The following is a 55,481-nucleotide window of genomic DNA, read 5'->3' as shown; positions in this document are numbered from 1 at the left end:
ATGTCCAGGGTCGCCAGCGCGGCGGCGCAGGCCAGCGGGTTGCCGGTGTAGGTGTGCGAGTGGAGGAAGGCGCGCAGGGTGGCGTAGTCGTCGTAGAAGGCGCCGTACACCTGGTTGGTGGTGAGCACCGCAGCCATCGGCAGGTAGCCGCCGGTGAGCGCCTTGGACAGCACCAGGAAGTCCGGGGTGATGCCGGCCTGCTCGCAGGCGAACATGCTGCCGGTACGGCCGAAACCGACGGCGATCTCGTCGTGGATCAGGTGCACGCCATAACGGTCGCAGGCCTCGCGCAGCAGCGTGAGGTACACCGGGTGGTACATGCGCATGCCGCCGGCGCCCTGGATCAGCGGCTCGACGATCACTGCGGCGACTTCATGGGCATGCTCGGCCAGGGTCTGCTCCATGGCGGCGAACATATTTCGTGAATGTTCTTCCCACCCCATGCCCTCGGGGCGCAGGTAGCAGTCCGGGCTCGGCACCTTGATGGTGTCGAGCAGCAGCGCCTTGTAGGTGTCGGTGAACAGCGCCACGTCGCCCACCGACATCGCCGCCACGGTCTCGCCGTGGTAGCTGTTGGTCAGGGTAATGAAGCGCTTCTTGCCCGGCTGGTCGCAGTTGAGCCAGTAGTGGTGGCTCATCTTCAGCGCCACCTCGATGCCCGAGGAGCCGTTGTCGGCGTAGAACACCTTGTCCAGGCCGGCGGGAGTGATTTTCACCAGACGCTCGGAGAGTTCGACCACTGGCTCATGGGTGAAACCGGCGAGCATCACGTGTTCGAGGTTGTCCAGCTGGTCGCGGATGCGCTGGTTGATCCGCGGGTTGCGGTGACCGAACACGTTGACCCACCAGGAGCTGACCGCATCCAGGTAGCGCTTGCCGTCGAAGTCCTCCAGCCACACGCCATCGCCGCGCTTGATCGGGATCAGCGGCAGGCGTTCGTGGTCCTTCATCTGCGTGCAGGGGTGCCACAGCACGGCCAGGTCGCGCTGCATCCACTGGGCATTCAGGCTCATCGGGAGGTCTCCTTGATCGGTGGACGGCAAGCCTACCAGAAGCGGGTTGCCTGGCCCGCGTGATTGGCCGATCAGTTCGGCGGATTCGCCTGGCCGCTGCCGTGGCCCTCACGTATCCTGCGCGCCAGTTTCGTTCCTGGGGTATTACCGATGTCTGCAGTCTGGTTGCGCGCGTCTGCGCTGGTGGTTTTGGCTCTCTTCGGCAGCACGGCGCTGGGCAAGGACAAGCAGCCCACGGCGATCGTCGTGGGTGGCGGCCTGGCCGGTTTGACCGCCGCCGTCGAACTGCAGGACAAGGGCTGGCAGGTCACCGTGCTGGAGGCCAAGCCGAGCATCGGCGGGCGTTCCGGCCTCGCCGCCAGCGAGTGGGTCGGCAGCGCCAAGCTGCAGCCGACCCTGCATGCCTACCTCGAGCGTTTCAAACTCAAGGCCCTGCCGGCGCCGGAGTATGTGCGTACCCCCGGCTACCTGATCGATGGCCGCTACCAGTCGCAGGCCGAGCTGGGCAAGTCCTCGCCGAGCACGGCCGAGGCCCTGGCGCGTTTCGACAAGAGCCTGGATGACCTGGCCGCGTCCGTCGAGGACCCGCTCAACCCGCTGACCAGCCACACCCTCAAGAGCCTCGACGCGATGACTGCCGCGCGCTGGCTGGACAAGCTGGCCCTGCCGCCGACCGCGCGTGCCCTCGTCGACCAGCGCATCCGTTCGCGCTACGACGAGCCGTCGCGTCTGTCGCTGCTCTACCTGGCGCAGCAGGCGCGGGTCTATCGCGGCCTGCCGGACAGCGAAATGCGCGCCGCGCGCCTGCCCGGTGGCAGCCAGGCCCTGGCTCAGGCCCTGGGCAAGCAGCTGAAGCTGGTGAAGACCAATGCCTGGGTCTCGGCCATCGTCCAGGAACAGGACAAGGTCACCGTCAAGGTCGGCGCCACCGGCTACAGCGCCGACTACGTGGTGCTTGCCGTGCCGCTGCCGGCGCTCGGCAAGATCAACCTGACGCCGTCGCTCACCGCCCTGCAGAACAAGGCGCTGAAAGACATCAACTACGGCTGGCGTGACCAGATGCTGCTCAAGTTCAAGAAGCCGGTGTGGGGCAAGGCGCGCCTGTCCGGTGAGATCTTCAGCGACAAGGGCCTGGGTGTGCTGTGGGTCGAGCCGGCGCTGAAGGGCGGCGCCAACCTGCTGATCAACCTGTCCGGTGACAACGCACGCCTGATGAGCGCCTTCGGCGATCGGCAGATGGTCGATCAGGTGTTGATCCGCTTCGACACCTTCTACCCGGGCGCGCGTGAGCAGTTCCAGGGCTACGAACTGCGCCGCTACGGCAAGGACGCGCTGGTCGGTGGCGCCTACCTGGCCTACGGCCCGGGCGAGATCAGCCAGTACTGGCGCCTGTGGGAAAAGCCGCTGGGCCGCGTGTTGTTCGCTGGCGAGCACACCGATGCGCTCTATCCCGGCACCCTCGAAGGCGCCCTGCGCAGCGGCCAGCGTGCGGCTGGCCAGGCTGTCGACCTGTTCGCCGGCAAGAGCCTGGAACCGGCAAAACCGGCAGCCAAGGCGGTGGCCGCTGACAAGGACGAGGCCAAGGGCGGCAAGCCTGGGTTCTTCTCCAAGCTGTTCGACTAGTGAGGTAGGGCGGATGGAGCCCGCGCTGAGTGCTGCGCGGGTTTCACCCGCCCTACGGTCGCCGGCCTGCCACGTGGCTCGTAGGCTGGGTTAGCCGCGATTACCGTTGCCCGTGTTTGCCGTGAAAGCTTGGTGCGGCGTAACCCAGCGCGGCGTGCACAGCCCGTGGCCCTGCTGCTGGGTTACGCCGCAGCTAGCCTGGTCACCAGAACTGAACATCCTGTTGGCGGCTAACCCAGCCTACGTCGTAGGGCGGGTGCAACCCGCATAGGGGTACGCGGCGCCCAGCGGATGTATCTGTTTACTCGATATTTCGAAGCGAAATTTTCCGCTTTAATTCGATGCGTTTGCCGCTAGGCTTGGCCCATCGCTTTTCACGGAAGTCTCGCAATGCAGTGGCGCAACTCTAGCTCCCGTTACGGCCTGGTCAGCATCCTGCTGCACTGGGTCGCCGCCCTGGCGGTGTTCGGCCTGTTCGGTCTCGGTCTGTGGATGCGCGGGCTGGACTACTACAGCAGCTGGTACCGCACCGCGCCGGATCTGCATAAAAGCATCGGCATCACCCTGTTCGCCCTGATGCTCGCGCGCCTGCTCTGGCGCTTCCTCAGCCCGCCGCCGGGCGCCCCGGCCAACCACGGCCAGTTCACCCGCCTGGCCTCCAAGGCCGGTCATGCGCTGCTCTACCTCGGCCTGTTCGCCCTGATGCTCAGTGGCTACCTGATTTCCACCGCCGATGCCCGCGGCATCAGCGTGTTCGGCCTGTTCGAGGTGCCGGCGACCCTGACCAGCATTCCCGACCAGGCCGACGTCGCCGGTCTGGTCCACGAATACCTCGCCTGGGGGCTGGTGATCTTCGCCGGCCTGCATGCCCTGGCGGCCCTCAAACACCATTTCATAGACCGTGACGCCACCCTGGTGCGCATGTTCGGTCGCACCGGCAAGTAACCCACAAGGAGACTTCAAATGCTCAAGAAAACCTTCGCTGCCCTGACCCTGGGCGCCGCACTCTTCGCTGGCCAGGCCATGGCAGCCGACTACGCCATCGACAAACAGGGCCAGCACGCCTTCGTCACCTTCAAGATCAGCCACCTCGGCTACAGCTGGCTGTACGGCAGCTTCAAGGACTTCGACGGCAGCTTCAGCTTCGACGCCAAGGCGCCGGAAGCGAGCAAGGTCAATGTCACCATCAACACCGCCAGCGTCGACTCCAACCATGCCGAGCGCGACAAGCACCTGCGCAGCGGTGATTTCCTCAACGTCGAGAAGAACCCGACCGCGACCTTCGCTTCGACCTCGGTCAAGTCCACCGGTGAAGGCACTGCCGACATCACCGGCAACCTGACCCTCAATGGCGTGACCAAGCCGGTGGTGATCGCCGCCAAGTTCCTCGGTGAAGGCAGCGACCCGTGGGGCGGCTACCGTGCCGGCTTCGAAGGCAGCACCAAACTGAAGCTGAAGGATTTCGACATCCAGAAAGACCTCGGCCCGGCTTCCCAGGAAGTGGAGCTGATCATTTCGGTTGAAGGCGTTCGCCAGTAAGGGAAAGGTTCTGGGCGATTCGCTCAGGCACAAAAAAGCCGGCTGACTAGCCGGCTTTTTTGTGGGCGCCATCCGTGGCACCTGGGGCGCGTGGCGCCTTAGTCTTGCTTGCGGCTCAGCAGGGCTGGCTTCTCACTGCGCGGGCGGCTGTTGGACAGGCTGTCCAGCTGCTCGGCTGTGGGCAGGCGCTCACCCTTGCGGATGATCAGCGGCTGCTTGCTGGCGCGGGCATCCTGCACGGCTGGTTCCTGGCGCTCGCTGCGTTGGGCGTCGTCACGCCGACCGCCACCGTTGCTACGGCCCTGACCACCGCCACTGCGGCCTTGGCCACCCTGACGTTGGCCACCACCAGCGGGTTTGCCTTTCTGTCCGCCTTGGCCGCCACCTGCGCCGCCTTGGCGTGCGCCCTGGCCCTGGCTGCGACCTTGGCCGCCGGTGCCTTGGCCCTGACCCTGGCCTGGGCGACGCGGGTTGCGGCCCGGGGCTTTCGGCGGGTTGGGGCTGACGTAGTCGGCGCGGTTGCCGAAGTTGTCGAACTCGTCATCGAGGAAGGCTTCCGGATCGCGCTCCGGTGGCGGTGTCAGCGGTTGCGACGGGCGGGCCGCGCGCTGTTCGCGGGGCTCACGCGGCTGGCGTGGTTGCTGCGCGCCGGCGGCGGTTGCGGTGGCGGGTTGTGCCTGGCCGTCACCCTTGCCTTTGCCACGGCGGTTGCGCGAACGCTTGGCCTTGTCTTCGGCGCTGCCGCTGGCTTCGCTGTTGCTGCGCTCGCGCTGCGGACGATCGGCGCGCGGTTGACGCTCGGGGCGCGGGCCACGGACTTCCGGCTTCTCGACTTCGACACTGGACGGGTCGAAACCCAGGGTGTCGCCGTCGGCGATCTTCTGCTTGGTCATCCGCTCGATGCCCTTGAGCAGCTTCTCTTCATCCGGTGCCACCAGCGAGATCGCCTCGCCACTGCGCCCGGCACGACCGGTACGGCCGATGCGGTGCACGTAGTCTTCTTCGACGTTGGGCAGCTCGAAGTTGACCACATGCGGCAGTTGGTCGATATCCAGGCCGCGGGCGGCGATATCGGTGGCGACCAGGATGCGCACCTGGTTGGCCTTGAAGTCGGCCAGGGCCTTGGTGCGGGCGTTCTGGCTCTTGTTGCCGTGGATCGCCACAGCGGGCAGGCCGTGCTTGTCGAGGTACTCGGCCAAGCGGTTGGCGCCGTGCTTGGTGCGGGTGAACACCAGCACCTGTTCCCATGCGCCCTGGGTCACCAGGTGCGCGAGCAGGGCGCGCTTGTGGCTGGCCTGCAGGCGGAACACGCGCTGCTCGATGCGCTCCACCGTGGTGTTTGGCGGGGTGACTTCGATGCGCTCGGGGTTGTGCAGCAGCTTGCCGGCGAGGTCGGTGATGTCCTTGGAGAAGGTCGCCGAGAACAGCAGGTTCTGCCGCTGCGTCGGGAGCTTGGCGAGGACCTTCTTCACGTCATGGATGAAGCCCATGTCGAGCATGCGGTCGGCTTCGTCGAGAACCAGAATCTCGACGTGGGACAGGTCGATGGCTTTCTGGTTGGCCAGGTCGAGCAGGCGACCGGGGCAGGCAACCAGGACGTCGACGCCCTTGGCCATGGCCTGAACCTGCGGGTTCATGCCGACACCGCCGAAGATGCAGGTGCTGACCAGGGGCAGGTCGCGGGCATAGACCTTGAAACTGTCGTGGACTTGCGCAGCCAGTTCGCGGGTCGGCGTCAGGACCAGCACGCGCGGCTGGCGTGGGCCGTGGCGGTGCGATTTGTCCGGGTGGCCGCCGGGGAACAGGCGTTCGAGGACCGGCAGGGCGAAGCCGCCGGTTTTACCAGTGCCCGTCTGGGCTGCAACCATCAGGTCGCGACCTTGCAACACGGCGGGAATGGCCCGCTGTTGCACAGGTGTGGGCTGGGCGTAGCCGGCGGCTTCAACGGCACCGGCCAATGCCTCGGAGAGACCGAGGGAAACAAAGGACATGAGTCATCCTGTCTGTATATGGGCGAAAGCCCGATGGGGAAATTGCCTGGTTCAAATCACTCTCAAGGGAGCGATCCCGTCCGGTCCTGCTGGGCGATGGGTTGCCGAGCGTCCGGGCGTAAGCCTGGCGGGAGCCCGGAGTATAACAGAGCCGCGCGCTTGCGCAGCTACCTGCCCGTCGGCTGGTTCAGCGGTTGCTGGCGGCGATGGGTGCGGCCTGCGCTTCACCAAAGCGGGCTTGCAGGCGGCGATAGGCGGGCTCCTGTTTGTAGCGGCGCAGTTCGGCCGCGAAGGCTTCGGCCAAGGGTTCCAGGTGCGCGTCGCGGCGCAGGGCCAGGTACAGGCGGTCGCTGCCGAGGGGCGTGCGGTTGTAATCGACCTGGCGCTCGAGGCCGAGCTGGGAAGCCAGGTACAGGCCGGCGCGGCGGTCGTTGACCACCAGGTCGACGCGGTTGCGCACCAGTTTGCCGAGGTTGGCCTCGTGGCTGGGCGCATCTTCGCGGCTGAACAGTTTGGAGTTGCGGAACGCGGCGGCGTTGTACCAGTAGCCGGGTGAGGTGCCGATCAGCAGGTCGCGCAGGTCTTCCAGGCGCTGATAGGGGTAGGGCCGGTTGCGCGCGTAGAACAGCACGAACTGCACCTCGGACAGCGGCTCCTTGACGAACAGCATGTGCGACTCGCGTTCGGGCAGGTGGAAGATATCGAGGATGGCGTCGGCGTTGCCCTGCTCGAATTCCAGCAGGCAGCGCTTCCAGGGCATGAATTGCCACTGTACGTCAACGTTGAGGCGGTGCAGGACTTCGCGGGTGATTTCGTAGTCCAGCCCGGCGGGCTGGCCGCCTTGCTCGTACACATAAGGTGCCCAGGCCTCGGTGACAATGCGCAGCGATTGCGCCCGTGCCGCGAAGGCAAGGCTGCATAAAAGCAGGATGGCGATTATCTGGCGCTGGAATACTGGCATATGGCCAGATTACGGATTTCCCGAGGCGCTGCAAAGTAGTCTGTTGGTCGAACATTCATCGGCTGAATGGCGGCCATTCGCGTGGCCTTGGGCGGCCGGTGTAGGAGCCAGCTTGCTGGCGATCCATGTCCGCGCAAAAGCATCGCCAGCAAGCTGGCTCCTACAGACGGAGAAAACCCTCGGGCAAGAAAAAGCCGGGCATGCCCGGCTCGTTCCAGTCTGGTCAATCTCAGCGTGGCAGCTTGAGGTTGTTCCAGATCGCCAGGCTCGGCTCGGCCTGGTTCAGCGTGTAGAAGTGCAGCCCGGGTGCGCCGCCTTGCAGCAGGCGTTCGCACATCTCGCTGACCACTTGCTCGCCGTAGGCTTGGATGCTCTGCAGGTCGTCGCCGTAGGCTTCCAGCTGCTTGCGGATCCAGCGCGGGATCTCGGCGCCACAGGCATCGGAGAAGCGCGCCAGCTTGCTGTAGTTGGTGATCGGCATGATGCCCGGCACGATTGGGATGTCGACGCCCAGCTTGCGCACGCGCTCGACGAAGTAGAAGTAGCAGTCGGCGCTGAAGAAGTACTGGGTGATGGCACTGTCGGCGCCGGCCTTGGCCTTGCGCACGAAGTTGGCCAGGTCATCCTCGAAGTTGCGGGCCTGCGGATGGACTTCCGGGTAGGCGGCGACTTCGATATGGAAGTGATCACCGGTTTCGCTGCGGATGAATTCCACCAGTTCGTTGGCGTAGCGCATCTCGCCGCTGGCCATGCCCATGCCGGACGGCAGGTCGCCGCGCAGGGCAACAATGCGTTTGATCCCGGAACTCTGGTACTGCTGCAGCAGGCTGCGCAGGTCGTCCTTGCTGTCACCGACGCAGGACAGGTGCGGCGCGGTCGGCACTTTCACATCGCCGTCCAGTTGCAGCACGGTGTTGAGGGTGCGATCGCGGGTCGAACCACCGGCACCGTAGGTGCAGGAGAAGAAATCGGGGTTGTAGGTCGCCAGCTGACGGGCGACCGTCATCAGTTTTTCATGCCCGGCTTCGGTCTTCGTCGGGAAGAACTCGAAGCTGTAACGGCGTTCTTGAGACATGGAAGATTCCCTTTAGCAGCAGGCTGCAGGCGCGCGGGGCACCTGCAGCCTGTGGCTTACAGCTTCGATTAGTAGCGATAGGTTTCCGGCTTGAACGGGCCTTCCACGCTCACGCCGATGTACTCGGCCTGCTTGGTGGTCAGCTGGGTGACCACGCCACCGAAGCCCTTGACCATTTCCAGGGCCACTTCTTCGTCGAGCTTCTTCGGCAGCACTTCCACGGTCAGGCGGGCGGCCTTGGCTTCGGCCGAGAGGGTGGCGAACTTCTGATCGAACAGGAAGATCTGCGCCAGCACCTGGTTGGCGAAGGAGCCGTCCATGATCCGGCTCGGGTGGCCGGTGGCGTTGCCCAGGTTCACCAGGCGGCCTTCGGCCAGCAGGATCAGGTAGTCGTCGTTGCGCGGGTCGAAGCTGCCGGCGCCGGTGCGGTGGATCTTGTGCACCTGCGGTTTGACCTCTTCCCAGGCCCAGTTCTTGCGCATGAAGGCGGTGTCGATCTCGTTGTCGAAGTGACCGATGTTGCACACCACGGCGCGCTGTTTCAGGGCCTTGAGCATGCCGGCGTCACACACGTTGGCGTTGCCGGTGGTGGTGACGATCAGGTCGATCTTGCCCAGCAGGGCCTTGTCGATGCTGGCGTCGCTGCCGTCGTTGATACCGTTGTTGTACGGCGAAACGACTTCGAAGCCGTCCATGCAGGCCTGCATGGCGCAGATCGGGTCGATCTCGGAAACCTTGACGATCATGCCTTCCTGACGCAGCGACTGGGCCGAACCCTTGCCCACGTCACCGTAGCCGATGACCAGCGCCTGCTTGCCCGACAGCAGGTGGTCGGTGCCGCGCTTGATGGCGTCGTTGAGGCTGTGACGGCAGCCGTACTTGTTGTCGTTCTTGCTCTTGGTGACCGCGTCGTTGACGTTGATCGCCGGGACTTTCAGGGTGCCGGCCTTGAGCATGTCGAGCAGGCGGTGCACACCGGTGGTGGTTTCTTCGGTGATGCCGTGGATCTTGTCCAGCATCGCCGGGTAGCGCTCGTGGATGATCTGGGTCAGGTCGCCGCCGTCGTCGAGGATCATGTTGGCGTCCCACGGCTGGCCATCCTTGAGGATGGTCTGCTCGATGCACCACTCGTACTCTTCTTCGGTCTCACCTTTCCAGGCGAACACTGGGATGCCGGCGGCGGCGATGGCGGCAGCGGCCTGGTCCTGGGTGGAGAAGATGTTGCACGAGGACCAGCGCACTTCGGCGCCCAGCGCGATCAGGGTTTCGATCAGTACGCCGGTCTGGATGGTCATGTGGATGCAGCCGATGATCTTCGCGCCTTTCAGCGGTTGCTCGCCGGCGTACTTGCGGCGCAGACCCATCAGGGCCGGCATTTCCGACTCGGCGATGATCAGCTCTTTGCGGCCCCAATCGGCCAGGGAAATGTCGGCGACTTTGAAATCGTTAAAAGACATGCAATAGCACTCCATTCGTTGTCTGCGAATGGGCGCCGTTGATGCGTATGGTTAACGCCCCATCCGAGCCTGACAGGTCCCGCTCGACAATGGAGTGGTCCTGCTGCAGCGCCCCTCGGACAGGTGGCGGGAGCGACCGGGCTGAGCCGGTCGCGTGAAGCCCGCGGATTATAGCCAGCCACGTCGGCAAGCCCAAGGCTTTCCGTCGCCTGGGTGGTCGTCCTATCAGGCTCATTGAGAGCCTTGCCGTGACAGCGGGTTGGCGGCGCTGCGAGGATAGCGGCCGAAACTGACTAAACAGACAGGAGTGGCGATGAACTTCCACACGCGCAAATGGGTGAAACCCGAAGACCTCAATCCCAATGGCACTTTGTTCGGCGGCAGCCTGCTGAAGTGGATCGATGAAGAGGCGGCGATCTACGCCATCATTCAGCTGGGCAGCCAGCGGGTGGTCACCAAGCTGATTTCCGAGATCAACTTCGTCAGCTCGGCGCGGCAGAGCGACATCATCGAGCTGGGCATCACCGCCACCGAGTTTGGCCGTACCTCGCTGACCATGCGCTGCGAAGTGCGCAACAAGATCACCCGCAAGAGCATCCTCACCGTGGAGCGCATGGTCTTCGTCAATGTCGACGAGCAGGGCCAGCCAGCGCCGCACGGCAAGACCGAGATCACCTACATCCGCGATCAGTTCAAGGACTGACAGTCGTCGCCCAAGTGGTCGGTGCGACAATGCGCTACTTGGTCGACACCGGGGGAGCGGCGATACTGGCGCCCCTTTTCGCCCTGCGAAGTGTTCGTCCCGCCATGAAAGTGAAAGTCCTGCTGTGCTGCTGTGTCCTGCTGACTGCCTGCGGCGGCGTCGATCCGAATTCGCCCTTGGGCAAGCGCCAGACAATCTTCAAGCAGATGCTGAACACCAGTGAAGAGCTGGGCGGCATGCTGCGCGGGCGGATTCCTTTCGACGCAGCGCAGTTCGCCGTCGGCGCCAAGCACCTCGACGAATTGTCGCGCCAGCCGTGGCAGCACTTCCCGGCCGTGCAGGAGCCGGATGGCGGCAGCGATGCGCGCGATGAGGTGTGGCAGCGTCAGGAACGCTTCCAGCAACTGGCACGTGAGCTGGAAGCCGCGACCGGGGCCCTGGCCGCGGGCAGTGCACAGCCGGGGCAGACCAGCGCCAGCCTGGCGCCGCTGGTGCAGCGCGTGGAAGATGGCTGCGAAGGCTGCCACAAGGAATTCCGCGTTTACTGAGCTGCCTGCTCGAGTGCTCTTTGTAGGAGCCAGCTTGTGACCCCCAGGGATGGGGGGAATGCAGCAAGCCGCCGGGAGCGGCTGCTGCCTGGCGATGCTTTTGTGCTGGCATGGATCGCCAGCAAGCTGGCTCCTACAAAAAAGCTTGGCGGCTAGAAGCCTTGCACGCCGGCTGCCTGCAGGCGCTGGCGTAGCGCCAACACCTCCGGATCGTTGAAGAACGCCACCAGCTGCCGGGCGCGGGTGGCGCCGATGCCGTTGAAGCCATCCCACTGCTGCGCATTGCGCGCGGCCAGGCTGCCCCAGTCCTCACCCAGCGGTGCCGCGCCGCTGGGCGGCAAACCCAGGGCCTTGAGCCATTGCACGAACGAGCGCTGCCGGGCGCTGGCGAAACTCTGTTGCAGATTGCTGGCGCTGCGCGCGGCGAATCCGGGTGTGGCGGCCAGTTCCTGTTGGCTCAGGTCCAGCCAGTCGAGCAGGCCATCGAGCTTGCCGGCTGCCTGCAGCTTGCTCCAGGTACCTTCGCCGACGCCGGGCAGGCGCAGGCCCTGCTTGCCACTGAGCCAAGTCAGGCGCGCACGGAACTGGCTTTCGCAGCCGGGCGTGGCGCGCCAGCAGCTGAGCGCGTGATGGTCGCTGGGATTGGGTGCGGCGATGGGCGTGCGCTCGGCGCTGCGCCAGACCACGCTGTCCAGGCGCGCAATGGTCAGGCCGGCCAGGGCGATGGCCACTTGATCGCCGGGGCGCACGTCGAGCGCCTGCCAGCGGGGCAATGAGCCCACGCTGACGCGCTGGATGGTGCGGCCGTCGAGCTGCACCGGCTGCAGCTGCAGCACCGGGGTGATGCGTCCGCTGCGGCCGATGTTGAATTGCACCGCGCGCACCTCCGTCAGCGCCTGGGCGACCGGGAATTTCCAGGCCGCGGCCCATTGCGGTGGCTCGGCGATCCAACTGCTACCGGCCGGGCGTTGGCCCTGGCGCAGCACCACGCCATCGCTGGCGAAGGGCAGGGCGTTGCGATACCAGTGCTCGCGCCAGTGGCGGGCCGCAGCCAGGTCATGGAGCGGCAGGGTCAGGGCGGCGCTGTCGGTGAAACCGAGTTGCTGCAGGCCGTGCAGGCGTTCGCTCATGGCATCCGGGCCGTTGGGCCAGTCCCAGACAAACAGGCCGATCTGCGCCGCGGTCTGGCGATCCAGCTGCTTGCGGGCCATGGCGCCGGCTACCTTGCCGCGCGCACCGGCCCCGCCATCGCGGGCCTGCACATGGCCGGGCAGGCGCCAGTACAGCTCGCCTTGCAGGATCAGTTCAGCGTTGTCGTCCAACTGCTGGGGGATGGCCTCGATCAGCCGCGCCTGGGCAGTCCAGTCCTGGCCAAATTGCCCGTCGCCCCGGCTGATGGCCTGGTGTAGCTGACCGTCCTGGTAGCGCAGGGTTACCGCCACGCCATCGACCTTGGGCTGGATCCACAGGTCGCTGCCTCCCGCCAGCCACTGCTTGGCGGCAGCCTCGTCGCGCAGCTTGTTGAGCCCGGTCTGCGCCACTGGCAGGCGCACTTCACCGGCGGCACCCTGTAGCGGATTGGCAGGGGTCGTGGTTTGCGTGGGGAAGCAGGTTTGCCAGTCGTTGAGGCGCTGGCGGGCCTGGTCGTAGAGCTCATCGCTGATCGGCGATTGACCCTGGCGGTGGTAGGCCGCATCCCATTGGGCGATCTGTGTGCTGAGCGCCTCAAGCTCGTTGCGTGCGCGCTCGGCGGGCCAGTCGGGGCAAGGGGTGGCGAAGGAATCGAAGGCAAACGGAAGCAGCGTTAACGCGATCCAGCGTGACATATGAGCATCCTTGCTCGATTGAGGTCGGAGTCAGCCTAGATGCCCTGTAGCCATCCTGCTGATCGCCACGTAGGGCGGGTGAAACCCGCGTGATCCAGTCGCGGGTTTCACCCGCCCTACCAACAAAAAGCCCCGCACTAGGCGGGGCTTTTTGCATTCCTGGGAGACCTTACAGACCGGCGGCAGCGCGCAGGTCGGCGACCTTGTCGGTCTTCTCCCAGGTGAAGGTGGTGAAGCTGTCGTTGCCGACGGTCTTCTGCACCGGCGTGCGGCCGAAGTGGCCGTAGGCTGCGGTTTCCTGGTACATCGGGTGCAGCAGGTCGAGCATCTTGGTGATGGCGTATGGACGCAGGTCGAACACTTCACGCACCAGCTTGATGATCTTGTCTTCGGCAATCTTGTGGGTGCCGAAGGTGTTGATCGAGATCGAGGTCGGCAGGGCCACGCCGATGGCGTAGGAAACCTGGATCTCGCAGCGGTCGGCCAGGCCGGCGGCCACGATATTCTTCGCCACGTAACGACCGGCGTAGGCCGCCGAGCGGTCAACCTTGGATGGATCCTTGCCGGAGAACGCGCCGCCGCCGTGACGGGCCATGCCGCCGTAGCTGTCGACGATGATCTTGCGCCCGGTCAGACCGCAGTCGCCCACCGGGCCGCCGATCACGAAGTTGCCGGTCGGGTTGATGTGGTACTGGGTGCCTTTGTGCAGCAGCTCGGCTGGCAGAGCGTGCTTGATGATCAGCTCCATCACGCCTTCGCGCAGGTCGGCCAGCGAGACTTCCGGGTTGTGCTGGGTGGACAGCACCACGGCGTCGATGCCGACCACCTTGCCATTCTCGTACTGGCAGGTGACCTGGCTCTTGGCGTCCGGGCGCAGCCACGGCAGCAGGCCGGACTTGCGTGCTTCGGCCTGACGCTGCACCAGCTGGTGGGAGAAGGTGATCGGCGCCGGCATCAGCACCTCGGTTTCGTTGCTGGCGTAGCCGAACATCAGGCCCTGGTCGCCAGCGCCCTGGTCTTCCGGCTTGGCGCGGTCGACACCCTGGTTGATGTCCGGGGACTGCTTGCCAATGATGTTCATCACGCCGCAGGTGGCGCCGTCGAAGCCGACGTCGGAGCTGGTGTAGCCGATGTCGCAGATGACGTCGCGGACGATCTGCTCGAGGTCGACCCAGGCGCTGGTGGTGACTTCACCGGCGACGATGGCAACGCCGGTCTTGACCAGGGTTTCCACGGCCACGCGGGCGTGTTTGTCCTGGGCGATGATGGCGTCGAGGACGGCATCGGAAATCTGGTCGGCGATCTTGTCCGGATGGCCTTCGGACACGGATTCGGAGGTAAACAGGGAGTATTCGCTCATTTCAAAATCCTATTCATTCCTGAGTTTGCTTCGCATCCGGCTTGGCGAAGTGCCGTACCTGAATCTGAAAGCCGTTCTTGAGGCCCACATAGAGGCTCTCGCCGGGCGTGAGCCCCGCGGCATCGGCCCAGCGGGCCAAATCTTCCTGCTCGAAGCCCAACCAGAGATCGCCGCAGGCCGTCCTGGCCCAACTCTGGTCGTGGCTGCATAACTCGGTGACCAGCAGGCTGCCGCTCGGTTTGACCAGGCGTGCCAGCTGTTTCAGCGCTTCGGCCGGGGCGGCGAAATGGTGCAGAACCATGTTCACCACCACGCAGTCGGCGGCGCCAATCTCGTCGTTCAGGGCATCGGCGAGCAGCAGCTCGACGTTGTCCAGTTGTTCTTCGTCGCAACGCTGGCGGGCTAGTTCGAGCATCGCCGTGCTGTTGTCCAGGGCGGTGACCTGGGCAAAACGCCGTGCCAGCTCGGGCAGAAAACCACCGTCGCCGGGGCCAACCTCCAGTGCCGTGCTGCCGGCGGCAAAGCCCAGCGCATCGAGCAGGGCCAGCACGCTGTCGCGGTACTGCGGCAGGCCGGCGATCAGGTCCTGTTGGGCCTGGAACTTGTCCGCCGTCTTGGCGAAGAAGTCGCGGCTGGCGGCGGCGCGTTGCGCATGCACGGCGGCGATACGTGCCTCGACTTCGACCGGCAGCTGCAGCTCGTCGACTTCCGCCAGCAATGCGCCGTGCAGGGTGCCGCCGAGCAATTCGCTGTGGGGCAGGGCGCGGCGATAGAAAATCGCGTTGCCTTCGCGGCGCGTGGCCACCAGGCCGGCCTGGGCCAGCACCTTGAGGTGGTGGCTGATGCCGGACTGGCCGATGGCAAAGATCTGCGCCAGTTCCAGCACGCCGAACGAGTCGTTGGCCAGCGCGCGCAGCACGTTCAGGCGCAGCGGATCACCGCCGGCCTTGCACAGGGCGGCCAGTTCATCGGCTGGCTCGAAGCGGAGTTGGGGCACGCGCATATTCATAAGGGCCGCAGTCTAGTCGGTCATTTTTCATCCAGCAATATCAATATCAAAAAGTTTTGATATTGAATGGCGGGGCATCGATGGGCGCCATTTCGGGCGGATAGGAGGGGCTTTGCTCGGCTCTGGGCGAGTTGGCGCGCAGCTTTCGTCGATCTTTCATTGCCCCGCAGCGCCTGGCTGGGCGAAAATGCCCGCCTTTTTCGCCCCCTTCGTTTCAGAAGCAGCCCCGCAGGAGATTCAGCGATGCCCAGCCGTCGTGAGCGTGCCAATGCCATTCGTGCCCTCAGCATGGATGCCGTGCAGAAAGCCAACAGCGGCCACCCGGGTGCCCCCATGGGCATGGCGGACATCGCCGAAGTACTGTGGCGCGACTACCTGCAGCACAACCCGAGCAACCCGAACTGGGCCGACCGCGACCGCTTCGTGCTGTCCAACGGCCACGGCTCGATGCTGATCTACTCGCTGCTGCACCTGACCGGCTACGACCTGGGCATCGACGACCTCAAGCAGTTCCGCCAACTGCACAGCCGCACCCCGGGCCACCCGGAATACGGCTACACCCCGGGCGTCGAGACCACCACCGGCCCGCTGGGCCAGGGCATCGCCAACGCCGTCGGCTTCGCCATCGCGGAAAAAGTGCTGGGCGCGCAGTTCAACCGCGACAGCCACCAGGTGGTCGACCACTACACCTACGCCTTCCTCGGCGACGGCTGCATGATGGAAGGCATCAGCCATGAAGTCTGCTCGCTGGCCGGCACCCTGGGCCTGGGCAAGCTGATCGCCTTCTACGACGACAACGGCATCTCCATCGACGGCGAAGTCCACGGCTGGTTCACCGACGACACCCCGGCGCGCTTCGAAGCCTACGGCTGGCAGGTGATCCGCAACGTCGACGGGCATGACGCCGAAGAGATCAAGATCGCCATCGAGACCGCGCGCAAATCCAGCGACCGTCCGACCCTGATCTGCTGCAAGACCGTGATTGGCTTCGGTTCGCCGAACAAGGGCGGCAAGGAAGAGTGCCACGGCGCCCCGCTGGGCAATGACGAGATCGCCGCCACCCGCGCCCAGCTCGGCTGGAGCCACGGCCCGTTCGAAGTGCCGGCCGACATCTACGCCGAGTGGGACGCCAAGGAAGCCGGCGCCGCCCGCGAAGCCGCGTGGAACGACAAGTTTGCCGCCTACGCCGCTGCTCATCCCGAGTTGGCCAGCGAGTTCAAGCGCCGCATCAGCGGTGAGCTGCCAGCTGACTTCGCCGAAAAGGCCGCCGCCTACATCAAGGACGTCGCCGAGAAGGGCGAAACCATCGCCAGCCGCAAGGCCAGCCAGAACGCGCTGAACGCCTTCGGCCCGCTGCTGCCGGAATTTCTCGGCGGCTCCGCTGACCTGGCCGGCTCCAACCTGACCCTGTGGAAAGGTTGCCAGGGCGTTTCTGCGGAAGACGCATCCGGTAACTACCTGTTCTACGGCGTGCGCGAGTTCGGCATGAGCGCAATCATGAACGGCGTGGCCCTGCACGGTGGTTTCATCCCCTACGGCGCGACCTTCCTGATCTTCATGGAATACGCCCGTAACGCCGTGCGCATGGCTTCGCTGATGAAGCAGCGCGTGCTGTTCGTGTTCACCCACGACTCCATCGGCCTCGGCGAAGACGGCCCGACCCACCAGCCGATCGAGCAGCTGGCCAGCCTGCGCGGCACGCCGAACCTCGACACCTGGCGCCCGGCCGACGCGGTGGAGTCCGCAGTGGCCTGGAAATACGCCATCGAGCGCGCCGACGGCCCGTCCGCGCTGATCTTCAGCCGCCAGAACCTGCCGCACCAGGCGCGTTCCGCCCAGCAGCTGGCCGATGTCGCCCGCGGCGGCTATGTGCTCAAGGACTGCGCCGGCGAGCCGGAACTGATCCTGATCGCCACCGGTTCGGAAATCGGCCTGGCCGTGCAGGCCTTCGACACGCTCAGCGCGCAAGGCCGCAAGGTGCGCGTGGTGTCGATGCCGTCGACCAGCGTGTTCGACCAGCAGGACGCCGGCTACAAGCAGGACGTGCTGCCGCTGCAAGTCAGCGCGCGGATCGCCATCGAGGCCTCCCATGCGGACTACTGGTACAAGTACGTCGGCCTGGAAGGGCGCATCATCGGCATGACCACCTTCGGTGAGTCCGCCCCGGCCCCGGCGCTGTTCGAGGAGTTCGGCTTCACTGTCGAGAACATCCTGGAAACCGCCGAAGAGCTGCTGGACGCCTAAGTGCCGTGCGGTGGATGGCTGCGGCCATCCACCCTACGTGTCTTCACCCTTGCGTAGGGTGGAAAACCCGCGAAGCGGTTTCCCACCTTCCAGACCGACGAAGAATCCATGGCCAAACGCCCCTATAAAGTCGCCCTCAACGGATACGGCCGTATCGGTCGTTGCGTGCTGCGCGCCTTGCATGAGCGGGGCGCGGCGGCGGGTTTCGAGATCGTCGCGCTGAACGACCTGGCCGATCAGGCCAGCATCGAATACCTGACCCGTTTCGACTCCACCCACGGCCGCTTCCCCGGCGAAGTGCGGGTCGACGGTGATTGCCTGCATATCAATGGCAACTGCGTGAAGGTACTGCGCCAGAGCACGCCGGAAGCCATCGACTGGGCTGCGCTGGAGATCGACCTGGTACTGGAATGCTCCGGCCAGTACACCAGCCGCGCCGACGGCGAGCGTTTCCTGGCAGCCGGCGCACCGCGCGTGCTGTTCTCCCAGCCGATGGCCAGCGAGGCGGATATCGACGCCACGGTGGTCTACGGGGTCAACCAGGATTGCCTGAGCGGCACCGAGCTGCTGGTGTCGAACGCCTCCTGCACCACCAACTGCGGGGTGCCGCTGCTCAAGCTGCTCAACGAAGCGGTGGGCCTGGAGTACGCCTCGATCACCACCATTCACTCGGCGATGAACGACCAGCCGGTGATCGATGCCTACCACCACGAAGACCTGCGCCGCACGCGTTCGGCCTTCCAGTCGGTCATCCCGGTGTCGACCGGCTTGGCGCGCGGGATAGAGCGCCTGCTGCCGGAACTTGTCGGGCGCATCCAGGCCAAAGCCATTCGCGTGCCGACGGTCAACGTGTCCTGCCTGGATATCACCTTGCAGACCGCCCGCGACACCTCGGCCGACGAGATCAACCGGGTGCTGCGCGAGGCCGCCGAACGTGGCCCGCTCAAAGGCCTGCTGGCGTACACCGAGCTGCCCCACGCCAGCTGCGATTTCAACCACGACGCCCATTCGGCGATTGTCGACGGCAGCCAGACCCGCGTGTCCGGCCCACGGCTGGTCAATTTGTTGGCCTGGTTCGACAATGAGTGGGGTTTTGCCAACCGGATGCTCGACGTTGCCGAGCATTTCCTCGACGTTTCTGCCTGTTCCACCGAACAGAAAGCCACCAACCAGCCCCTTGTGAAGGACTGACCATGACCGTTCTGAAGATGACCGACCTCGACCTCGCCGGTAAGCGCGTGCTGATCCGCGAAGACCTCAACGTGCCAGTGAAGGACGGTGTGGTGAAGAGCGACGCGCGCATCCTCGCTTCCCTGCCGACCATCAAGCTGGCCCTGGAAAAGGGCGCGGCGGTCATGGTCTGCTCGCACCTGGGTCGCCCGACCGAAGGCGAATTCAGCGCCGAGAACAGCCTGGCGCCAGTCGCCGCCTACCTGAGCAAGGCGCTCGGCCGCGACGTGCCGCTGGTCGCCGATTACCTCGGCGGTGTCGACGTGCAGCCAGGCCAGGTCGTGCTGTTCGAGAACGTGCGTTTCAACAGCGGTGAGAAGAAGAACGCCGACGCGCTGGCCCAACAGTACGCCGCCCTGTGCGACGTATTCGTGATGGACGCCTTCGGCACCGCCCACCGTGCCGAGGGTTCGACCCACGGCGTGGCCAAGTTCGCCAAGGTCGCTGCTGCCGGCCCGCTGCTGGCCGCCGAGCTGGACGCCCTGGGCAAGGCCCTGGGTAACCCGGCCAAGCCGATGGCGGCGATCGTCGCCGGCTCCAAGGTGTCGACCAAGCTCGACGTGCTCAACAGCCTGAGCCAGATCTGCGACCAGCTGATCGTCGGCGGCGGCATCGCCAACACCTTCCTCGCTGCCGCCGGTTTCCCGGTCGGCAAGTCGCTGTACGAGGCCGACCTGATCGACACCGCCAAAGCCATCGCGGCCAAGGTCAGCGTGCCGCTGCCGGTCGACGTGGTGGTGGCCAAGGCCTTCGCCGAAGACGCCGGAGCCACCGTCAAGCTGGTGGCCGACGTCGCCGAAGACGACATGATCCTCGACATTGGCCCGCAAACTGCTGCGCAGTTCGCCGAGCTGCTGAAGTCGTCCAAGACCATTCTGTGGAACGGCCCGGTCGGTGTGTTCGAGTTCGATCAGTTCGGCAACGGCACCAAGGTCCTGGCCCAGGCCATCGCCGAAAGCCCGGCGTTCTCCATCGCCGGTGGCGGTGACACCCTGGCGGCCATCGACAAATACGGCGTGGGCGAGCAGATCAGCTATATCTCCACCGGTGGCGGTGCGTTCCTCGAGTTCGTCGAGGGCAAGGTACTGCCGGCCGTGGCCGTGCTGGAGCAGCGCGCCAAGTAACGCCCGGGCTAAACCATGCCCGCTCCCCGTGGTCTGCTGCACAGGGCCCGGAAAAAGGAGTGGAACCATGCGAAGCCTGTTGATGGTGATAGTGCTAGGCGCCGGTATTGCCGGCTGTGCGGGCGATGCGTCACGTTCGAGCACCTGTGAGGTGCTCAGCCCGCCGCAGATCATTCTGCCGACCACGCAGGACGATCAGCGGGTGGAGACGCAGAGCAGCGGTGATCCGACCGAAGGCGGCAGTGCGCAACAGAACTGTCCCTGAGTCTGACAAGGAGTGGGCAATGCGAGGCATGTTGATGCTGGTCGCTGCCGGTTTGCTTGGCGCGTGCGCCACCCAGCCGGCGCCGAGTGACGAATGGACGCGCTGGGTCTGCGACAGCCAGACCGAAGTGCTGTGGCGGTTTGCCGACAGCAGCCGTGAAGAGATCGACCTGCGTCTGGGCGGCGGCGATATCGTCCACCGCCTCAAACTGGAGCCTGCGGGCTCCGGTGCGCTGTACAGCGACGGTTTGCTGGCCTTCCATACCAAGGGTGAGGAAGGGCTGGTCTACCGGGTGGCCGGCAACGACCTGATTGGTCGTGGCTGCAAGGCGCCGTAGACAGAATTGATGGCGGGCTCGCAGGCCCGCCAGGCTTTACCCCCGCGCTGTTGAAGCGCGGGGCGGGATAAGGGCAGACCCCTTTATCCCCTGGAACTTGAACACGGCCCGCCCCTGCGGCAGGCTGGCAACGATTAACGATCCTTTCCGGGAGACAGGAAAACCATGGCACTGATCAGCATGCGTCAGATGCTGGACCACGCCGCCGAGTTCGGCTACGGCGTCCCAGCCTTCAACGTCAACAACCTCGAGCAGATGCGCGCCATCATGGAAGCGGCCGACAAGACCGATTCCCCGGTGATCGTCCAGGCTTCCGCCGGTGCACGCAAATACGCCGGCGCCCCCTTCCTGCGCCACCTGATACTGGCGGCGATCGAAGAATTCCCGCACATCCCGGTGTGCATGCACCAGGACCACGGCACCAGCCCTGACGTCTGCCAGCGCTCGATCCAGCTGGGCTTCAGCTCGGTGATGATGGACGGCTCGCTGAAAGAAGACGGCAAGACCCCGGCCGACTACGACTACAACGTGCGCGTCACCCAGCAGACCGTTGCCTTCGCCCACGCCTGCGGCGTGTCGGTTGAAGGTGAGCTGGGTTGCCTGGGCAGCCTGGAAACCGGCATGGCCGGCGAAGAAGACGGCGTTGGCGCCGAAGGCGTGCTGGATCACAGCCAGATGCTGACCGATCCGGAAGAAGCCGCTGACTTCGTCCAGCGCACCCAGGTCGATGCTCTGGCCATCGCCATCGGCACCAGCCACGGCGCGTACAAGTTCACCAAGCCGCCGACCGGGGACATCCTCGCCATCGACCGCATCAAGGAAATCCACAAGCGCATCCCCAACACCCACCTGGTGATGCACGGTTCTTCCTCGGTACCGCAAGACTGGCTGGCAATCATCAACCAGTACGGCGGCGACATTAAGGAAACCTACGGCGTGCCGGTCGAGGAAATCGTCGAAGGCATCAAGTACGGCGTGCGCAAGGTCAATATCGACACCGACCTGCGCCTGGCGTCCACCGGCGCCATGCGTCGCCTGATGGCCACCAACCCGAGCGAGTTCGACCCGCGCAAGTTCTTCGGCGCCACCGTGACCGCGATGCGCGACATCTGCATCGCCCGCTACGAAGCCTTCGGCACCGCCGGCAATGCCTCCAAGATCAAACCGATCTCTCTGGAAGGCATGTTCCAGCGCTACGCCAAAGGTGAGCTGGCCGCCAAGGTCAACTAAGCCGCCAGGCTTTGCGCTATACCGAGAGCCCCGCCATGCGGGGCTCTTGCGTATCTGGAGTACAGATTCTCGGGCTTGCCCATGTAGGAGCGAGCTCTGCTCGCGAAGCTTTTACGTTGCCGGTTTCGCGAGCAGAGCTCGCTCCTACAAAAGCCATGCTGGAGTGCACACCATGAAGTCGCTCATTGCCACGCTTGGCGCCGTTCTGTTGCTGGCCGCGTGCGCGCAGCAGCCGGTGGTTATTGCGCCCGCCGTCGAGTCGCCTGTTGCGCGGGTGGTCGATGGCGATCCGCAGCACTGCAGCAGCCAGGCCGAGTGCACCACCAAGACTTCGCGCACCTTGCTGTTCGTCTTCGACTACGCGGCCGCTGGCGGGGCCCTGGTGCAACGCCAGCAGCGCTGGTTGTTCACCCCGGCGGACGCGCCGCAGGGGGAGTGGCCGGCGATCCGCATCCAACTGGCCGAGCCGCTGGCAGGGCACTTCACCTTCAGCGCCGAGTGCCAGGCGCAGAGCTGCCGTTACAGCGCCGCGGAGTTGCTGCGCGTCTACCGCAGCTACCTGGCGGGGGAGGCCTGTTCGTTGCAGTTGGCGAGCGCGGTACATGGCTGTCGCCTGGCCGAAGACACTGCGCGTTGAGAAACAGCCGCCTGGCCCCTGCGGTTTAGCCAGGTGCCGTGCACAGGGTAAACTGGCGCTCCGTTTCGCCAGTGTCGCCGCATGAACCCGCTCAAATACCTCCAGGCCTACGCGCCGCATCTGCAGGATCAGGTCCGCCAGATGATTGCCGACGACCGCCTCGGCGACTACCTGGCCAAGCGCTACCCGACGCGCCATCAGGTGCAGAGCGACAAGGCCCTGTATGCCTACACCCAGGCACTCAAGCAGGAACACCTGCGCAGCGCACCGGCCATCGACAAGGTGCTCTACGACAATCGCCTCGACCTCACCCATCGCGCGCTTGGCCTGCACACGGCGGTGTCACGGGTGCAGGGTGGCAAGCTCAAGGCGAAGAAGGAGATCCGCGTGGCCGCGCTGTTTCGCGAGGCCGCACCGGAATTCCTCAATATGATCGTGGTGCACGAGCTGGCGCACCTGAAAGAGAACGACCACAACAAGGCCTTCTACAAACTCTGCGAGTACATGCTGCCGGACTACCACCAGCTGGAATTCGACCTGCGCCTGTACCTGACCTGGCGTGATCTGGCCTAGGCGGCTCACGTAGGGCGGGTGCAACCCGCGTCGCAGGCCTCGCGGGTTTCACCCGCCCTACGGCTTCTGTTCCGCCGGTCTGCTGAGCAATAACTGCTCAATCCTGCCCAGGGGCCGCTGCCATTGGCCTGTAGGCAGTCATCCCCGTGTTATCCACAGACTCATCCCCGGCCTTTGTGCACAACCTTGAGCGAACCGACCAGCGAGCATGCCTGTCCCACCCACAGGGACTAGGTTATCTACAGGCTCACCCGTCGGGCAGTTGGCCCCGCCCGACCCACTCTGGAGGCCGCGTCATGAGCAGCACCGCGCTCACGCCCGAGCAACTGAGCAGCTTCAGCCCGATGGACTTCCTCACCCCGGCCTACCGGGAGCAGTTGCACGCCAGCCTGAAATACCTCTCGCACCCGGCCGGCACCCAGGTGCTGCTCAAGGGCGAGCGCTCGCTGGCGCAGTACTACCTGCTCAGCGGCAAGGTGGCGGTGGACGCCGGCCATGCCCGGCAGACCTTCGAGGGTGGTTCAGGGCAGGCGCACATGCCCCTCAACGGCAGCCAGCCGAACCCGGCCACGGTCAAGGCGCTGACCGACGTGCAGCTGTTTGCCGTCGAGCACCAGTTGCTCGAGCGCCTGCTCGGCTGGAGCCAGGATGCCGCCTATCAGGTCAACAGCCTGGGCGGCGGCATGCTCGAAGAGCAGCACGACAACGACGAGGACTGGCTGGCGCGGCTGCTCGGCTCGCCGTTGTTCGGTCGTCTCGCGCCGTCGCACCTGCATGCGCTGCTGGCGCGCTTCGAGTATTTGCCGGTCGAGGCCGGGCAGGCGGTGGTGCAGTACGGCGAGCCCGGCGAGCACTTCTATGTGATCAAGCGGGGGCGGGCGCGCATCAGCCTGCCGCAGGCCTACCGCGAGCAACCCACGCAGATTCTCGAAAGCGGCGACTTCTTCGGCGAGGAGGCGCTGGTCAGCGGCGCGGTGCGTTCGGCCAGCGTGATCATGCTCGAAGACGGCGAGCTGGCGCGCCTGCAGCGCGAGCTGTTCGTCGAGCTGGTGCGGCCCACGCTGATTCCGCGCATGAGCCAGCAGGAACTGGAACAGCGCATGCAGGCGGGGCCGCACAAACATCTGCTGCTGGATGTGCGCCTGGCCCTGGAGTACCGCGTGGCGCACCTGCCGGAGAGTCTCAACCTGCCGGTGGCCAACCTGCGCACCCATGCCGACAGCCTCGACCGCGCCACCTGCTACGTGGTCACCCCGGAAGGCGGCATCCGCAGCGAGCTGGCGGTGCATCTGCTCAACCAGCTGGGGTTCGATGCCTACCTGCTGGACGAGGGTTCCGCCGAGGCGGCCTGAGAACCTGTCCACGATCTCCTTTCCGTCGGCCATGCCGCGTTAAAAACAGGCTCGGCAAGCCGCTTGCGGCTAACGCGCTTCAGTGCGGCCCGAAGGGCGAGTGAAACGAGTCATGCTCATTTACAGGCCGTAAACTGCGCTTCCTCACCGCTTTGACCAGCCGGAGGCTGTTACTGGCGTAGCGCCTTGTCTGGCCCTAGTCAAGAAGATCGTGAACAGGCTCTGAGAGGCTGTCTACGCATGGCCCATTGGTGGAAAACGCTGCGCGGTTTTCCACCCTACGCTCAGTGGCTGGAACGGTAGGGTGGATAACGCTCTGCTTATCCGCCATGCCAGCGGCACCGATTGGCCTTGGGCGAGAGGCTGAGCGGGTTTGGGCGCTGTTTACCGACGCCGCTGCACGCAGTCTGGGCTAGGCTGAACACTTCCCCGCTGCCCCTTGCCGAGAAATCAACGCATGCGTTCCACGCTGCTGGCCGGTCTGCTGCTCCTGTTGTGCTGCACGCCCCTCCAGGCACGCGAATGGCTGGTGGTCGGCACCTCGTTTCCGCAGGTCTTCGAGCGCAGTGACACGGGGCAGTTCAGCGGCCTGGCGCCCGAGCTGTTGCGGCAGATGAGCGCTGAACTGGGCGTCAGCCTGCGCTTCGAACTCTACCCCTGGGCCCGTGCCCAGCGCATGGTCGAGCAGGGCCAGGCGGATATCCTCATCGGCCCCTATCGCACCCCCGAGCGCGAAGCACTCTTCGCCTTCGCCGCCGAACCTTTCTACCAGGACCGCATCGTCTTCTACGTCCGCAATGGAAAGGGGCCGAGTTGGGATGGCAGCTTTGCCAGCCTGCAGCCGCACCGCATTGCCGTGATTCGCGGCTGGACCTACGGCGCCCGCTTCGAAGCCGCGCGCCCACAGATGCAACTGGATACCGTGGAAAGCGTGCCCAACGGCTTGCGCATGCTGATGGCCGGGCGTATCGAGCTGCTGGCGACCAACCATCGCAACACCCAGCCGCACCTCGCCGCACTGCAACTGGAGAACCAGATCACCGAACTGCAGCCGCAGATCGACGTGCAGCAGGGCTACTTCGCCTTCCCCCGCGATGCCGAGCATGACGAGTTGCGCGAGGAGTTCGACCAGGTGTTTCGTCGCTTCGTCGCCCGTGGCGAACTGGCGCGCCTGGCGGGGCGGTTAGGGGTGAGCGTGCCCTGATCCGGTAGGAGCGCCACAACCCGGTCGTCTGCGCGCATCACTGCGCCCGCAGAATCTCCCAGCGCTCCTTGCCGGCACTCACCTCATCGCCCACGCCGAGACCCAGCAGTTGCTGGCCCAGCGGCGCGCGTGGGGTGATCAGCATGATTTCGCCGTCGTCCGCCGGCAGCTTGAGGCCGGCGCCATCGGGGCCGAGCAGCAGGCACTGGCGACGACCGTCGGCAGTCTGCAACCACACCCGCGTACCGAGCTGGATGCCCAACTCCTCGTCGAACTCGCGCAGTGGCAGGTTGCGCCAGGCCGCCAGCGCCTGGCGGATTTCCTCCACCCGCCGCGACTGCCCTGCCGCCAGGTAAGAAGCCTCCAGGCCACGGGTGTCGTACTTGTTCTCGGCCTTGCTTTCCTCGTTGGTCGCCGCCTGGTGGGAGGCTTCTGCCGCGCGGATGAGCAGCGCCAGGTCGGCCTCCAGGCGTTCGCAAACCAACTGCTGGAGTTGCTGCCGGTTCATCGGGCGGCTTGTGCGGCGCGGCGCATGCCGATATGCGGGATGTCGTCTTCCAGGTACACCTCGGTGCTGGGCGTGAAGCCGTAACGGCCGTAATAGCCCTGCAGGTGCGCCTGGGCCGACAGGTACACCGGCAGCCCCGGCCAACGCTCGGCGCAGGCCAGCAAAGCGCGCTCCATCAGCTCATGGCCGAGGCCGGTGCCGCGCGCCTCGGGGGCGATGACCACGCGGCCGATCACCACATCGCCGCCCTGCGTCGACGGGTCGAGCAGGCGCAGGTAGGCCACCAGCGTGTCGCCCTGGTAAGCCAGCAGGTGGCAGGTATCGGCGCTCAGGTCCTGGCCATCCACATCCAGGTAGGGGCAGTTCTGCTCGACCACGAACACCCGGCTGCGCAGGGCGAGCAGGGCGTAAAGTTCGTGCAGGGTGAGGTCGGTGTGGTGTTTGTGAATCCAGATAAGGGGCATGGCGGCGTCTGACGGTGGGCTGGGGCAAGGCGCCCAGTCTAACAGGCGCCCCTTCGGCACTTAACAACTCGAGCTCGTCGGCCTTCCTTGCCGGTCAGCGCCTCCTACACTGCATGTGGGGTTTGGAGGTGTGTGTTGGGCAGTGAGTCGTCCGAGTATTCGATCTACCGGCGGGTGGTGTCGCAGCTGATGAATGGCGAGGAGCAGTTGCCGAGCCTGCCGATGCTGACCCTGGATATCCGCCGGGCGTTGGCCAATGACGCCGTGCAGGTGCCGGCACTGGTGCGCCTGGTCGGACGTGACCCAGCATTGTCGGCGTTGCTGATGAAGCATGCGTCCTGCGCCATCTATCGCCACCCCGTGCCGCCCAAGACCCTGCAGGATGTGATCAACCTGCTGGGCATGCGCGAGGTGGACCGCATCACCATGGTCCACAGCATCAAGAGCCTGTTCACCCTGCACAGCCCGGCGCACAAGCGCCTGTTCATGGAGGTGTGGCAGCGGCTGACGCTCAAGGCCAGCACCTGCGCCATGCTTGCCCGCCTGCTCGGCCACGTGGCGCCGGAGCATGCGCTGCTGGCCAGCTTGCTCAGCGAGGTGGGCACCCTGGCGGTGCTGTCGGCGTTTCGCGACGAGGCGGCGATTCCTTCCGGCGAGCTGTATTACAAGCTGTGCCGCGAGTACAGCAAGTCGCTCGGGGTGATCGTGCTGAAGAAGTGGTCGGTGGACGACGAGTACATCGAGGTGATTCGCAACACCGGCAACTGGGCCTACCACGCGCTGCGCGAGCTGGAGCTGATCGATCTGGTCAATCTGGCGCTCTACCACTCGGTCAAGGAGCGCAATGCCGATGCCGACCTGCCGCCGCTGTACGAGCTGGCGGCCTACCACAAGCTGCTGCCGCCGCTGAACTTCATCGCCGCACAGGGCGAACTGGAGTTGGTGGTGAAGCACCGGGCGGATATCCATGCGATTGCTGCGACCCTGCGCTGAGCCCGGCAGGACTGCCGGCCCTTATCCCCGTTGCCTGGCTGTGCTGCTGGCGCTGTGCCTGTGGGCGGCGCCCGCGCTGGCGGAGGAAACCTGGGTGGTCACGGTGGCGGAGCTGCCGGGGCTGGCGAATGCCAATGGCAGCGGGCCGCTGGTGGATGTGGTGCAGGCGCTGGGGCGCGAGATGCCGGGCGTGCGCCTGCAGATACGCAGCGTGCCATTCGCCCGCGGGCTGTTGCTGGTGCAGCAGGGACGGGCCGATCTGCATCTGCCCTTCCTGCATCACCTGGCGCCGCCGCCTAGCCTGCGTTATGGCAGCGAGCGGTTGGGGCAGGCGCGCTTCGCCTTGTACAGCCGGCGCAATCAGCCGCTGAGCCGTGCCGAGGTGCTCGACCCGCGCTGGCAACTGACTCCCGAGCGCCTGGCGGCCAGTGGCTTGAGCCCGGCGCAGCAGAGCCGTCTGGGCTCGTTGCTGGGCAATAGCTGGCGGCTTGAACAGTTGCAAGCGCTGGTCGGTCCGCAGGCTGGGCTGCCGGCGCTGGCGTATCCCTATCAGGTCGAGACGGATCGCGCCCATGTGCCGTTGCTGGGTTTTCCCGCGTTGCCCGGCAACAGTGTGCACAACAGCCTGGAGAAACTGATGCGCGGGCGCATTCAGGGCTACGTGCTGGCGGCATTGGATGTGGAGCCCGCGATCGACAAGCTGGGCTTGCGCGGGCAGCTGCGCGCGGTGCTGTTTGACGATTACCCGACCACCTGGCTGGTGGCGGATACCGCGCAGGGCGCGTTGGTCGACCAGCAGTTCAGCGCGGCGCTGCGACGGCTCAAGGCGCGGGGTGAATACGATCGGCTGGCGCCGGTCTTTATCGAGCAGATGCAGTGGCAGCCGTGGCCTTGAGGGTTGGCGCCCGTGGCTGGTTGCTTCGGCGGCGGAGCTGCTAAGGTCGGCGCTCCCGAGAATGCCCGAGGCTCCGCCATGCCCGCACCCTGCATCGTCATCCCCTTGCCGCGCCGTGACTTCGACCCGAGCGAGGCGGCGCTGAGCTGGCAGCTGTTGCGCCAGGCGGGCCTGCGTGTGTGCTTCGCCACCCCGGATGGCCAGCCGGCCGAGCCGGACCCGCTGATGCTCAGCGGTGAAGGGCTGGATGTCTGGGGGTTGGTGCCCGGCCTGCGTCGGCTGCGCCTGGTCGGTCTGTTGCTGCGTGCCCGTGCCGATGCGCGTGCAGCCTGCGCGGCGATGCTGGCCGACCCCGATTACCGTCAGCCGCTGCGCCATGAACGCCTGCGCGTAGAAGACTTCGCCGGGCTGATGCTGCCCGGTGGGCACCATGCGCGGGGCATGCGCGAATACCTGGAAAGCCCGACCCTGCAGGCTTTCGTCGCGGACTTCTTCGCCAGTGGCAAGCCGGTGGCGGCGGTCTGCCATGGCGTGGTGCTGGCGGCGCGCAGCAAGGGCGCCGATGGCCGCTCGGTGCTGTACGGGCGCAAGACCACCGGGCTGACCTGGAAGATGGAAAAGACCGCCTGGGACCTGACCCGCTTCTTCGCCCGCTGGTGGGACCGCGACTACTACCGCACCTACCTGGAGGCGCCGGGTGAGCCGGTGGGGCACATGAGCGTGCAGGCCGAAGTCAGCCGCGCCCTGGCCAGCCCGGAAGATTTCCTCGATGTACCGAAAGGCGCCGAGGACTTCTGGCGCAAGACCAGCGGCCTGCACCGCGACACGGCGGATGACCTGCGCCCGGCCTGGGTGGTGGGCGATGGTAACTATGTGTCGGCGCGCTGGCCGGGTGACATGCACGGGCTGATGGCGCGGTTTATCGGGTTGCTCAAGCAGGCGTAGATTGCGGTTGAGCGGGGCACGACCCCCTCACCCCGGCCCTCTCCCCAAGGGGGCGAGGGAGGAAATCAGCGTAGGGCGGGTGAAACCCGCGTAACGGTTAGTGCGGGTTGCACCCGCTCTACTTAGCCTGCCTTAGACGAACTGCGCGGCGGCGCTGGCCGAGGCCCAGGCCCACTGGAAGTTGAAGCCGCCCAGATGGCCGGTGACGTCCAGCACTTCGCCGATGAAGTACAGCCCCGGTGATTTCAGCGACTCCATGGTCTTCGATGACACCTCGCGGGTGTCGACGCCGCCGAGAGTGACTTCGGCAGTGCGGTAGCCCTCGGTGCCGGCCGGGATCAGCGTCCACTCGGCCAGGCGCTCGATCACCGCATTCAGCTCGCTCGGGGTGTACTGTTTGAGCGGCTTGGAGACGAACCATTGCTCGGCCAGCAGGTTGGCCATCTTCTTGGTGAACAGCTCGCCGAGCACGGTCTTCAGCTCGCTGTTGGGGCGTTCGCGCTGCTGCTCGGCCAGCCACTCGGGCAGGTCGAGGTGCGGCAGCAGGTTGATCTGCACGCTGTCGCCCGGCTGCCAGTAGGAGGAGATCTGCAGGATCGCGGGGCCGCTGAGGCCACGGTGGGTGAACAGGATGTTCTCCTTGAAGCTCTGCCCGTTGCAGCTCACCACGCAGTCTTCCACCGAGGTGCCGGACAGCTCGGTGCACAGCTCTTTCAGCTGCGGGTCGGTGATGGTGAAGGGCACCAGGCCGGCGCGGGTCGGCAGCAGTTCGTGGCCGAACTGGCGCGCCACCTGGTAGCCGAAACCGGTGGCGCCGAGGGTGGGGATGGACAGGCCGCCGGTGGCGATCACCAGTGATTCGCAGTCGAAGCTGCCGGCGCTGGTGCTCAGGCGATAGCCGCTGTCGGTCTTGGCGATCTGCTCGATCTTGGTGTCCAGGCGCAGGTCGACGCCGGCCTCGTCGCACTCGGCCAGCAGCAGGTTGAGGATGTCACTGGACTTGTTGTCGCAGAACAGCTGGCCGAGCTTTTTCTCGTGGTACGGCACGCCATGCTTGGCTACCAGGCCGATGAAATCCCACTGGGTGTAGCGCGCGAGGGCCGACTTGCAGAAGTGCGCGTTGCCGGAGAGGAAGTTGCCCGGCTCGCTGTACATGTTGGTGAAGTTGCAGCGCCCGCCGCCGGACATGAGGATCTTCTTGCCCGCCTTGTTGGCGTGGTCGAGCAGCAGCACCTGGCGCCCGCGTGCAGCGGCTTGGGCCGCGCACATCAGGCCGGCGGCGCCAGCGCCAATGATGATGACCGGGAAGAAGGACACGGCAGAACCTCGGATAAGTCGCAAAGGCGCGCATTCTAGCGGAAAGCGCCGGCGGGCTTGCAGGCGGTCGTCGGGCGAGGTCGTGGGACGGGCTACGTGGCTGTTGCAGGGCCTGCGAGGTCAGGCTGCCTTGGCCGCTTCCGGCTGTTTCTGCAGGTGCGCCACCAGGGTGCGTAGCGGGGCGAGCTGACGGCAGATCAGGCCGAGTTGCACCTGCACCAGGCGGTGGCCCTCGTCCATCTCGTCCGGCAATTGCTCCAGCTCCTCGGCCAGGCTCTGGTCGGCGTCGTCGTGCACGGCCACCGGCAGGTTGTTTTGCAGGCTGGCGGCGATGCTGTCTAGGGTGGTGCTGATATGCGCTGCGGCGCGCTCGTGCAGGGCGTCGCTGGCGTCGTCGGCCAGGCTCTCGCGGTGCGCGCCGAGGCCGGACAGGTAGCTGAGCAAAGTGTGCGAGAGCACCAGGAAGCGGAACCCGGTCTCGGCATCCTTACGGAAGTGGCCGGGCTCCATCAGCATGTTGGACAGGGTGGTCGACAGCGCCGCATCGGCGTTGTGCGCGTTGCGCCGGGCCAGGCGGTAGCTCAAGTCGTCACGCGCGCCGGATTCGTACTGCTGCATGATTTGCAGCAGGTAGCGGCTGTTGCAGCTCAGGGTGTTGGCCAGCACCTGGTTGAGCTTGCGCCCCTGCCAGTCCGGCAGGATGAAGAACACCGCCAGGCCGGCGATCAGGGTGCCGAACGCGGTATCCACCAGGCGCGGCCAGAACAGCGCGTAGGCATCACTGACCTGGTTGAAGCAGAGCATCACCACCAGGGTCATGGCGGTGGTGGCCAGGGTGTAACGGTCGACCCGGTTGATGAAGAAGGTCACCCCGGCGACCACGGCGAACAGCGACTGCAGCAGCGGATCGGGGAACAGGCTGATCAGCGCCCAACCCAGCACCAGGCCGAGTACCGTGCCGCCGACCCGCTGCACCAGGCGCAGGCGCGTGGCGCCGTAGCTGGGGCGGCAGACGAACAGGGTGGTGAGCAGAATCCAGTAGCCCTGCTGCGGGTGGACCCAGTGCAGCAGGCAGTAGCCGGCGGCCAGGGCGATGGACAGGCGCACGGCATGGCGGAACACCAGCGAGGTCGGCGAAATATGCTGGCGCAGGCGCTCGAAGGCGTCCTTGAGATTCTGCGGCGAGCGGTCGAGCAGGGCGCTGTCCTGTTCGTCGGCGAGGGCGTCGGGGTTGCTGGCGCTGGCCAGCTTGCGCTCCAGGGTTCCCAGGTTGCCGGCCAGGGCTGCCAATGAACGCAGCAGGCGGCGCCAGGCCGGATTGTTCTGCTCGCGCAGGTAGGTCACGGAGGCGTCGAGGTCGGCCATGGCCTGGCTGTTGTCGTTGTAGTCGAACGGCTGGCGCATGCGGATGGCCCGGCCCAGTGCCTGGCAGGCCTTGCCCTGCTGGCTGAGCAGGCGGCCGCAGCGGAACATCACGTCGCTGTGGAAAAACGCCTCGGCCAGCGAGTTGTAGGGGTAGTGCGAGGAACTGGCACGCTCGTGGATGTCCTGGGCGATGAAGTACAGCTTGAGGTAGCGGTTGGTCTTCTGCCCGCTGCGCTTGCGGCTCATGCGGTTGAGAATGATCTCCTTGGCCATGTTCAGCGCGCTGACCACCCGGCCGTTCTGCTGGGCCAGCAGCAGGCGCTTGCCTTCCACGTCGAGCTGGCGCAGCGGCTCGAACAGCGAGGCCTTGAGGCGCAGGTAGGCGCCGAGTTCGACGAACACCCGCGCCAGTGCCTGCTGTACCGGCTGCTGGCTGAACAGCGCGCTCCAGATCACCCCCAGCAGGCCGTACCAGGCTGCGCCGGAGATCAGCAGCAACGGTTCCTGCCAGAAGCTGCCAAGGCTGCCGCCACGGTGTTCCAGGCCGATGGCCGTGTAGATCGCCAGGATCAGCGTGGCCTGGGCCACCGCCGCATAGCGCTCGCCAATGCCGCCGAGCAGGGTCATGGCGAAGGCCGCCACGGCCAGGCCGATGCCGAACAGCCAGGGGAGGGGGAACAGCAGTTGTACCGCGCAGGCGGTGGCGGCGAAGCAGGCGACGGTGACGAGCAGGGCCTGCAGGCGGCCGCGCCAATGGTCGTCGCTCTCGGCCAGGGCACTGGCGATGCAGCCGAGGAACAGCGGGATGACGAAGGCGATGCGGTCCAGGTACCAGCACAGCGCCATCGACCCGGCGAGGGCGATGAACACGCGGATACCGTAGGTGAACTTCTCGCGCGCCCACAGGCGCCGCAGGGTGTGGCTTAGCGAAGATGACATGGGCGAAAGACTAGCCGCCAGGCAGGAAAGTTGGACAAGTGTGCCGCAGAAGACGGCGCAATGGCCGGCCAAGACACGATTTTGCTGACCTTTTGTTCAACCTTGCACATTCTGCAGAGCTGCTCGCTGCCGCACCGTGCAATGCTGACCGTCATACCGTGTGATCGAGTGCGCGCAGGGCGGCTGGGCGGTCGGGAGAAATCCGTGCAAGCTGACTAGTCTTGGGAGGGTTCCTCTTGCAGTGGACGTCGCAATGAAGGCAATGCACATCATCGCGCTGACGGCGGCTTTGTTGCTGAGTGGTTCGCTGCATGCCGAGCTTGTGCGCATGAGTGCCGACTCCTGGCCGCCGTTCACCGACAAGCGCCTGCCCAACAACGGCCTGGCGGTGGACCTGGTGAACACCGCCCTGCAACGCGCCGGCTACACCACCGAATACATCGAGGCGCCGTGGGCGCGGGTGCTGCACGGTTTGCAGCAGGGCGACTACGACCTGGTCGTCAGCGCCTGGTACAGCGAGGAGCGGACCCGCTTCGGCCAGTTCTCCGCGCCTTACCTGATCAATCGCGTGCGCTTCCTGCAGCACCGTCGCACGGCCATCGACTACCAATCGCTGGCCGACCTGCGCCCCTACGATATCGCCGTGGTACGCGGCTACAGCTATTCCCAGGCGTTCGACCAGGACGCCAGCCTGCGCAAGGTTCCGGTGCTGGAGTTCGCCATGGGCGCACGCATGCTGGCTGCCGGGCGGGTGCAGCTGGCGCTGGAGGATGAGCTGGTGGCGCAGCACTACCTCAACCGCGAGCTGGCCGAGGTGAAGGATTCACTGACATTCCTGCCCCAGCCGCTCAGCGAGAACGGCCTGCACATCCTGGTGCGCCTCAGCCATCCCCGGCACCAGCAGATCGTCGACGACTTCAACCGCGCCATCGTGCAGATGCGTGCCGACGGCACCTACGCGCAGATCTACCAGCGCCACGGCTTGCAGGCGCAGGAGTAGGCCGCCAGTCATCACACATCTGTAACTTCATGTTGCTAGGTTGTCGGCCCTTTCTCTGCCTGGCTCGAACCGTGGGCAGAGCCCGCGCGCCGCAGACGAGATGCATGAAGATAGATACCGGCAACGCCCGCAAACCGTTCCTGATCCGCGCCGAGAGCCTGAATTGCGATGAGTTTGGCGCGCTCTTCAGCCGCCTGTTCGGCAACCTCTATTCCGGGTTTGCGCGGCCGGAAAAGCCGATAGTCATCGCCGGCGTCTATGGCCGCTACGAGGGCGTCAGCTTTCGCTCACTGAGCTTTCAAGGTGACCTGCGCACCGAGTTGCCGGAGCAGGACGATGAAATAACCTTCGTCTTCCCCACCGCCGGCAAGGTGGTCTTCGAGCAGTCTGGCGAAACCGTGGGGCGACCCCGGCTCGGCCTGGCGATAGAAAAGGCCTCGGTACGTTCGGTGGGCTTCATCGACGGTCACGCGCAGTACGGCCTCTCGGTGCGCCGCTCGATTTTTGCCCGGCGCCTGGCGGTGTTGCTGGAGCGCCCGGTGCTGCACAAGGTGCGTTTCCAACCGGTGGTGGACCTGAGTGTCGAGGCCTGTCAGGGCATCAAGGCCGTTGTCGGGATGGCCACCGGCGGGGAGTTCGACGCGCTGCTGCTGGGCAGTAGCCTGATGCCGGCGCGCCTGCAGGAGATGCTGGTCGATGCCGTGCTGGAGGGCTGGCCGCACAACTACAGTGAGGCGCTCAAGCGCCCCGCCCCGCTGATTGCGCCGCGCCATGTGAAACTGGCCATGGAGTACCTGCAGGAGCACCCCGGCATGCCGGTCAGCGGCAGCGAACTGGCGGCGCTGACGAATGTCAGCCTGCGGGCGCTGCAGGAAGGCTTCCGCCGTTTCGTCGGCACATCGATTGCGGCCTACCAGCGCCAGGTTCGCCTGCAACGGGCTTATGAGGTTCTGCAGCAGGAGGTTTCGCCGTCGGTCAGCGAAGTATCCCTGGGGCTCGGCTTCACCAATGTCGGGCGGTTCTGTCAGTACTTCCAGAGTGCTTTCGGGGTGAGCCCGGCGGATCTCAGAAAGGGCCTGGCGGCCCGTTAAGCGCTGACGCAAAAGCCCTCACCCGGCCGCCGTGAGTCACGCCAGACCGGGTGAGGGCAATACTGCGCAATCAGAACTGATAGCTGGCCTTGAGGCTGCCGCTGACCCCGTGGCTGTTGCTGCTGCCGATGGCGCCGACTGCCGCGCCCAGGCTCAGCTCGCCCAGGCTGGCGTTGAGATTGAACGCCCCGCTGAACTGGTCACGGTCGTCGAAGGCGGCACGCTGGGTAATCTCCAGGCCCAGCAGGCGGCCTTGGCTGTCGACGTCATAGCCATCCAGGGCATGGTCGTAGCCGAATTCGAGCCCGGGAACCATCTTCCAGCCGCCGGCCAGGTCGACCGGCGCGAAGCTGGCCTTGAGGTTGGCTACTGCGCTGCTGCGCGTTTCCTGGAGGTCGTCGACATCCAGGGCCAGGTCGCTGCCTTTTTCCTGGAAGCCGTCCAGGCTCAGGTGGCTGACGCGTACGCCCAGGCTCGGCTCCAGGATCACGCCGTGCATGGGCATACGGTAACCCAGGGCCAGGCTGGCCCCGCCGAGCGTGCCGTCGGTGTTGCCCTTGGCCTTGCCCAGGCCGCCACCGAGCTCGCGCTGGCTGTCGTAGTCGACCCAGCCGGCGCTGAGGCTGGCGTCCGCGAACAGGCCGTGTGTCAGGCTGCCCGGGGCGTAGCGGGCGCCGACACGAAGGAAGGTCAGGTCGGTGTCCGCCTCGCCGCTGGCTGCGCCGACGCTACCCCGGCTGTAGCCGAAACCGGCGTGGCCGCTGAGCTGCTCGGAGAAGCGCTGGGTCAGGCCGATCATGCTGCCCTGGGTGTGTTCGTTACTGCTGGCCGCCTCGGCAGAGCCGTCGTTGCCCTGGTAGCCGGCCAGGGCGGTCATCCACAGCCGGCTTTGCCCGGCTTTCAGCTCGATACCGCTGGTGTAGGGGGCGGCTGCCTTCTCGATCATGGCGTCCTGGCGCAGCAGGTAGCTGGCGCTGTCGGCATGTACCTGGCCGCCAATGGTGGACTCCACGCCGCCGAGGGTGCCGGCGTCGATGGCCGACTGCAGGTAGTAGTTGTAGGCGCTGTAGTCGCCCGAGAGGCTGCTGTTCTGCAGCTGGGTCAGCAGTTGCGCACCGGCCGCGGCGTTGCCTTGCAGGCCGGCGGTTTGCGGCAGGCTGCTGTAATAGACCATCTTGCCGCGTAGCACGTAGAGGGTTTCCTGGGACAGGCCCAGGCCTTCCTTGAGGTAGTTGTCCATGCTGCCGTACTGCGCCACCACTTCGTCCAGGCCGGCCTGCAGGTAGCTGGCCTGCACGCCGAGCAGGGGCGCGTAGATCGTCGCATAGCTCGCCGGCAGCGCGGCCAGGGTGGCGGCGACGCGGGCGGCGGTGTAGTCGTTGGTCGCCAGGTAGTTGTCCATGATGGTGGCGCTGTCCACCCCGGCGATGCTCTGCAGCACGGCGGCGGTCCAGCCGGTGCGGTCCTTGCCGGCGGTGCAGTGGAACAGGGCGGCGCCATCGGCGGCGGCCAGTTCATTGAACAGTGCGGCGAGCTGGCCGCGCATGCCGCTGTTGCTGACGAAGGCGCGGTTGGTCTGCTCCATCATGGCGATGGCCTGGGCGGCGCTGGTGAAGGAGATGGACGTGATGTTGGCGCCGGAGGTGGCGCTGCCGATGATGTCGATGTTCTGGTAGGCCGCGCCGGTGGGCAGGGTGTCCGGTGTGCCGGCGATTTCGCTGGGGGTGCGCAGGTCGTAGACATGGCTGATGCCCAGGTTGTTCAGGAGGCTCAGGTCGGATGCCGTGGGCGTCAGTGCGTTGGAGCGATAGAACACCCCGGCACGCATGACGCCGTCATTGGCGGTGGTGTAGGCGCTGGTGGTGCCGGCAAGGTCGCGGAAGTTGTCGATGCCGGTCAGCCGTGGGGTGTCCAGGCTGTAGGTTTGCGCCGCATGGGCGGAGGCGATGGACAGGCTGAGAACAGAGAGCGAATAGAGAACGCGGTGGAACACGGTGTGGCCCCTTCAAGTGTGTTGGCGGGGCCACTATCTGCCGTGTCGTGTACACGAATATTACACGTCTGGGTTGTTGCGAAATCGCAGCGCGATCTGTCCTTTGGGTGCGCGTTCTGTCCGCGCGGTGCAGGTCGAGTGGACGTGCGGGGGTTAAGGCATGACGCGCGGACTAGAGCAGGCGCACCTTGAGCGAACGGCCCTTGATCTTGCCGTCGTTGAGGCGCTTGAGGGCCTGCTTGGCCACGTCGCGCTCGACCGCGACGAAGGCCTGGTAGTCGAACAGGGCGATCTTGCCGATCTTCGCGCCGGGCAGGCCGGCCTCGCCGGTGAGGGCGCCGAGGATGTCGCCGGGGCGCAGCTTCTCCTTGCGCCCGGCGCCGATGCACAGGGTCACCATCGGCGGTTGCAGCGGCTCGCCGCTCTTGGCCTTGAGGCTGCTCAGCGGGTGCCAGTTCAGCGGGCTCTTCTGCAGGGTCTCGATGGCCTGGGCGCGATGGCCTTCGGCCGGGGCCACCAGGCTCATGGCCAGGCCCTTGGCGCCGGCGCGGCCAGTACGGCCGACGCGGTGGATATGGATCTCCGCGTCGCGCGCCAGCTCGACGTTGATCACCATGTCCAGGGCGTCGATATCCAGGCCGCGGGCGGCCACGTCGGTGGCCACCAGCACCGACAGGCTGCGATTGGCGAACATCGCCAGCACCTGGTCGCGGTCGCGCTGTTCCAGGTCGCCGTTCAGCGCGGCGGCGGAAATGCCGTGGGCGCCGAGGTGGTCGACAAGTTCCTGGCACTGCTGCTTGGTGAAGCAGAAGGCCACGCAGGATTCCGGGCGGTAGCTGGCCAGCAGCTTGAGCACGGCGTCCATGCGCTGCTCGGGGGCGATCTCGTAGAAGCGCTGCTCGATCTGCGCGTCGTCGTGCAGGGCCTCGACTTTCACCTGCTGCGGGTCGCGCATGAAGGTGGCGCTGAGCTGCTTGATGCCGGCCGGGTAGGTGGCGGAGAACAGCAGGGTCTGCCGCTTGGCCGGGGTCTGGTTGATGATCTCGGCGATGCTGTCGTAGAAGCCCATGTCGAGCATGCGGTCGGCTTCGTCGAGGACCAGGGTATTGAGGCCGTCGAGCTTGAGGGTGCCTTTCTTCAGGTGTTCCTGGATGCGTCCCGGGGTGCCGACGATGACGTGGGCGCCATGCTCCAGCGAGCCGATCTGCGGGCCGAACGGCACGCCGCCGCAGAGGGTGAGGATCTTCACGTTGTCGGCGGCGCGGGCCAGGCGGCGCAGCTCCTTGGCCACCTGGTCGGCCAACTCGCGGGTCGGGCACAGCACCAGCGCCTGGCAGCCGAAGAAGCGCGGGTTGAGCGGGCTGAGCAGGCCGATGCCGAAGGCTGCGGTCTTGCCGCTGCCGGTCTTGGCCTGGGCGATCAGGTCCAGGCCCTTGAGGATCACCGGCAGGCTCTGCGCCTGGATCGGCGTCATCTCGGCGTAACCGAGGGCGTCGAGGTTGGCCAGCATGGCGGCGGAGAGGGGCAAGGAGGAGAAGGCGCTGTTCACGGTGGTGACCTGCAAGTAGGAATGGCGCGGATTGTATCAGGCGTGGCCGTTCGCCCCCGTGGGAAAATCGACCGCCAGCGCCTAAGCTGCAGGGCAGACCACTCCACTGCCCAAGGCTAAGGCCACTATCGATGCACGTGCTCAAGGGACTGCTGCTCTGCCTCTGGCTGACCAGCCTGGCCGCCACGGCGGATTGGTACCCGGTACAGGTGCAGGCCGACGGTCAGTTGCTGCAGTACCAGCCGCTGGCCCGCGCAGCGCAGCCCTGGCGCATCTGTGCCCTGCTGCCCCATGGCAAGGACCGCTACTGGTGGGGCGTGGCCTGGGGCCTGGATGGCGAGGCCGCGCGCCAGGGTGTGCGCCTGGGCATCTACGAGGCCGGCGGCTACGAGAACCCGCAGGTGCAGATCGCCCAGCTGCAGGCCTGCCGCGCGGAGGATGCCGATGCCTATGTGATCGCCTCGATCAACACCGACGACCTGTGCCCGCAGATCGCCGAACTGCATGGCCAGGGCAAGCCGGTCATCGACCTGGTCAACCGCCTGGACTGCCCGGGGGTCAGCGCCCGCTCGCAAATAGACTTCGCCGATATGGTCCGCGAGATTCTGGCCTATATCGAAGGCAGCCGTGAGGCCGGCCCGTTCAGCATCGGCTGGCTGCCGGGGCCGCAGGGCGCCGGCTGGGTGATGGACGGCGAGAACGGCCTGCGGCAGGCGTTGCAGGGCCAGCCGGTGACGCTCTATCACGGCGGCTATGCGCCGGTGGATCGCGCCAGCCAGGCGCAACTGGTGCGCCGCCTGCTGAACGAGCATGGCGAGGTCGACTACCTGCTGGGCAATGCCGAGGCCGCCGGCTTCGCCGCGCAACTGGTGCGGACCTCCGGCAACCAGTACCGCACCCAGGTGCTGGCGACCTATACCACCGAGCGCATCCTCGAGCAGATCCGCGACGGTTTCATCCTGGCCGCGCCCACTGACTCGCCGGTGCTGCAGGCACGCATCGCCATCGACCTGGCGGTGCGCGTACTGGAGGGCAAGCCGCATCCCGCGCTGGTCAGGCCGCTGATCGTAATGCTCGATCAGCGTGGCCTGGAGGCGTTCGATATCAGCCGGCTGATGCCGCCGGAAGGGCACTGGATGATCCGCCGCGATATGCCGCAGTAGCGCTGTCTAGGCCTGCTGTTTCAGCTCGGCGATGCGCGCGTCCTTGGTTTGCCACAGGTCGCTGACCCAGCCCTGCACCAACTGGCGGAATTCGGCGTCGCGCTGGTAGTCGCCGGCCCACAGCGCCGGGTCCAGCTCGCGGGTCTGGATATCGACGATGACCTTGTCCACCTGGCCGCTGAGCAGCGCCCAGAAGCCCGGCGGGCGGTTGCCCGGGTAGACCACCGTGACGTCCAGCAGGGCATCCAGTTGCGGGCCCAGCGCGGCCAGGGTGAAGGCCACGCCGCCGGCCTTGGGCTTGAGCAGGTGCTGGTAGGGCGAGCCCTGCCGGGCCTGCTTGGCCGGGGTACAGCGGGTGCCTTCGAGGTAGTTGACCACGGTCACCGGCAGCGCCTTGAAGCGCTCGCAGGCGGCTTTGGTGATCTCCAGGTCCTTGCCCTGCATCTGCGGGTGCCTGGCCAGGTAGGCCTTGGAGTAGCGCTTCATGAAGGGGTAGTCGAGGGCCCAGAAGGCCAGGCCGAGGAACGGCACCCAGATCAGCTCGCGCTTGAGGAAGAACTTGAAGTAGGGCGTCTTGCGGTTGAACGCCTGCACCAGCGCCGGGATATCCACCCAGGACTGGTGGTTGCTCACCACCAGGTAGGAGCGCTCGCGGCGCAGGCCTTCGCCGCCGCGGATATCCCAGACCGTCGGGGTGAGCAGGGCGAAGATCGCCTTGTCGATCTCGGCCCAGGTCTCGGCCACCCACATCACCCCGCGCGAGCACAGGGTGCGCAGGCGCTGGCCGGGCAGCACCAGCTTGAGCAGGGCGATCAGCAGCAAGGGGCCGATCAGGATCAGGGTGTTGAGCAGGAGCAGCAGGGTCACGCAGCTGGCGGTCAGCAGTCGTCGCATGGCAAGTCCCAGTCGCCTATCGGGGGAGGCGCCATCATAACCGCTCGTCCGTCCAGCGCATTCATCCAGGCTATCCATCGCGGCATTGACTGATGTCAATGTGCCGGTGCCCATGCTCATCGCCTATGATGGCTCACCCCATTTCATCGCGTTCCCTGGCGGCTGGCTCTTATCGTGCTGAAGCGTATTGCGGTCTCCGAGCTGTGCCTCGGTATGTACATTCACGAATTCTGCGGCTCATGGATGGACCACCCCTTCTGGAAGGGACGCTTCCTGCTCGAAAGCGAGCGCGATTTGCTGCGCATCCATGCCAGCGAACTGCGCGAGGTGTGGATCGACGTCGGCAAGGGCGTCGACGTCGCGCCCGGCCAGGTCAGCCAGACCGTCGAGGAGGTGGAAGCCGAAGCCCAGGCACGCCTGCTCGCGGCCGACAGCACAAAGGCCCCGCAGGCCCGCGTCCCCCTCGACCAGGAGGTGCAGCGCGCACTCAAGCTCTGCGCCCGCTCCAAGGCGGCCATCGTCGAGATGTTCAGCGACGTGCGCATGGGCCAGGCCGTCGAGCTGGCGCATGCCGCCGAACTGGTCGAGGAAATCTCCAACTCGGTGCTGCGCAATCCCAACGCGCTGATCAGTCTGGCGCGCCTGAAGACCTCCGACGAATACACCTACATGCACTCGGTGGCCGTGTGCGCGCTGATGATCGCCCTGGCTCGCCAGCTCGAGCTGACCGAGGAGCAGGTGCGTGAAGCCGGGCTGGCCGGCCTGCTGCACGACATCGGCAAGATGGCGATTCCCGATGCCATCCTGAACAAGCCGGGCAAGCTCACCGACGCCGAATTCGGCACCATGCGCAGCCACCCCGAAGCCGGCTCGCGCATGCTGATCGACACCCGCCAGGTCAGCGCGCTGGTGCTCGACGTGTGCCTGCACCACCACGAGAAGTTCGACGGCTCCGGCTACCCGCATCGCCTGGCCGGCGAGCAGATCAGCCTGTTCGCGCGCATGGGCGCGATCTGCGACGTGTACGACGCGATCACCTCCGAACGCCCGTACAAAAGCGGCTGGGACCCGGCCGAGGCGATTCGCAAGATGGCCGAGTGGCCAGGCCACTTCGACCCGCGCCTGTTCCAGGCCTTCGTCAAATCGGTGGGCATCTACCCGGTGGGCGCCCTGGTGCGCCTGGAAAGCGGGCGCTTGGGGGTGATCCTCGAACAGCATGAGAAGTCGCTGCTCACGCCCAAGGTCAAGGTGTTCTTCTCCGCCCGCTCGAAAGTGCCGATTGCCCAGGAAGTCATCGACCTGGCCAAGCTGGTCGGGCGCGACAAGATCGTCGGCCGCGAATCCGCCGAGGATTGGGGCTTCAAGAATATCGAGGAACTCTGGTCCGGCATCGCCGTCGGCAAGGGCTCGCTGTTCGACTGATTGACGCCCACGCTGCGCTGCGGCACCGTGCCGCCATCAGCCCCTGCCCGCACGGACGCCATGTCGCACATCCTGATTGTCGAAGACGAAGCGGCGATCGCCGATACCCTGGTCTATGCCCTGCAGGCCGAGGGCTTCACCACCACCTGGCTGCAACTGGCCGAGGCCGCCCTGGCGCTGCAGGCGAGCAGCCCGGCTGATTTGCTGATCCTCGATGTTGGCCTGCCCGATATCAGCGGCTTCGAGGCGTGCAAGCGCCTGCGCCGTTTCTCCGAGGTGCCGGTGATCTTCCTCACCGCCCGTGATGCCGAAATCGACCGGGTGGTGGGCCTGGAAATCGGTGCCGACGATTACGTGGTCAAACCGTTCAGCCCGCGTGAAGTGGCGGCGCGGGTCAAGGCCATCCTCAAGCGCATGGCGCCGCGTACGGTCGCTCCAGTCGAGGCCGTCCACGGGCCGTTTCAGCTGGATGCCGAGCGTGTGCAGATCCATTACCACGGCCAGCTGCTGGCCCTGACCCGCCACGAATTCCGCCTGCTGCAAACTCTGCTCGGCCAGCCCGAGCGGGTGTTCTCCCGCGAGCAGCTGCTGGATGCCGTCGGCGTGGCCGCCGATGCCGGCTACGAGCGCAACATCGACAGCCACATCAAGAGCCTGCGCGCCAAGCTGCGCCAGGTCGCCAGCGGGTCCGAGCCGATCCAGACCCATCGCGGCTTGGGCTACAGCCTGAGGCTGATCTAATGCCCATAGGCGTACGGATTTTCCTGGTCTACTTCCTCTTCGTCGGCCTGGCCGGCTGGTTTGTCCTCAGCACGGTGATGGACGAGATCCGCCCCGGCGTGCGCCAGAGCACCGAGGAAACCCTGGTCGACACCGCCAACCTGCTGGCGGAAATCCTCCGTGACGACCTGAAGAGCGGTCGCCTGGCTCAGGGCCGTCTGCCCGAGCTGCTCAAGGCCTATGGCCAGCGCCAGCCGCAGGCGCAGATCTGGGGCGTGGAGAAGAGCGCGGTCAACCACCGCATCTATGTCACCGACGCCAAGGGCATCGTCCTGCTCGACTCCAGCGGCGTGGCTCTCGGCCAGGACTACTCGCGCTGGAATGACGTCTACCGCACCTTGCGCGGCGAGTACGGCGCGCGTTCTACCCGTGAGGATCCGCAGGACGAGGACAGCTCGGTGATGTACGTGGCGGCGCCGATCAAGGACGGCCAGCAGATCATCGGGGTGGTTTCGGTGGCCAAGCCCAATCGCAGCCTGCAGCCTTACATCGAGCGTTCGCAGACACGGCTGACCTGGCTCGGCACCGGCCTGATCGCCCTCGGCCTGCTGGTGGGCGGGCTGCTGTCCTGGTGGCTCAGCGGCTCGCTGCGCAAGCTCACCCGCTACGCCCAGGCGGTCAGCCAGGGCCAGCGTGCCGAGTTGCCGACCCTGCGCGGCGGCGAGCTGGCGCAACTGGCCGAGGCGGTGCAGAAGATGCGCACCGAGCTGGAAGGCAAGGACTACGTCGAGCAGTACGTGCACACCCTGACCCACGAACTGAAAAGCCCATTGGCGGCGATTCGCGGCGCCGCCGAACTGCTCGAAGGCGAGATGCCGGCCGAGCAGCGCCAGCGTTTCGTGGCCAACATCGCCAGCGAAGGCGCGCGCCTGCAGCAACTGATCGAACGCCTGCTCAACCTGGCGCTGGTGGAGCAACGCCAGGGCCTGGAAGAACAGGTACCGGTTCCGCTGCGCGAACTGGTCGACGAGGCGCTGCACAGCCAGGCGGTGCGTATCGAAGCGGCGGGCCTGCAGATCGACAACTCGGTCGAGCCGCACCTGAGCGCGCTGGGCGAGCGCTTCCTGCTGCGCCAGGCGCTGGCCAACCTGCTCGACAATGCCCTCGACTTCACCCCGCCGGGCGGCTTGCTGCGTTTCGCGGCGCAGCTCGATGGCGCGCAGCTCGAGCTCAGCCTGTACAACCAGGGGCCGGCGATTCCCGACTACGCCCTGGCGCGCCTGACCGAGCGCTTCTACTCGCTGCCTAGGCCCAGCAGCGGGCGCAAGAGCACCGGCCTGGGGCTCAACTTCGTGCAGGAAGTGGCTGGGTTGCATGGCGGTGCGTTGCAGGTCGGCAATGTCGCGGGCGGGGTGCGGGTCAGCCTGACCTTGCCGTCGGCATAGACCCGACAGCGAGGTGTCTGCTGCGCGGTTGGCGCATTGGATTGTGCCGGGAAGCAGCCACCTGAAACGGGCCTGGCATTTGTCGTGCAGGTGAAACCCTGCGGGCTCTGCTAAAACTTTTAGCTACCAGTCAGGGAGTGAGTCACCCATGAAGTCAGTTGCCGAAATCCTCCGATCGAAATCCAGCGCCCACGTGTACTTCGTCAGCCCCGACGATTCGGTGCTCGACGCAGTCAAGCTGATGGCCGAGAAGGGCATCGGTGCGCTGGTGGTGCTGAGCAACGGGCGCCTGGCCGGGATCGTCAGCGAGCGCGACTACGCGCGTAAGGTGGCGTTGCTGGAGCGTTCGGCGTTCGCCGCCAAGGTTAGCGAAATCATGACCGCCGACGTGATCACCGTGGGCCCGCGCGATACGACCTCGCACTGCATGCAGCTGATGACCGACCGTCACCTGCGTCACCTGCCGGTGCTGGCTGAAGGCGAGCTGATCGGCCTGTTGTCGATTGGCGACCTGGTCAAGCAGACCATCGCCGACCAGGCCAGCCTGATCGAGCAACTGGAGCAGTACATCCGCGGCTGAGGACACCAGCTGTACCCGCTCCCTTGAAGGCGCCCCGCATCGGGCGCCTTCTGCATTGCGGCGGTTCCACACAAGCTCCACACAGTCTCCATATTCCCCGCACGCTGGCGCCATGGCCGCCACCCAGACTCGCTGCATATTCCAGAGCAGGGAGTTTTGCCATGAATCGAAATCTGTTGATCAAGCTCGGCGCCATCGGTGCGCTGATTCTGTTGCTGATGATCCCCATCCTCCTCATCGACGGCATGATCGGCGAGCGCCAGAGCCTGCGTGACGGCGTGGTGCAGGACATCGCCCGCAGCTCCAGCTACAGCCAGCAATTCACCGGGCCCCTGTTGGTGGTGCCGTACCGCAAGACCGTGCGTGAGTGGAAGACCCACCAGAAGACCGGCCAGCGCTACCTGGAGGAGAGCGAGGAGCGCGGCCACCTGTATTTCCTCCCCGAGCGCTTCGCCTTCAATGGCCAGGTCAGCACCGAGCTGCGCGCCCGTGGCATCTACCAGGCGCGCCTGTACCAGAGCAGCAACCACATCAGCGGCCACTTCGAGGTGCCGGCGCAGTACGGCATCGACGAAGACTTCGCCGATTACCGCTTCGAGACGGCCTTCCTGGCGGTGGGCATCAGCGATGTGCGCGGGATCAAGAACGACCTCGAACTGCGCCTCGGCGAGCAGACGCTGGGCTTCCAGCCGGGCAGTGGCGAGCCGCTGCTAGGTGCCGGCGTGCATGCGCCATTGCCGTTGCAGGCTGGTAGTACGGCGCAGCAGTTGGACTTCGCCTTCGACCTGGAGCTGCAGGGCACCAGCCAGCTGGACATCACCCCGGTCGGGCGCGAGAGCCAGGTGCAACTGAAGTCGGACTGGCCGCACCCGAGCTTCGTAGGAGAGTACCTGCCGAGCGAGCGTGAGATCAGCGCCGAAGGATTCAGCGCACGCTGGCAGACCAGCTTCTTCGCCACCAACCTGGAACAAGCCCTGAGCGACTGCGCCGACGGCGACTGCAGTGCCTTCAACGAGCGCCACTTCGGCGTCAGCTTCGTCAACCCGGTTGACCAGTACCTGAAGAGTGATCGGGCGATCAAATACGCGCTGCTGTTCATCACCCTGACCTTCGCCGGCTTCTTCCTCTTCGAGGTGCTCAAGCGCCTGGCCGTGCACCCGGTGCAGTACGGCCTGGTCGGCTTGTCGCTGGCGCTGTTCTACCTGTTGCTGCTGTCGCTGGCCGAGCACATGAGTTTCGAGCGCGCCTATGCCCTGGCCGCCTCGGCCTGCGTGCTGCTGATCGGCTTCTACGTCAGCCATGTGCTGCACAGCTGGCTGCGCGGCGCCGGCTTCACCGCCGGGCTGGCCGGCCTCTACGGCATGCTCTACGCCCTGCTCAGCGCCGAGGACTACGCCTTGCTGATGGGCTCGCTGCTGGTGTTCGGCCTGCTCGCCAGCGTCATGGTGCTGACCCGCAAGCTCGACTGGTACGGCATCGGCAAACCCGCCGCGACCTCCGCCATCTGATTCGGTCGGGCGCGGTGCGAACCGCGCCCGCCAGGGAGCCTTTGATGATTCGTTTGCTGATGCAGTTTTCCGCCTGTTTCGCCCTAGGCCTGGTGGTGGCCGGGGTGTTGCTGATCGGCCTGATGTTCACGGACCAAAGCGAGCTGCTGCTCCGAGGGTTCAACCTGAGTGGCAAGCCGCTGTCTGGTCTGGCGTTGACGCTGCTGCCGGAGTCGTTCTGGAATGACCTCACCGGCATCCCGGATGCGGTGGCCAACGCCAGCGTGCGCTCCTTCCTGCAGCTGTGCACGGCGCTGGGGCAGATTGCCCTGCTGCTGGCCGCCGGCTTCTTCCGCCTGTGGTACTGGCGATGAGCGGGCACGTCGGTTTGCGCGAGGACGCGCGTCTGGGACACCTGCTGGCACGGCGCATCGCGCGTCTGTTCGCTGCGCTACCTGCCCTGGATAAGCCTTCGCACAAGCATGTGCCGAAAGGCCGCTAGCGTGCCTGTACTGGCAGTCCCCTGGGTCATCTTCGGTTAGACCGGCACCGTGGCCTGCATCGATGGCCGTTGGCTGACCTCGGCATACCAGCCGGTCAGGCCTGGGAAGCGTTCACGCCAGCCCAGCTCCGGCTGGCGCAGGTCGAGGTAGCCGAGGGCGCAGGCCAGGCCGATGGCGGCGATGTCGAAGTGGCTGTGGATTTCCGCCAGGGCGTCTTTCTCGAAGTAGGTCAGGGCGCGTTCGATCTTGTCGCTCTGGCCATCGAGCCAGGCATCCCAGCGCTTTTCCTCGGGGCGCAGGAAGCTCTCGTAGCGGCTGAGCACGGCGGCATCGAGGATCGCATCGGCCAGCGAAGCCAGGGTCAGGCGCCGCCAGCGAGCAGGGCCGTGCTGGGGGATCAGCGGTTCGCCGACATGCTGCTGGTCGAGGTAATCGAGGATCACCCGGCTGTCGTGCAGCACTGAGCCATCGGCCAGGCGCAGGGCGGGAATCTTGCCCGCGGGGTTGTGCGCGAGCACCCCGGCGTCCGGGCTGACTGGGGTGAGCTGGGCATTCTGCAGGGCGACGCGGTCGACCTGGCCGGTTTCGTGCAGCAGCACCATTACCTTGCGCACGAAGGGTGAGGCGCTGGCGTGGAACAGGGTCATGGTGCTCATGGGCAATTCTCCGGCGGCGAGTCGAGTGCGATGGGCTGATTCTAGCGCGTGCTGCGGGGCTTCCTGAAAGGCGCGCTGTTGCCCGCTGGCTCTTACAGGAACGCGGCGCCTACGACGTGCGGCTTTTGCGCGGCAGCAGCGGCCAGATGCCGAGCACAGCGGGCAGGCCCAGGCCGAGCCAGGCCAGGGCGTCCCACCAGCCGTCGCCAAGCAGCGCGGCGAACAGGCCGGCGGCACTGAGCAGGCCAATCAGTGTGGGAATGGCGAAGGTCGAGTCGCGCCAGCGCTTCATGTCAGCACCTCGTCGCGCAGGGCTGCGCGCGGCGTGCGGCGGCGTACCCACCAGAGGTACAGGCCGCTGCCGAGGACGATGATGGTCAGCCCATCGAGCAGCGCCCAGAGGATCTGCATCGGCCGGCCGCCGTAGTCGCCGAAGTGCAACGGCTGCGACATGGCCAGGGCATCCATGTACCAGGGCCGCTCGCCGATGGCGGTGACGGCCAGGGTCTTGGCGTCGATCAGCACCGGCGTCCACAGGTGCGCGGTGAGGTGGCTGCTGCCCTTCATGAACACCGAGTAGTGGTGCTCGCTGGAGAAGCGCGTGCCGGGGAAGGCGATGAAGTCCGGCTGCATGCCCGGTGTGGCCTGTTGGGCAATCTGCAGCAGGCGGCTGGCCGGGGCGCGCTCGGTCAGCGGCGGCGCGTCACGGTAGGGCGCGACCATGGCGGTCAGGCTGTCGTTGCGCCAGGCGCTGATCAACAGGTCGGCGGTGGCGCTGATCACCCCGGTGACGCCGACCACCAGGGCCCAGGTCAGGGTGACGATGCCGATCAGGTTGTGCAGGTCCAGCCAGCGCACGCGCGTGGCTTTGCGTTGGCGTACTTCGGCGAATGGCAGGCGGCGCATGAACGGCGCATAGAGCACCACGCCGGAGATAATCGCGACGACGAAGAGGATGCCCATGAAGGCCAGCAGCAGCTTGCCCGGCAGGCCGGCGAATATGTCCACATGCAGGCGCAGCATGAGCATCATGAAGCCGCCGTTGGCCGCCGGCATTTCCACCGCCTCGCCGCTGCGCGCATCGAGCATGAAGGTGTGCGAGGAGTTGGGTTCGGTGCCGGCGGTGGCGGCCATGATGGTGACCACGCCATTGGGTTCGTCCTCTTCCCAGCCGAGGTACTGCACCACTTCGCCGGGGCGATGGCGCTCGGCTGCCTGCACCAGCTGTTGCAGGTCGAGATGCGGGGTGTCGGGCGCCATTTCGCGCAGCTCGGGCGCTTCGCCGAGCAGGTGTTCGAGTTCGTGGTGGAAGATCAGCGGCAGACCGGTCAGCGCCAGCAGCAGGAGAAACAGCGTGCTGACCAGGCTGGTCCAGGTGTGGATGAAGGACCAGCGGCGGATGGTGGTGGCTTTCATGGCGGATGGGCGCGCAGAGCAGTCGGCGTAGGGCCGGCCAGTCTAGTGGCTGCCCGGCGCCGGGGAAATCGAGAATAGTTTACAAATGGTATTGAGCCAGACTATCGACCGGTTTCACAGCGACGGTGCCTGGCGGCGCTGGCGCCAGGCGCGCAGGCGCAGGTCGAGGCTGGCCAGGTCGAGCAAACCCTGCTGCCGTGCCTTGCTGATCAGGATCAGGCTCAGTTCGGCAGTGGCCAGGGCATCGGCGCTGGCGTTGTGGCGTTCGCTGGCCTGCAGCTGGAAGTGGCTCAGCCAGTCGTCCAGCCCACCCTGGCGAATGGGCGCTTCGGGGCAGAGCAGCGGTGCCAGTTCGGCGACGTCGAGAAACGGATGACGCAGGCGCAGGCCGAGGCTTTCCTTGAGTGCGCGGGCCAGCATGTGCTGGTCGAAGGCGGCGTGGAAGGCCAGCAGCGGGCTGTCGCCGAGGAACTCGAGGAAGGCCAGTAGCGCCTCGCCGGGCTCCATGCCGGCGGCAATGGCGCTGGGGGCGATGCCGTGGATCAGGGTGCTGGCGCTGGCCTGATGGTTGGCGCGGCACAGGGTGGCTTCGAATTGTTGACTGAAGTCGATGGCACCGTCTTCGATCACCACCGCGCCGATGGCCAGCAACTGGTCGCGCTGCAGATCGAGGCCACTGGTTTCCAGGTCCAGCACCACCAGGCGGCGACGGGCCAGCGGCTGTTCATCCAGCGCCGGTGCAGCAGGCAGGCGGGCCAGGCGTTGCTGCTGGATGGCGCTCAGTTCCGGGACGGTGCGGCGTAGCCAGTCGGGCAGTTTCATAGCTGGTAACGCAGCGCGAGGCTGGCCTGCAGGCGTTGGGCCTGGCGGAACGACTCGCGCAGGATGCGCCGGTCGAGGTGGTTGAGGCTGTCCGGATCGAGGCGATTGGAGAAGGGCAAGCCCTGGGTTGCCTGCTGCTGGTGCAGTTGCAGGCGGGTCTGCTGGATGAAGTGGTAGGCCTCTTCATACGCGGCGCCGTCGAGGGCGTCGATCACTCCGCGCTGCACCAGTTCGGCGAAGCGCCGCTGGGTGTTGCAGTCGGCAATGCCGTGGGCCAGGGCCAATACGCGGGCGCCGTCGACGAAGGGTGTGAGGCCCTCGGTCTTGAGGTCGAGGGTGTCCTTCTCGGCGCCTTTGCGCGCCACCACGAAATCGCGAAAGCGCCCCACCGGCGGCCGGTGTTGCAGGGCATTGGCCGCCAGCAGGCGCTGGAACAGGCTGTTGCCGGCGACATCGGCGAACAGTTGCTGACGCAGCCAGGTGCCGCCGCTTTCGTCACCCCAGACCACGCGCAGGTCGAAATAGATGCTCGAGCCGAGCAGGTTCTCCGGCGTGGCCTCGCGCACGAAGGCGCTGAAGCGCCGCGCCCACTCGTTGCGCGACAGGCACAGCGCCGGGTTGCCGGCCATGATCTGCCCGGCGCAGAGGGTGAAGCCGCACTGCGCCAGTTGCTGGTTGATGCGCTGGGCCAGCGGCAGCAGGCGCTGGCGGATGCCTTCGGCCTCGCTGCGGTCGCGGGTGTCGAAGAGGATGCCGTTGTCCTGGTCCGTGTGCAGGGTCTGTTCGCGGCGGCCTTCGCTGCCGAAGCACAGCCAGCTGAACGGCACGCCGGGGTCACCCAGTTCCTCGATGCACAGTTCGATCACCCGGCACACGGTGTGGTCGTTGAGCAGGGTGATCAGCTGGGTGATCTGTGTCGAGCTGGCGCCGTGGGCGAGCATGCGCTCGACCAGCAGGTGAATGTCGCTGCGCAGCGCAGCCAGGGTCTCGACCCGCCCGGCATGGCGAATGGTGCGGGCCAGGTGGACCAGGTCGACACGCTGCAGGGAGAACAGGTCGCGCTCGGAGACCACGCCGACCAGCCGCCCCTGTTCCACCAGGCAGACGTGGGCGATGTGCCGCTCGGTCATCGCCAGGGCAGCGTCGAAGGCGCTGGCATCGGGCGCCAGGTGAAAGGGTTTCTGCGTCATCAGCGCGCTGATCGGCTGCTCCAGCGAGCTGCCGTCGGCCACCACCCGACGCAGGTCGCGCAAGGTGAAGATGCCCTGCGGGCGCTGCTCGGCATCGGTGATCACGATGCTGCCGACATGCTGTTCGTGCATGCGCCGCACGGCTTCGCGCAGCGGGGTGTCCGGCGCGCAGCCGACCGGTTGCTGCAGCGCCAGTTGGCGCAACGGGGTGTCCAGCGAATATTGCGCGCCGAGGCTTTCGGCGGCGCGCAGTTGCACCTGTTGGTTGACCTGGTCGAGCAGGCTGCTCACCCCGCGCAGGGCGAAATCGCGGAACGGCGCGCTCTGGCTGAACAGGCGGACGAAGGCGGCCTTGTCCAGCAGCAGGCAGAAGCTGTCCTCGCCAGCCAGGTGTTCGGTACGGGTGGCGCGCTCGCCGAGCAGCGCGGCCAGTGGGAAGCATTCGCCGCTGGTGATTTCGAAGGTGGTTTCCGTGCCGCGCCGCGCCGAGTGCGGGCGTTCGCCGACCACCCGGCCCTGCTTGACGATATAGAAGTGCCGCACCGGGCCGTCGCCGGGTTTGATGATGCTCTCGCCAGCGGCATAGAAGCGCAGCTGGCAGTGCTCCACCAGGTAGGCCAGCTCAGCGCTGTCCATCTGGTTGAACGGCGGGTACTTGCGCAGGAACTCCATGGTGCCGTGGATGTTCTGCAGCACGGCGGTCTTGCCGGCGGCGGTGCTGTCCCTGGACTGCATGGCGGCGGTTCCGGTGGCCGAGGAGGTACCTGCATGGTCGCCCCGCTTCGGCGCAAAAGCCAATAGGACCTAGGTCGCAGGCTCTCGGCGCGGCCGGCACAGGGCGGCGCCCGCGACCAGCGCGGCGGTGGCGACCAGCAGCGCCGGGTTGAAGCTGTGGTTGTAGCTGAACAGCACTGTGGCCAACAGTGGCCCGATAATCTGCCCCAGGCCGTAGGCGGCGGTCATGGTCGCCAGCAGGTTGAAACGTACGCGGCTGGCGTAGGTGCGCGCCGCGGGCATGGCGATGGTCACCGTACCCATGAATGTGGCACCCACCAGCACGGCGCTGCCCAGGCAGGCCCAGGGGGCGTGGCTGAACACCGGCAGGACCACGCCCAGCGCTTGGGTCAGCAGGTTCAGCGCCAGGCTACGCGGCGTGCCCAGGCGTTGCTGCAGGGCATGCCAGAGAAAGCAGGACGGTATCGCACCGAGGCCGAAGGCGGCCCAGATCTGCAGAGGGTCGATGGCGCCGAGGCTGCCTTGCAGCAACAGCGGCAGGTAGGTGGCAGTGACGATGTAGCCGAAGCCGGCCAGGCCGTAGATCAGCACCAGGCGGCGTGCACCAAGGCGGTCGGGAGCGTTGGCTGCCGGAGCGTCATGGGCTGCGCTGGGCGCGGGTTGCCGGCGCAGTTGCAGCCAGGCGGGTACGCCCAGCATGAGGGCGCCGAGCGCTAGGATCAGCCACAGGGCTTGGCTGTGCAGGCCAGCGGCATGCCCGGCGGCGATCAGTTGCGCCGACAGCAGGATGCCCAGGCCGACCCCGGCGAACAGCAAGGGTGCGCGGCGCGCCTGGCCGCCGGCGTGCAACAGCCAGAGCGAGGCGCCGACCAGGGCCATGGCGCTGAACAGGCCGGCCGCGAAGCGAGTCAGCACGATCAGCCACGCCTGGCTGATGCAGGCCATCGCCGCCAGGCTCAGTAGGGTGCCAGCCAGCGCCCACTGGCACAGTCGCGACGCCTGGTCATCGGTACTGCGTGCCAGCAGCAGGGCGCCGATCAGGTAGCCGGCGTAGTTGGCCGAGGCGGCCAGCGAGCCGGAGTGCAGGCTGAGCAGGCCATCGTCGAGCATCAGCGGATAGAGGCCGGTGAAGGCGAAGCGGCCGAAGCCCATGCCGATCGCCAGTAGCAGGGCAGCGGCTAGCGGGGCGGCAAGTGTTCTGAGCATCAGGGCGCCTGCAGCAGCTCGCGCCACTGCTCGAAGGCGGCGCTGCGGTAGTCATTGCGCCAGACCAACAGGGTGTCCACGCCGAGTAGCGGCACGCACTGCACGGCGGGTGGCTCGCGCAGCAGTTCGAGCAGCGAGCGCGGCACGATGCCAACGCAGGCGCCGGCCGCCACACAGGCGAGGATGGTGTGGTAGGAGCCAACCTCCTGCACGCGCACCGGGCTGCCGGCGCTGTTCAACCAGCTCTGCGCAATCTGCCGGTAGGTGCAGCCCTGGGCGAAGCCGGCCAGGGTGCGCAGCTGTACGTCCTCGGGGCCGCTGACCGGCCGATGGTCAATCGGCAGGAGCAGCAGCAGTTCTTCACGGAACACCGCCTGGCTGCTCAGGCCCTGGTCCAGCTCATCGATGACCCAGCGCTTACCGACCCGATTGGTCGGCGCAGCGATGAGTGCGCAGTCCAGGCGCCGCGCCAGCACCGCCTCGAGCAACGGTTGGCTGGGCCCGGTGCTGACTTCCAGGCTTACCTGTGGAAACGCGCGGTGAAAGCGCGCCAGCGGCGAGGGCAGGCGGCTGGCGGCAGTGCTTTCCATGCTGCCCAGGCGCAGGGTGCCGCCTGGCTGCTGTGGGTGCATGGCCTGGCGCGCCTCGTCGGCCAGGGCCAGCAGGCGCTCGGCGTAGGCGAGGAACTCGCGGCCTTGCTCGGTCAAGCTCATACGCTTGCCTTCACGCAGGAACAGCTGCACGCCGAGGTCATCCTCCAACTGGCGAATGCGCGTGGTCACGTTGGACTGCACGCGCTCCAGGCGCTGGGCGGCGCGGGTGATGCTCTGCTCCAGAGCCACGGTACGAAAGATGGTCAGCGTCGAGAGATCCATGGGCTTCCAATAATCTCTTAAAAAGAATAATGTTTTATTAAGAATCTCTTTTAGAGATTGATTGGTCAAGCCAAACCGACACGGGAGTCGAGCTCATGGCAGCGCAGCGCATCACCGAACTGCTTACGATCGAACAGCCGATCATCCAGGCGCCGATGCTCGGTGTGTCCACCCCCAAGCTGGCTGCTGCGGTGTCGAATGCCGGCGGCCTGGGCTCGATCAGCGTGGCGGCGAGCACGGCGCAGCAGGCGCGGGCGGCGATCGTCGAGCTGCGCGGGCTGACCGCCCGGCCATTCAACATCAACCTGTTCTGTCATCGCCCCAGCCCTGTCGATGCCCAGGCGCAAGCCGGGTGGCTGGAGCACCTGCGGCCGTTCTTCGCCGAGTTCGATGCTGAACCACCGACCGAGCTGCGCGATATCTACCGCAGCTTCGTCAGCGACCCCGAGATGCAGGCGATGCTGCTGGAAGAGCGCCCTGCGGTGGTCAGCTTCCATTTCGGCCTGCCCGACAAGGCCTGGATCGTGGCGCTGCAGCAGGCCGGGATTCGTGTGCTGGCCTGTGTCACCACCCCAGCCGAGGCCGGGCTGGCCGAGGCGGCGGGTGTGGATGCGCTGGTGGCGCAGGGCGTCGAGGCGGGTGGCCATCGCGGCTTGTTCACACCCGAACAGGGCGACCTGGGTATCGGCACCCTGAGCCTGGTGCGTCAGCTGGTCAGCCGCGGCAGACTGCCGGTGATCGCTGCCGGCGGCATCATGGATGGTGCCGGGATCAATGCCGCCCTGGCGCTGGGCGCGGCGGGCGTGCAGATGGGCACGGCCTTCGTGCTGTGCCCGGAGTCGCTGGCCAACGAGGCCTACCGCGCGGCGCTCAAGGGCGAGAAGGCGCAGCGCACGCAGATCACCACGGCGATGTCCGGGCGTCCGGCGCGCGGCTTGCCCAATCGGGTGTTCAGCGAGATCGGTGGGCCAGGTGCACCCGCCTTGCCGGGTTACTCCTACACCTACGATGCGACCAAGGCGCTGCAGGCCGCCGCCGTTGCCCGTGGCTGCCACGATTTCGCCGCGCAATGGGCCGGGCAGGGCGCACCGCTGGCGCGTGAGCTGCCGGCGGCGGAGTTGCTGCGGGTGCTGGTTGCCGAACAGGCAGCGGGCTGAGCATCTGCGGGCCATGTGGTTTTTTGTAGGAGCCAGCTTGCTGGCGATCACGGGTGGCGCAGAGTATCGCCAGCAAGCTGGCTCCTACAGGGTGTGTAAGGCGTTACGCTACATATGTTGATGGCTCCCACACAGAGTATGGGAGCCATTAAAAATTGTCTGCTCTCAGGTATATCAAGAGTTAAGTTCAGGGGGTGAAAGGTGAATATTATCTACTTCAATGGATGGCAACGATTATGGGTAGTCAGCATTCTGGGGTGGGCTATTGTTGTAATAATTTTATGTATCAATACATGGCCTGTAGTTCAGCCAGCGACGCTTCCTATGCCGAGCTACAACGAAAAGATTCGAGAGTTTGAGGATGAGCAGGCTTTAAGAAATATTATGGGGGATAAAGATCCCGCTCCAGCACTCAACCGCGAACACTATGAGTCAATGCGTAAGCAGAACATTGCTCAGCGTCAGCAAGAGCTTCAGGCAGCTTATGAAAGTCTTGCCGGTAGGATTATTAAGCATGTCGTATTGGGTATTGCTTTTTGGGTTTTAGGTTCTGTTTTGATTTATATTTTTGGTTGGCTTGTTGCTTGGGTTATTCGAGGGTTTCGTTATCAGTGAAGTGTCGTGCCGTTCTCGGATAATGGCTGTTAGGAATTAGTTACTCTTTACTTCGCACAAAATGAATCAAATAAAAAAGCCGACGGGTCACCCCGTCGGCTTTTTCGTTACCGCGCCCAGTGATCAGGGCAGGGTGAACAGCACCTTGACCTTGTCGGTCACGGCGGCCTTGTCGACGTAGCCGATGGCATCGGCTTCGGCAGCGACCTTGGCCACCACGTCGGCATCACCCGCT

General features: G+C 66.0%; 52 protein-coding genes, 1 pseudogene and 1 riboswitch (2 of these 54 running past the window's edge). Of the genes and pseudogenes, 30 read left to right on the top strand and 23 right to left on the bottom strand.

Annotation, left to right across the window (positions count from 1 at the left end):
* On the bottom strand, positions 1–1,013 hold the 5' portion of the coding sequence (locus H3H51_RS02720) for an adenosylmethionine--8-amino-7-oxononanoate transaminase (RefSeq protein ID WP_183087476.1). Its footprint begins 394 nt before the window's first position; only the first 1,013 of its 1,407 coding nucleotides appear in the window; the start codon lies at positions 1,011–1,013; its stop codon lies beyond the left edge, outside the window.
* A gap of 150 nt (positions 1,014–1,163) precedes the next feature.
* Between H3H51_RS02720 and H3H51_RS02715 the strand changes: the two are divergent.
* The 3 genes and pseudogenes from H3H51_RS02715 to H3H51_RS02705 all read left to right on the top strand — a co-directional run.
* Positions 1,164–2,630, top strand: a pseudogene (locus H3H51_RS02715) (flavin monoamine oxidase family protein); the annotation flags it as partial.
* Between the two features lie 396 nt (positions 2,631–3,026).
* Positions 3,027–3,581: a cytochrome b gene (locus tag H3H51_RS02710; protein ID WP_183087474.1), complete on the top strand. Its 555-nt coding sequence runs from the start codon at positions 3,027–3,029 to the stop codon at positions 3,579–3,581.
* A gap of 18 nt (positions 3,582–3,599) precedes the next feature.
* Positions 3,600–4,175, top strand: a complete 576-nt coding sequence (locus H3H51_RS02705; protein ID WP_183087473.1) for a YceI family protein — start codon at positions 3,600–3,602, stop codon at positions 4,173–4,175.
* A 98-nt stretch (positions 4,176–4,273) separates the two neighbouring features.
* Here H3H51_RS02705 and H3H51_RS02700 read toward each other — a convergent pair whose 3' ends face one another.
* The 4 genes from H3H51_RS02700 to ahcY form a co-directional block, all read right to left on the bottom strand.
* Positions 4,274–6,166: a DEAD/DEAH box helicase gene (locus H3H51_RS02700; RefSeq protein WP_183087472.1), complete on the bottom strand. Its 1,893-nt coding sequence runs from the start codon at positions 6,164–6,166 to the stop codon at positions 4,274–4,276.
* A gap of 187 nt (positions 6,167–6,353) precedes the next feature.
* Positions 6,354–7,127: a substrate-binding periplasmic protein gene (locus tag H3H51_RS02695; protein ID WP_183087471.1), complete on the bottom strand. Its 774-nt coding sequence runs from the start codon at positions 7,125–7,127 to the stop codon at positions 6,354–6,356.
* Between the two features lie 229 nt (positions 7,128–7,356).
* Complete coding sequence (metF, locus tag H3H51_RS02690; RefSeq protein WP_183087470.1) at positions 7,357–8,202, bottom strand: methylenetetrahydrofolate reductase [NAD(P)H]; 846 nt, start codon at positions 8,200–8,202, stop codon at positions 7,357–7,359.
* A 68-nt stretch (positions 8,203–8,270) separates the two neighbouring features.
* Positions 8,271–9,659 (bottom strand): adenosylhomocysteinase, encoded by a 1,389-nt coding sequence (gene ahcY, locus H3H51_RS02685; protein WP_235981269.1) that lies wholly within the window; start codon positions 9,657–9,659, stop codon positions 8,271–8,273.
* 23 nt (positions 9,660–9,682) lie between these two features.
* Positions 9,683–9,782: riboswitch (S-adenosyl-L-homocysteine riboswitch) on the bottom strand.
* A gap of 190 nt (positions 9,783–9,972) precedes the next feature.
* Between ahcY and H3H51_RS02680 the strand changes: the two genes are divergently transcribed.
* Entirely contained in the window at positions 9,973–10,362 is a 390-nt protein-coding gene (locus H3H51_RS02680) for an acyl-CoA thioesterase (RefSeq protein WP_183087468.1), read from the top strand.
* 104 nt (positions 10,363–10,466) lie between these two features.
* A complete protein-coding gene (locus H3H51_RS02675) occupies positions 10,467–10,910 on the top strand; it encodes a c-type cytochrome (RefSeq protein WP_183087467.1) in 444 nt (147 codons plus the stop codon).
* Positions 10,911–11,062: 152 nt separating this feature from the next.
* Here H3H51_RS02675 and ligB read toward each other — a convergent pair whose 3' ends face one another.
* From ligB to H3H51_RS02660, 3 genes are all read right to left on the bottom strand, one after another.
* Positions 11,063–12,736, bottom strand: a complete 1,674-nt coding sequence (ligB, locus tag H3H51_RS02670) for an NAD-dependent DNA ligase LigB (protein WP_183087466.1) — start codon at positions 12,734–12,736, stop codon at positions 11,063–11,065.
* A gap of 169 nt (positions 12,737–12,905) precedes the next feature.
* Positions 12,906–14,096: a methionine adenosyltransferase gene (gene metK / locus H3H51_RS02665; RefSeq protein ID WP_183087465.1), complete on the bottom strand. Its 1,191-nt coding sequence runs from the start codon at positions 14,094–14,096 to the stop codon at positions 12,906–12,908.
* A 13-nt stretch (positions 14,097–14,109) separates the two neighbouring features.
* Entirely contained in the window at positions 14,110–15,105 is a 996-nt protein-coding gene (locus H3H51_RS02660; protein WP_183087464.1) for an ArsR/SmtB family transcription factor, read from the bottom strand.
* A gap of 243 nt (positions 15,106–15,348) precedes the next feature.
* Here H3H51_RS02660 and tkt point away from each other — a divergent pair, with 243 nt between their 5' ends.
* The 10 genes from tkt (at position 15,349) to H3H51_RS02610 (ending at position 25,301) form a co-directional block, all read left to right on the top strand.
* Entirely contained in the window at positions 15,349–17,349 is a 2,001-nt protein-coding gene (tkt, locus tag H3H51_RS02655) for a transketolase (RefSeq protein WP_183087463.1), read from the top strand.
* Between the two features lie 108 nt (positions 17,350–17,457).
* Positions 17,458–18,540 carry an erythrose-4-phosphate dehydrogenase gene (gene epd, locus H3H51_RS02650; RefSeq protein WP_183087462.1) on the top strand — a complete coding sequence of 361 codons (1,083 nt, stop codon included), beginning with the start codon at positions 17,458–17,460 and terminating at the stop codon, positions 18,538–18,540.
* A 2-nt stretch (positions 18,541–18,542) separates the two neighbouring features.
* Positions 18,543–19,703, top strand: coding sequence for a phosphoglycerate kinase (locus tag H3H51_RS02645; RefSeq protein WP_183087461.1), 1,161 nt, complete (start codon positions 18,543–18,545; stop codon positions 19,701–19,703).
* 67 nt (positions 19,704–19,770) lie between these two features.
* The gene (locus H3H51_RS02640; RefSeq protein ID WP_183087460.1) at positions 19,771–19,968 is read left to right on the top strand and encodes a hypothetical protein; all 198 of its coding nucleotides are present in this window, start codon (positions 19,771–19,773) and stop codon (positions 19,966–19,968) included.
* Between the two features lie 19 nt (positions 19,969–19,987).
* Positions 19,988–20,305 carry an MliC family protein gene (locus H3H51_RS02635; RefSeq protein ID WP_183087459.1) on the top strand — a complete coding sequence of 106 codons (318 nt, stop codon included), beginning with the start codon at positions 19,988–19,990 and terminating at the stop codon, positions 20,303–20,305.
* 165 nt (positions 20,306–20,470) lie between these two features.
* On the top strand, positions 20,471–21,535 hold the full coding sequence (gene fba / locus H3H51_RS02630) for a class II fructose-bisphosphate aldolase (RefSeq protein WP_183087458.1): 1,065 nt from the start codon (positions 20,471–20,473) through the stop codon (positions 21,533–21,535).
* 172 nt (positions 21,536–21,707) lie between these two features.
* Positions 21,708–22,172: a putative periplasmic lipoprotein gene (locus H3H51_RS02625; protein ID WP_183087457.1), complete on the top strand. Its 465-nt coding sequence runs from the start codon at positions 21,708–21,710 to the stop codon at positions 22,170–22,172.
* 81 nt (positions 22,173–22,253) lie between these two features.
* A complete protein-coding gene (locus H3H51_RS02620) occupies positions 22,254–22,745 on the top strand; it encodes a M48 metallopeptidase family protein (protein WP_183087456.1) in 492 nt (163 codons plus the stop codon).
* Between the two features lie 296 nt (positions 22,746–23,041).
* On the top strand, positions 23,042–24,097 hold the full coding sequence (locus tag H3H51_RS02615; protein WP_183087455.1) for a cyclic nucleotide-binding domain-containing protein: 1,056 nt from the start codon (positions 23,042–23,044) through the stop codon (positions 24,095–24,097).
* Between the two features lie 457 nt (positions 24,098–24,554).
* Positions 24,555–25,301, top strand: coding sequence for a substrate-binding periplasmic protein (locus tag H3H51_RS02610; protein WP_183087454.1), 747 nt, complete (start codon positions 24,555–24,557; stop codon positions 25,299–25,301).
* Positions 25,302–25,338: 37 nt separating this feature from the next.
* On the opposite strand, the gene H3H51_RS02605 is transcribed toward H3H51_RS02610, so the two are convergent.
* Both H3H51_RS02605 and H3H51_RS02600 read right to left on the bottom strand, forming a co-directional pair.
* The gene (locus tag H3H51_RS02605) at positions 25,339–25,809 is read right to left on the bottom strand and encodes a GreA/GreB family elongation factor (protein ID WP_183087453.1); all 471 of its coding nucleotides are present in this window, start codon (positions 25,807–25,809) and stop codon (positions 25,339–25,341) included.
* Positions 25,806–26,273: a GNAT family N-acetyltransferase gene (locus tag H3H51_RS02600; protein ID WP_183087452.1), complete on the bottom strand. Its 468-nt coding sequence runs from the start codon at positions 26,271–26,273 to the stop codon at positions 25,806–25,808. The genes H3H51_RS02605 and H3H51_RS02600 overlap by 4 nt, the downstream gene beginning before the upstream one ends.
* A gap of 132 nt (positions 26,274–26,405) precedes the next feature.
* Here H3H51_RS02600 and H3H51_RS02595 point away from each other — a divergent pair, with 132 nt between their 5' ends.
* The 3 genes from H3H51_RS02595 (at position 26,406) to H3H51_RS02585 (ending at position 29,106) form a co-directional block, all read left to right on the top strand.
* On the top strand, positions 26,406–27,266 hold the full coding sequence (locus tag H3H51_RS02595) for an HDOD domain-containing protein (protein WP_328803611.1): 861 nt from the start codon (positions 26,406–26,408) through the stop codon (positions 27,264–27,266).
* A complete protein-coding gene (locus H3H51_RS02590) occupies positions 27,241–28,161 on the top strand; it encodes a type 2 periplasmic-binding domain-containing protein (protein WP_183087451.1) in 921 nt (306 codons plus the stop codon). The genes H3H51_RS02595 and H3H51_RS02590 overlap by 26 nt, the downstream gene beginning before the upstream one ends.
* Before the next feature lie 78 nt (positions 28,162–28,239).
* Positions 28,240–29,106 carry a type 1 glutamine amidotransferase domain-containing protein gene (locus H3H51_RS02585; RefSeq protein WP_183087450.1) on the top strand — a complete coding sequence of 289 codons (867 nt, stop codon included), beginning with the start codon at positions 28,240–28,242 and terminating at the stop codon, positions 29,104–29,106.
* A 132-nt stretch (positions 29,107–29,238) separates the two neighbouring features.
* On the opposite strand, the gene H3H51_RS02580 is transcribed toward H3H51_RS02585, so the two are convergent.
* Positions 29,239–30,423, bottom strand: coding sequence for a BaiN/RdsA family NAD(P)/FAD-dependent oxidoreductase (locus H3H51_RS02580; RefSeq protein WP_183087449.1), 1,185 nt, complete (start codon positions 30,421–30,423; stop codon positions 29,239–29,241).
* A gap of 120 nt (positions 30,424–30,543) precedes the next feature.
* Positions 30,544–32,727 (bottom strand): YccS family putative transporter, encoded by a 2,184-nt coding sequence (gene yccS / locus H3H51_RS02575; protein WP_183087448.1) that lies wholly within the window; start codon positions 32,725–32,727, stop codon positions 30,544–30,546.
* 253 nt (positions 32,728–32,980) lie between these two features.
* Between yccS and H3H51_RS02570 the strand changes: the two genes are divergently transcribed.
* Both H3H51_RS02570 and H3H51_RS02565 read left to right on the top strand, forming a co-directional pair.
* The gene (locus tag H3H51_RS02570) at positions 32,981–33,727 is read left to right on the top strand and encodes a substrate-binding periplasmic protein (protein ID WP_183087447.1); all 747 of its coding nucleotides are present in this window, start codon (positions 32,981–32,983) and stop codon (positions 33,725–33,727) included.
* Positions 33,728–33,831: 104 nt separating this feature from the next.
* Entirely contained in the window at positions 33,832–34,818 is a 987-nt protein-coding gene (locus H3H51_RS02565) for an AraC family transcriptional regulator (RefSeq protein ID WP_183087446.1), read from the top strand.
* Positions 34,819–34,888: 70 nt separating this feature from the next.
* Here the strand turns inward: H3H51_RS02565 and H3H51_RS02560 are convergent, their stop codons facing one another.
* Positions 34,889–36,811 (bottom strand): tyrosine-protein phosphatase, encoded by a 1,923-nt coding sequence (locus H3H51_RS02560; RefSeq protein ID WP_183087445.1) that lies wholly within the window; start codon positions 36,809–36,811, stop codon positions 34,889–34,891.
* A gap of 172 nt (positions 36,812–36,983) precedes the next feature.
* Positions 36,984–38,375, bottom strand: coding sequence for an ATP-dependent RNA helicase DbpA (gene dbpA / locus H3H51_RS02555; protein WP_183087444.1), 1,392 nt, complete (start codon positions 38,373–38,375; stop codon positions 36,984–36,986).
* Between the two features lie 116 nt (positions 38,376–38,491).
* On the opposite strand from dbpA, the gene torT reads away from it, so the two are divergent.
* On the top strand, positions 38,492–39,523 hold the full coding sequence (gene torT, locus H3H51_RS02550) for a TMAO reductase system periplasmic protein TorT (protein WP_183087443.1): 1,032 nt from the start codon (positions 38,492–38,494) through the stop codon (positions 39,521–39,523).
* Positions 39,524–39,529: 6 nt separating this feature from the next.
* On the opposite strand, the gene H3H51_RS02545 is transcribed toward torT, so the two are convergent.
* Positions 39,530–40,417 (bottom strand): acyltransferase, encoded by an 888-nt coding sequence (locus H3H51_RS02545; RefSeq protein ID WP_183087442.1) that lies wholly within the window; start codon positions 40,415–40,417, stop codon positions 39,530–39,532.
* Between the two features lie 174 nt (positions 40,418–40,591).
* On the opposite strand from H3H51_RS02545, the gene H3H51_RS02540 reads away from it, so the two are divergent.
* The 7 genes from H3H51_RS02540 (at position 40,592) to H3H51_RS21245 (ending at position 46,573) form a co-directional block, all read left to right on the top strand.
* The gene (locus H3H51_RS02540) at positions 40,592–41,839 is read left to right on the top strand and encodes an HD-GYP domain-containing protein (RefSeq protein ID WP_183087441.1); all 1,248 of its coding nucleotides are present in this window, start codon (positions 40,592–40,594) and stop codon (positions 41,837–41,839) included.
* Positions 41,840–41,899: 60 nt separating this feature from the next.
* Entirely contained in the window at positions 41,900–42,580 is a 681-nt protein-coding gene (gene creB, locus H3H51_RS02535) for a two-component system response regulator CreB (protein ID WP_183087440.1), read from the top strand.
* Positions 42,580–44,004, top strand: a complete 1,425-nt coding sequence (creC, locus tag H3H51_RS02530) for a two-component system sensor histidine kinase CreC (RefSeq protein ID WP_183087439.1) — start codon at positions 42,580–42,582, stop codon at positions 44,002–44,004. The genes creB and creC overlap by 1 nt, the downstream gene beginning before the upstream one ends.
* A gap of 148 nt (positions 44,005–44,152) precedes the next feature.
* The gene (locus H3H51_RS02525; RefSeq protein WP_183087438.1) at positions 44,153–44,584 is read left to right on the top strand and encodes a CBS domain-containing protein; all 432 of its coding nucleotides are present in this window, start codon (positions 44,153–44,155) and stop codon (positions 44,582–44,584) included.
* Positions 44,585–44,745: 161 nt separating this feature from the next.
* Positions 44,746–46,092, top strand: a complete 1,347-nt coding sequence (creD, locus tag H3H51_RS02520; protein ID WP_183087437.1) for a cell envelope integrity protein CreD — start codon at positions 44,746–44,748, stop codon at positions 46,090–46,092.
* A 44-nt stretch (positions 46,093–46,136) separates the two neighbouring features.
* Positions 46,137–46,445 (top strand): hypothetical protein, encoded by a 309-nt coding sequence (locus H3H51_RS02515; protein ID WP_220790804.1) that lies wholly within the window; start codon positions 46,137–46,139, stop codon positions 46,443–46,445.
* A complete protein-coding gene (locus H3H51_RS21245; RefSeq protein WP_268945804.1) occupies positions 46,442–46,573 on the top strand; it encodes a hypothetical protein in 132 nt (43 codons plus the stop codon). Before H3H51_RS02515 ends, H3H51_RS21245 begins: the two co-directional genes overlap by 4 nt.
* A 36-nt stretch (positions 46,574–46,609) precedes the next feature.
* On the opposite strand, the gene H3H51_RS02510 is transcribed toward H3H51_RS21245, so the two are convergent.
* The 7 genes from H3H51_RS02510 to H3H51_RS02480 form a co-directional block, all read right to left on the bottom strand.
* Complete coding sequence (locus H3H51_RS02510) at positions 46,610–47,230, bottom strand: glutathione S-transferase (protein ID WP_183087436.1); 621 nt, start codon at positions 47,228–47,230, stop codon at positions 46,610–46,612.
* 109 nt (positions 47,231–47,339) lie between these two features.
* Positions 47,340–47,522: a hypothetical protein gene (locus H3H51_RS02505; RefSeq protein ID WP_183087435.1), complete on the bottom strand. Its 183-nt coding sequence runs from the start codon at positions 47,520–47,522 to the stop codon at positions 47,340–47,342.
* Positions 47,519–48,646: a PepSY-associated TM helix domain-containing protein gene (locus tag H3H51_RS02500; RefSeq protein ID WP_183087434.1), complete on the bottom strand. Its 1,128-nt coding sequence runs from the start codon at positions 48,644–48,646 to the stop codon at positions 47,519–47,521. Before H3H51_RS02500 ends, H3H51_RS02505 begins: the two co-directional genes overlap by 4 nt.
* Before the next feature lie 114 nt (positions 48,647–48,760).
* The gene (locus tag H3H51_RS02495; protein ID WP_183087433.1) at positions 48,761–49,468 is read right to left on the bottom strand and encodes a 3'-5' exonuclease; all 708 of its coding nucleotides are present in this window, start codon (positions 49,466–49,468) and stop codon (positions 48,761–48,763) included.
* Entirely contained in the window at positions 49,465–51,393 is a 1,929-nt protein-coding gene (locus tag H3H51_RS02490) for a DUF294 nucleotidyltransferase-like domain-containing protein (RefSeq protein ID WP_183087432.1), read from the bottom strand. The genes H3H51_RS02495 and H3H51_RS02490 overlap by 4 nt, the downstream gene beginning before the upstream one ends.
* Positions 51,394–51,462: 69 nt before the next feature.
* Complete coding sequence (locus tag H3H51_RS02485) at positions 51,463–52,599, bottom strand: YbfB/YjiJ family MFS transporter (RefSeq protein WP_183087431.1); 1,137 nt, start codon at positions 52,597–52,599, stop codon at positions 51,463–51,465.
* Entirely contained in the window at positions 52,599–53,474 is an 876-nt protein-coding gene (locus H3H51_RS02480; protein WP_183087430.1) for a LysR family transcriptional regulator, read from the bottom strand. The genes H3H51_RS02485 and H3H51_RS02480 overlap by 1 nt, the downstream gene beginning before the upstream one ends.
* Before the next feature lie 95 nt (positions 53,475–53,569).
* Here H3H51_RS02480 and H3H51_RS02475 point away from each other — a divergent pair, with 95 nt between their 5' ends.
* A complete protein-coding gene (locus tag H3H51_RS02475; protein ID WP_183087429.1) occupies positions 53,570–54,631 on the top strand; it encodes an NAD(P)H-dependent flavin oxidoreductase in 1,062 nt (353 codons plus the stop codon).
* A 201-nt stretch (positions 54,632–54,832) separates the two neighbouring features.
* Complete coding sequence (locus H3H51_RS02470; RefSeq protein ID WP_183087428.1) at positions 54,833–55,246, top strand: hypothetical protein; 414 nt, start codon at positions 54,833–54,835, stop codon at positions 55,244–55,246.
* A 123-nt stretch (positions 55,247–55,369) separates the two neighbouring features.
* On the opposite strand, the gene H3H51_RS02465 is transcribed toward H3H51_RS02470, so the two are convergent.
* Positions 55,370–55,481 carry the end of a phosphate ABC transporter substrate-binding protein gene (locus tag H3H51_RS02465; protein WP_183087427.1) on the bottom strand. The gene runs 293 nt beyond the window's last position, so 112 of the gene's 405 nt are visible here — the last part of the coding sequence; its start codon lies beyond the right edge, outside the window; it ends in the stop codon at positions 55,370–55,372.

It is taken from the genome of Aquipseudomonas ullengensis (assembly GCF_014174475.1).
Taxonomy (GTDB): domain Bacteria; phylum Pseudomonadota; class Gammaproteobacteria; order Pseudomonadales; family Pseudomonadaceae; genus Aquipseudomonas; species Aquipseudomonas ullengensis.
This window is presented reverse-complemented; position numbering and strand designations above follow the sequence as displayed.

Bases quoted from the DNA above. Each gene is read 5' to 3' on its own strand.
- H3H51_RS02710 (WP_183087474.1), top strand. From the start codon at position 3,027: ATGCAGTGGCGCAACTCTAGCTCCCGTTACGGCCTGGTCAGCATCCTG.
- H3H51_RS02705 (WP_183087473.1), top strand. From the start codon at position 3,600: ATGCTCAAGAAAACCTTCGCTGCCCTGACCCTGGGCGCCGCACTCTTC.
- H3H51_RS02700 (WP_183087472.1), bottom strand. From the start codon at position 6,166: ATGTCCTTTGTTTCCCTCGGTCTCTCCGAGGCATTGGCCGGTGCCGTT.
- H3H51_RS02695 (WP_183087471.1), bottom strand. From the start codon at position 7,127: ATGCCAGTATTCCAGCGCCAGATAATCGCCATCCTGCTTTTATGCAGC.
- metF (WP_183087470.1), bottom strand. From the start codon at position 8,202: ATGTCTCAAGAACGCCGTTACAGCTTCGAGTTCTTCCCGACGAAGACC.
- ahcY (WP_235981269.1), bottom strand. From the start codon at position 9,659: ATGTCTTTTAACGATTTCAAAGTCGCCGACATTTCCCTGGCCGATTGG.
- H3H51_RS02680 (WP_183087468.1), top strand. From the start codon at position 9,973: ATGAACTTCCACACGCGCAAATGGGTGAAACCCGAAGACCTCAATCCC.
- H3H51_RS02675 (WP_183087467.1), top strand. From the start codon at position 10,467: ATGAAAGTGAAAGTCCTGCTGTGCTGCTGTGTCCTGCTGACTGCCTGC.
- ligB (WP_183087466.1), bottom strand. From the start codon at position 12,736: ATGTCACGCTGGATCGCGTTAACGCTGCTTCCGTTTGCCTTCGATTCC.
- metK (WP_183087465.1), bottom strand. From the start codon at position 14,096: ATGAGCGAATACTCCCTGTTTACCTCCGAATCCGTGTCCGAAGGCCAT.
- H3H51_RS02660 (WP_183087464.1), bottom strand. From the start codon at position 15,105: ATGAATATGCGCGTGCCCCAACTCCGCTTCGAGCCAGCCGATGAACTG.
- tkt (WP_183087463.1), top strand. From the start codon at position 15,349: ATGCCCAGCCGTCGTGAGCGTGCCAATGCCATTCGTGCCCTCAGCATG.
- epd (WP_183087462.1), top strand. From the start codon at position 17,458: ATGGCCAAACGCCCCTATAAAGTCGCCCTCAACGGATACGGCCGTATC.
- H3H51_RS02645 (WP_183087461.1), top strand. From the start codon at position 18,543: ATGACCGTTCTGAAGATGACCGACCTCGACCTCGCCGGTAAGCGCGTG.
- H3H51_RS02640 (WP_183087460.1), top strand. From the start codon at position 19,771: ATGCGAAGCCTGTTGATGGTGATAGTGCTAGGCGCCGGTATTGCCGGC.
- H3H51_RS02635 (WP_183087459.1), top strand. From the start codon at position 19,988: ATGCGAGGCATGTTGATGCTGGTCGCTGCCGGTTTGCTTGGCGCGTGC.
- fba (WP_183087458.1), top strand. From the start codon at position 20,471: ATGGCACTGATCAGCATGCGTCAGATGCTGGACCACGCCGCCGAGTTC.
- H3H51_RS02625 (WP_183087457.1), top strand. From the start codon at position 21,708: ATGAAGTCGCTCATTGCCACGCTTGGCGCCGTTCTGTTGCTGGCCGCG.
- H3H51_RS02620 (WP_183087456.1), top strand. From the start codon at position 22,254: ATGAACCCGCTCAAATACCTCCAGGCCTACGCGCCGCATCTGCAGGAT.
- H3H51_RS02615 (WP_183087455.1), top strand. From the start codon at position 23,042: ATGAGCAGCACCGCGCTCACGCCCGAGCAACTGAGCAGCTTCAGCCCG.
- H3H51_RS02610 (WP_183087454.1), top strand. From the start codon at position 24,555: ATGCGTTCCACGCTGCTGGCCGGTCTGCTGCTCCTGTTGTGCTGCACG.
- H3H51_RS02605 (WP_183087453.1), bottom strand. From the start codon at position 25,809: ATGAACCGGCAGCAACTCCAGCAGTTGGTTTGCGAACGCCTGGAGGCC.
- H3H51_RS02600 (WP_183087452.1), bottom strand. From the start codon at position 26,273: ATGCCCCTTATCTGGATTCACAAACACCACACCGACCTCACCCTGCAC.
- H3H51_RS02590 (WP_183087451.1), top strand. From the start codon at position 27,241: ATGCGATTGCTGCGACCCTGCGCTGAGCCCGGCAGGACTGCCGGCCCT.
- H3H51_RS02585 (WP_183087450.1), top strand. From the start codon at position 28,240: ATGCCCGCACCCTGCATCGTCATCCCCTTGCCGCGCCGTGACTTCGAC.
- yccS (WP_183087448.1), bottom strand. From the start codon at position 32,727: ATGTCATCTTCGCTAAGCCACACCCTGCGGCGCCTGTGGGCGCGCGAG.
- H3H51_RS02570 (WP_183087447.1), top strand. From the start codon at position 32,981: ATGAAGGCAATGCACATCATCGCGCTGACGGCGGCTTTGTTGCTGAGT.
- H3H51_RS02565 (WP_183087446.1), top strand. From the start codon at position 33,832: ATGAAGATAGATACCGGCAACGCCCGCAAACCGTTCCTGATCCGCGCC.
- torT (WP_183087443.1), top strand. From the start codon at position 38,492: ATGCACGTGCTCAAGGGACTGCTGCTCTGCCTCTGGCTGACCAGCCTG.
- H3H51_RS02545 (WP_183087442.1), bottom strand. From the start codon at position 40,417: ATGCGACGACTGCTGACCGCCAGCTGCGTGACCCTGCTGCTCCTGCTC.
- creB (WP_183087440.1), top strand. From the start codon at position 41,900: ATGTCGCACATCCTGATTGTCGAAGACGAAGCGGCGATCGCCGATACC.
- creC (WP_183087439.1), top strand. From the start codon at position 42,580: ATGCCCATAGGCGTACGGATTTTCCTGGTCTACTTCCTCTTCGTCGGC.
- H3H51_RS02525 (WP_183087438.1), top strand. From the start codon at position 44,153: ATGAAGTCAGTTGCCGAAATCCTCCGATCGAAATCCAGCGCCCACGTG.
- creD (WP_183087437.1), top strand. From the start codon at position 44,746: ATGAATCGAAATCTGTTGATCAAGCTCGGCGCCATCGGTGCGCTGATT.
- H3H51_RS02515 (WP_220790804.1), top strand. From the start codon at position 46,137: ATGATTCGTTTGCTGATGCAGTTTTCCGCCTGTTTCGCCCTAGGCCTG.
- H3H51_RS21245 (WP_268945804.1), top strand. From the start codon at position 46,442: ATGAGCGGGCACGTCGGTTTGCGCGAGGACGCGCGTCTGGGACACCTG.
- H3H51_RS02510 (WP_183087436.1), bottom strand. From the start codon at position 47,230: ATGAGCACCATGACCCTGTTCCACGCCAGCGCCTCACCCTTCGTGCGC.
- H3H51_RS02505 (WP_183087435.1), bottom strand. From the start codon at position 47,522: ATGAAGCGCTGGCGCGACTCGACCTTCGCCATTCCCACACTGATTGGC.
- H3H51_RS02500 (WP_183087434.1), bottom strand. From the start codon at position 48,646: ATGAAAGCCACCACCATCCGCCGCTGGTCCTTCATCCACACCTGGACC.
- H3H51_RS02495 (WP_183087433.1), bottom strand. From the start codon at position 49,468: ATGAAACTGCCCGACTGGCTACGCCGCACCGTCCCGGAACTGAGCGCC.
- H3H51_RS02490 (WP_183087432.1), bottom strand. From the start codon at position 51,393: ATGCAGTCCAGGGACAGCACCGCCGCCGGCAAGACCGCCGTGCTGCAG.
- H3H51_RS02485 (WP_183087431.1), bottom strand. From the start codon at position 52,599: ATGCTCAGAACACTTGCCGCCCCGCTAGCCGCTGCCCTGCTACTGGCG.
- H3H51_RS02480 (WP_183087430.1), bottom strand. From the start codon at position 53,474: ATGGATCTCTCGACGCTGACCATCTTTCGTACCGTGGCTCTGGAGCAG.
- H3H51_RS02475 (WP_183087429.1), top strand. From the start codon at position 53,570: ATGGCAGCGCAGCGCATCACCGAACTGCTTACGATCGAACAGCCGATC.